The sequence below is a fragment of the Pseudoalteromonas sp. NZS71 genome (assembly GCF_015864715.1).
Classification (GTDB): domain Bacteria; phylum Pseudomonadota; class Gammaproteobacteria; order Enterobacterales; family Alteromonadaceae; genus Pseudoalteromonas; species Pseudoalteromonas arctica.
The window spans coordinates 1-57671 of the sequence record NZ_JADYWS010000027.1 but is presented as its reverse complement, the minus strand read 5'-3'; the positions used below and the strand labels follow the sequence as shown (position 1 = coordinate 57671).

Annotated in this window: 50 protein-coding genes and 3 tRNA genes (1 of these 53 running past the window's edge); 17 read left to right on the top strand and 36 right to left on the bottom strand. The window is 38.4% G+C overall.

Annotation, left to right across the window (positions count from 1 at the left end; genetic code table 11):
* Both I6E85_RS16560 and I6E85_RS16555 read left to right on the top strand, forming a co-directional pair.
* Positions 1 to 182: the final stretch of an ABC transporter ATP-binding protein gene (locus I6E85_RS16560; protein WP_024590982.1), read on the top strand. The gene continues 580 nt to the left of window position 1, outside the view; the window shows 182 of its 762 coding nt (coding positions 581–762); the start codon falls outside the window, past its left edge; it ends in the stop codon at positions 180 to 182.
* An 85-nt stretch (positions 183 to 267) separates the two neighbouring features.
* The gene (locus I6E85_RS16555) at positions 268 to 759 is read left to right on the top strand and encodes a VOC family protein (protein WP_024590981.1); all 492 of its coding nucleotides are present in this window, start codon (positions 268 to 270) and stop codon (positions 757 to 759) included.
* A gap of 108 nt (positions 760 to 867) precedes the next feature.
* Here I6E85_RS16555 and I6E85_RS16550 read toward each other — a convergent pair whose 3' ends face one another.
* The 8 genes from I6E85_RS16550 to I6E85_RS16515 all read right to left on the bottom strand — a co-directional run bounded on the left by I6E85_RS16550 (position 868) and on the right by I6E85_RS16515 (position 10043).
* A complete protein-coding gene (locus I6E85_RS16550) occupies positions 868 to 2769 on the bottom strand; it encodes a SurA N-terminal domain-containing protein (protein WP_024590980.1) in 1902 nt (633 codons plus the stop codon).
* A gap of 171 nt (positions 2770 to 2940) precedes the next feature.
* Entirely contained in the window at positions 2941 to 3231 is a 291-nt protein-coding gene (locus I6E85_RS16545; RefSeq protein ID WP_157823336.1) for an HU family DNA-binding protein, read from the bottom strand.
* Between the two features lie 183 nt (positions 3232 to 3414).
* A complete protein-coding gene (lon, locus tag I6E85_RS16540; protein WP_024590979.1) occupies positions 3415 to 5784 on the bottom strand; it encodes an endopeptidase La in 2370 nt (789 codons plus the stop codon).
* 151 nt (positions 5785 to 5935) lie between these two features.
* Positions 5936 to 7219: an ATP-dependent protease ATP-binding subunit ClpX gene (gene clpX / locus I6E85_RS16535; protein WP_002958344.1), complete on the bottom strand. Its 1284-nt coding sequence runs from the start codon at positions 7217 to 7219 to the stop codon at positions 5936 to 5938.
* 135 nt (positions 7220 to 7354) lie between these two features.
* Positions 7355 to 7972 carry an ATP-dependent Clp endopeptidase proteolytic subunit ClpP gene (gene clpP / locus I6E85_RS16530; RefSeq protein ID WP_024590978.1) on the bottom strand — a complete coding sequence of 206 codons (618 nt, stop codon included), beginning with the start codon at positions 7970 to 7972 and terminating at the stop codon, positions 7355 to 7357.
* A gap of 164 nt (positions 7973 to 8136) precedes the next feature.
* On the bottom strand, positions 8137 to 9441 hold the full coding sequence (tig, locus tag I6E85_RS16525) for a trigger factor (RefSeq protein ID WP_007580935.1): 1305 nt from the start codon (positions 9439 to 9441) through the stop codon (positions 8137 to 8139).
* A 378-nt stretch (positions 9442 to 9819) separates the two neighbouring features.
* Positions 9820 to 9896, bottom strand: a tRNA-Pro gene (locus I6E85_RS16520).
* A 70-nt stretch (positions 9897 to 9966) separates the two neighbouring features.
* Positions 9967 to 10043: transfer RNA gene (locus I6E85_RS16515), tRNA-Pro, on the bottom strand.
* A gap of 352 nt (positions 10044 to 10395) precedes the next feature.
* On the opposite strand from I6E85_RS16515, the gene folD reads away from it, so the two are divergent.
* A complete protein-coding gene (gene folD, locus I6E85_RS16510) occupies positions 10396 to 11250 on the top strand; it encodes a bifunctional methylenetetrahydrofolate dehydrogenase/methenyltetrahydrofolate cyclohydrolase FolD (RefSeq protein ID WP_002958348.1) in 855 nt (284 codons plus the stop codon).
* Between the two features lie 72 nt (positions 11251 to 11322).
* Here folD and cysS read toward each other — a convergent pair whose 3' ends face one another.
* On the bottom strand, positions 11323 to 12702 hold the full coding sequence (cysS, locus tag I6E85_RS16505; protein WP_007580933.1) for a cysteine--tRNA ligase: 1380 nt from the start codon (positions 12700 to 12702) through the stop codon (positions 11323 to 11325).
* 155 nt (positions 12703 to 12857) lie between these two features.
* Between cysS and I6E85_RS16500 the strand changes: the two genes are divergently transcribed.
* The 3 genes from I6E85_RS16500 to I6E85_RS16490 all read left to right on the top strand — a co-directional run bounded on the left by I6E85_RS16500 (position 12858) and on the right by I6E85_RS16490 (position 15012).
* Positions 12858 to 13349, top strand: coding sequence for a peptidylprolyl isomerase (locus I6E85_RS16500; RefSeq protein WP_007580931.1), 492 nt, complete (start codon positions 12858 to 12860; stop codon positions 13347 to 13349).
* Between the two features lie 87 nt (positions 13350 to 13436).
* A complete protein-coding gene (locus I6E85_RS16495) occupies positions 13437 to 14174 on the top strand; it encodes a UDP-2,3-diacylglucosamine diphosphatase (RefSeq protein WP_007580929.1) in 738 nt (245 codons plus the stop codon).
* A 52-nt stretch (positions 14175 to 14226) separates the two neighbouring features.
* Positions 14227 to 15012 (top strand): ABC transporter substrate-binding protein, encoded by a 786-nt coding sequence (locus tag I6E85_RS16490; RefSeq protein ID WP_024590977.1) that lies wholly within the window; start codon positions 14227 to 14229, stop codon positions 15010 to 15012.
* Here I6E85_RS16490 and miaE read toward each other — a convergent pair.
* Positions 15009 to 15776, bottom strand: a complete 768-nt coding sequence (gene miaE, locus I6E85_RS16485; RefSeq protein ID WP_024590976.1) for a tRNA isopentenyl-2-thiomethyl-A-37 hydroxylase MiaE — start codon at positions 15774 to 15776, stop codon at positions 15009 to 15011. The two genes, I6E85_RS16490 and miaE, sit on opposite strands and share 4 nt — an antisense overlap.
* A gap of 206 nt (positions 15777 to 15982) precedes the next feature.
* On the opposite strand from miaE, the gene I6E85_RS16480 reads away from it, so the two are divergent.
* The gene (locus tag I6E85_RS16480; protein WP_007580923.1) at positions 15983 to 16582 is read left to right on the top strand and encodes a Yip1 family protein; all 600 of its coding nucleotides are present in this window, start codon (positions 15983 to 15985) and stop codon (positions 16580 to 16582) included.
* Positions 16583 to 16697: 115 nt separating this feature from the next.
* On the opposite strand, the gene purF is transcribed toward I6E85_RS16480, so the two are convergent.
* The 10 genes from purF to I6E85_RS16430 form a co-directional block, all read right to left on the bottom strand.
* Positions 16698 to 18224, bottom strand: a complete 1527-nt coding sequence (purF, locus tag I6E85_RS16475) for an amidophosphoribosyltransferase (RefSeq protein WP_007580920.1) — start codon at positions 18222 to 18224, stop codon at positions 16698 to 16700.
* Between the two features lie 18 nt (positions 18225 to 18242).
* The gene (locus I6E85_RS16470) at positions 18243 to 18737 is read right to left on the bottom strand and encodes a CvpA family protein (RefSeq protein ID WP_007376853.1); all 495 of its coding nucleotides are present in this window, start codon (positions 18735 to 18737) and stop codon (positions 18243 to 18245) included.
* Between the two features lie 195 nt (positions 18738 to 18932).
* Entirely contained in the window at positions 18933 to 19574 is a 642-nt protein-coding gene (locus tag I6E85_RS16465) for an SPOR domain-containing protein (RefSeq protein ID WP_024590975.1), read from the bottom strand.
* A gap of 11 nt (positions 19575 to 19585) precedes the next feature.
* Positions 19586 to 20851 (bottom strand): bifunctional tetrahydrofolate synthase/dihydrofolate synthase, encoded by a 1266-nt coding sequence (gene folC, locus I6E85_RS16460; protein ID WP_024590974.1) that lies wholly within the window; start codon positions 20849 to 20851, stop codon positions 19586 to 19588.
* 25 nt (positions 20852 to 20876) lie between these two features.
* Positions 20877 to 21752 carry an acetyl-CoA carboxylase, carboxyltransferase subunit beta gene (accD, locus tag I6E85_RS16455; protein WP_007376856.1) on the bottom strand — a complete coding sequence of 292 codons (876 nt, stop codon included), beginning with the start codon at positions 21750 to 21752 and terminating at the stop codon, positions 20877 to 20879.
* A gap of 140 nt (positions 21753 to 21892) precedes the next feature.
* The gene (truA, locus tag I6E85_RS16450) at positions 21893 to 22690 is read right to left on the bottom strand and encodes a tRNA pseudouridine(38-40) synthase TruA (RefSeq protein WP_024590973.1); all 798 of its coding nucleotides are present in this window, start codon (positions 22688 to 22690) and stop codon (positions 21893 to 21895) included.
* Between the two features lie 148 nt (positions 22691 to 22838).
* Positions 22839 to 27032 carry a FimV/HubP family polar landmark protein gene (locus I6E85_RS16445; RefSeq protein ID WP_197237152.1) on the bottom strand — a complete coding sequence of 1398 codons (4194 nt, stop codon included), beginning with the start codon at positions 27030 to 27032 and terminating at the stop codon, positions 22839 to 22841.
* A gap of 354 nt (positions 27033 to 27386) precedes the next feature.
* Positions 27387 to 28403 carry an aspartate-semialdehyde dehydrogenase gene (locus I6E85_RS16440; protein WP_007586655.1) on the bottom strand — a complete coding sequence of 339 codons (1017 nt, stop codon included), beginning with the start codon at positions 28401 to 28403 and terminating at the stop codon, positions 27387 to 27389.
* Between the two features lie 48 nt (positions 28404 to 28451).
* Entirely contained in the window at positions 28452 to 29573 is a 1122-nt protein-coding gene (locus I6E85_RS16435) for a 4-phosphoerythronate dehydrogenase (protein WP_024590971.1), read from the bottom strand.
* Between the two features lie 265 nt (positions 29574 to 29838).
* Entirely contained in the window at positions 29839 to 32061 is a 2223-nt protein-coding gene (locus I6E85_RS16430) for a TonB-dependent receptor (protein ID WP_197237151.1), read from the bottom strand.
* A 408-nt stretch (positions 32062 to 32469) separates the two neighbouring features.
* Between I6E85_RS16430 and I6E85_RS16425 the strand changes: the two genes are divergently transcribed.
* Positions 32470 to 33060, top strand: a complete 591-nt coding sequence (locus I6E85_RS16425; RefSeq protein WP_024590969.1) for a LuxR C-terminal-related transcriptional regulator — start codon at positions 32470 to 32472, stop codon at positions 33058 to 33060.
* Here the strand turns inward: I6E85_RS16425 and I6E85_RS16420 are convergent.
* From I6E85_RS16420 to I6E85_RS16395, 6 genes are all read right to left on the bottom strand, one after another.
* Positions 33050 to 33901 carry a hypothetical protein gene (locus I6E85_RS16420; RefSeq protein ID WP_197237150.1) on the bottom strand — a complete coding sequence of 284 codons (852 nt, stop codon included), beginning with the start codon at positions 33899 to 33901 and terminating at the stop codon, positions 33050 to 33052. The two genes, I6E85_RS16425 and I6E85_RS16420, sit on opposite strands and share 11 nt — an antisense overlap.
* The gene (locus I6E85_RS16415; RefSeq protein ID WP_197237149.1) at positions 33891 to 36299 is read right to left on the bottom strand and encodes a fimbrial biogenesis outer membrane usher protein; all 2409 of its coding nucleotides are present in this window, start codon (positions 36297 to 36299) and stop codon (positions 33891 to 33893) included. The genes I6E85_RS16420 and I6E85_RS16415 overlap by 11 nt, the downstream gene beginning before the upstream one ends.
* Before the next feature lie 2 nt (positions 36300 to 36301).
* Complete coding sequence (locus I6E85_RS16410) at positions 36302 to 36943, bottom strand: hypothetical protein (RefSeq protein WP_148664645.1); 642 nt, start codon at positions 36941 to 36943, stop codon at positions 36302 to 36304.
* Between the two features lie 74 nt (positions 36944 to 37017).
* Positions 37018 to 37716, bottom strand: a complete 699-nt coding sequence (locus I6E85_RS16405) for a molecular chaperone (RefSeq protein WP_024590966.1) — start codon at positions 37714 to 37716, stop codon at positions 37018 to 37020.
* A 56-nt stretch (positions 37717 to 37772) separates the two neighbouring features.
* Positions 37773 to 38249, bottom strand: a complete 477-nt coding sequence (locus tag I6E85_RS16400) for a hypothetical protein (protein WP_010553857.1) — start codon at positions 38247 to 38249, stop codon at positions 37773 to 37775.
* A gap of 52 nt (positions 38250 to 38301) precedes the next feature.
* Complete coding sequence (locus I6E85_RS16395; protein ID WP_024590965.1) at positions 38302 to 38772, bottom strand: hypothetical protein; 471 nt, start codon at positions 38770 to 38772, stop codon at positions 38302 to 38304.
* 455 nt (positions 38773 to 39227) lie between these two features.
* Between I6E85_RS16395 and I6E85_RS16390 the strand changes: the two genes are divergently transcribed.
* Positions 39228 to 40382 carry a porin gene (locus I6E85_RS16390; protein WP_024590964.1) on the top strand — a complete coding sequence of 385 codons (1155 nt, stop codon included), beginning with the start codon at positions 39228 to 39230 and terminating at the stop codon, positions 40380 to 40382.
* Positions 40383 to 40394: 12 nt separating this feature from the next.
* Positions 40395 to 40802, top strand: a complete 408-nt coding sequence (locus I6E85_RS16385; RefSeq protein WP_024590963.1) for a phosphate ABC transporter substrate-binding protein — start codon at positions 40395 to 40397, stop codon at positions 40800 to 40802.
* 442 nt (positions 40803 to 41244) lie between these two features.
* On the opposite strand, the gene I6E85_RS16380 is transcribed toward I6E85_RS16385, so the two are convergent.
* From I6E85_RS16380 to rlmE, 8 genes are all read right to left on the bottom strand, one after another.
* Positions 41245 to 42870, bottom strand: a complete 1626-nt coding sequence (locus I6E85_RS16380) for a methyl-accepting chemotaxis protein (protein ID WP_024590962.1) — start codon at positions 42868 to 42870, stop codon at positions 41245 to 41247.
* A 198-nt stretch (positions 42871 to 43068) separates the two neighbouring features.
* Positions 43069 to 43153, bottom strand: a tRNA-Leu gene (locus I6E85_RS16375).
* Positions 43154 to 43234: 81 nt separating this feature from the next.
* Positions 43235 to 43588 (bottom strand): preprotein translocase subunit SecG, encoded by a 354-nt coding sequence (gene secG / locus I6E85_RS16370; RefSeq protein ID WP_002962769.1) that lies wholly within the window; start codon positions 43586 to 43588, stop codon positions 43235 to 43237.
* A 1-nt stretch (position 43589) separates the two neighbouring features.
* Complete coding sequence (gene tpiA, locus I6E85_RS16365; protein ID WP_024590961.1) at positions 43590 to 44339, bottom strand: triose-phosphate isomerase; 750 nt, start codon at positions 44337 to 44339, stop codon at positions 43590 to 43592.
* A gap of 71 nt (positions 44340 to 44410) precedes the next feature.
* Positions 44411 to 45760, bottom strand: coding sequence for a phosphoglucosamine mutase (gene glmM / locus I6E85_RS16360; protein ID WP_024590960.1), 1350 nt, complete (start codon positions 45758 to 45760; stop codon positions 44411 to 44413).
* Positions 45757 to 46605, bottom strand: a complete 849-nt coding sequence (gene folP, locus I6E85_RS16355) for a dihydropteroate synthase (RefSeq protein WP_024590959.1) — start codon at positions 46603 to 46605, stop codon at positions 45757 to 45759. Before folP ends, glmM begins: the two co-directional genes overlap by 4 nt.
* A gap of 78 nt (positions 46606 to 46683) precedes the next feature.
* Complete coding sequence (gene ftsH / locus I6E85_RS16350) at positions 46684 to 48627, bottom strand: ATP-dependent zinc metalloprotease FtsH (protein WP_032827068.1); 1944 nt, start codon at positions 48625 to 48627, stop codon at positions 46684 to 46686.
* A gap of 66 nt (positions 48628 to 48693) precedes the next feature.
* Positions 48694 to 49323, bottom strand: a complete 630-nt coding sequence (gene rlmE / locus I6E85_RS16345; RefSeq protein WP_007586629.1) for a 23S rRNA (uridine(2552)-2'-O)-methyltransferase RlmE — start codon at positions 49321 to 49323, stop codon at positions 48694 to 48696.
* An 88-nt stretch (positions 49324 to 49411) separates the two neighbouring features.
* On the opposite strand from rlmE, the gene yhbY reads away from it, so the two are divergent.
* Positions 49412 to 49708, top strand: a complete 297-nt coding sequence (yhbY, locus tag I6E85_RS16340) for a ribosome assembly RNA-binding protein YhbY (protein ID WP_002963153.1) — start codon at positions 49412 to 49414, stop codon at positions 49706 to 49708.
* 79 nt (positions 49709 to 49787) lie between these two features.
* On the opposite strand, the gene I6E85_RS16335 is transcribed toward yhbY, so the two are convergent.
* Together I6E85_RS16335 and I6E85_RS16330 are read right to left on the bottom strand one after the other, a co-directional pair.
* A complete protein-coding gene (locus I6E85_RS16335; protein WP_024590958.1) occupies positions 49788 to 50291 on the bottom strand; it encodes a histidine phosphatase family protein in 504 nt (167 codons plus the stop codon).
* Positions 50288 to 51442, bottom strand: a complete 1155-nt coding sequence (locus I6E85_RS16330) for a serine hydrolase (RefSeq protein ID WP_024590957.1) — start codon at positions 51440 to 51442, stop codon at positions 50288 to 50290. The genes I6E85_RS16335 and I6E85_RS16330 overlap by 4 nt, the downstream gene beginning before the upstream one ends.
* A gap of 113 nt (positions 51443 to 51555) precedes the next feature.
* On the opposite strand from I6E85_RS16330, the gene I6E85_RS16325 reads away from it, so the two are divergent.
* The 6 genes from I6E85_RS16325 (at position 51556) to I6E85_RS16300 (ending at position 57546) form a co-directional block, all read left to right on the top strand.
* Complete coding sequence (locus tag I6E85_RS16325; RefSeq protein ID WP_024590956.1) at positions 51556 to 52359, top strand: hypothetical protein; 804 nt, start codon at positions 51556 to 51558, stop codon at positions 52357 to 52359.
* A 429-nt stretch (positions 52360 to 52788) separates the two neighbouring features.
* Positions 52789 to 53571, top strand: a complete 783-nt coding sequence (locus tag I6E85_RS16320; RefSeq protein ID WP_007586620.1) for a MipA/OmpV family protein — start codon at positions 52789 to 52791, stop codon at positions 53569 to 53571.
* Positions 53561 to 53944 carry a DUF3019 domain-containing protein gene (locus I6E85_RS16315; RefSeq protein WP_007586617.1) on the top strand — a complete coding sequence of 128 codons (384 nt, stop codon included), beginning with the start codon at positions 53561 to 53563 and terminating at the stop codon, positions 53942 to 53944. Before I6E85_RS16320 ends, I6E85_RS16315 begins: the two co-directional genes overlap by 11 nt.
* A 25-nt stretch (positions 53945 to 53969) precedes the next feature.
* On the top strand, positions 53970 to 54674 hold the full coding sequence (locus I6E85_RS16310) for a response regulator transcription factor (RefSeq protein WP_024590954.1): 705 nt from the start codon (positions 53970 to 53972) through the stop codon (positions 54672 to 54674).
* Positions 54675 to 54693: 19 nt separating this feature from the next.
* Positions 54694 to 55986 (top strand): HAMP domain-containing sensor histidine kinase, encoded by a 1293-nt coding sequence (locus I6E85_RS16305; RefSeq protein ID WP_007586613.1) that lies wholly within the window; start codon positions 54694 to 54696, stop codon positions 55984 to 55986.
* 204 nt (positions 55987 to 56190) lie between these two features.
* Entirely contained in the window at positions 56191 to 57546 is a 1356-nt protein-coding gene (locus I6E85_RS16300; protein WP_024590953.1) for a sodium-dependent transporter, read from the top strand.
* Positions 57547 to 57671: the final 125 nt, after the last annotated feature.

The window sequence follows — 57671 nt, the reverse complement described above, 5'->3', positions numbered from 1 at the left end:
TTAAGCTGCAGCGCGACACAGGCCTTACATATGTGATGATCACCCATCATTTAAGTCTAGTGCGCCACATCAGTGATTTTGTGGTTGTACTCGATAAAGGCGAAGTAGTTGAATACGGCCCTACTGAAGATGTTTTTCAAAACCCCCAATCAAAAGTAACGCAGCGATTACTGAGCTGCTAAACGCAACCTAGCGTGTAATGTAATCTCCTTTATGAAGGTCTTTGTTAAATGCGCAATTTAACAACTAAAACCATAAAGAGGATCTATGCTAAAAAAAACATTACTCACAGGCATTTCATCATTAGCGTTACTACTGCTATCAACAACCTCAATAGCTGACGAAAACTCTACCTCTAAAAGTTGGGTTGGTGGCGTTGATCATTTAGGTTTAACCGTATCAAACTTAAATGCATCCAAAGCATTTTTTACTGATGTACTTGGTTTTAAAACGCTAGGAAGTGATCCAACCTACCCCGCTTATTTTTTATCAAACAATAAAATAACCATTACATTATGGCGCGTAAAAAATGATGAAAAACGTGTGGAGTTTAATCGGGCAGAAAATGTGGGCTTACACCATTTAGCACTCAGTGTAGAAAGTATCAAAAAGTTAAGCGAGCTACATACACACTTAAAAATGCAAAATAATATTATTATAGAGTTTGCACCAGAAAACTTAGGTAAAGGTCCAACCCAACATATGATGATAAGAGAGCCTAGCGGCAATCGAATTGAGTTTATTGCCAGAGGTAATTAATACCAATCCGCAATAATACTTAATTAAGCGAATTGGTAATGTACCAACTTTATTTAAGACAATAAAAAAGGCGCTTTAAAAGCGCCTTTCTTTATGAGCTAAAATTAATTATTCAACAGTTTGTGTAGCCGTTGGTAAGTTAAGTTCAGCATTTGCTTTAAGCGCTTCAATAAATACCATGTAGTTTTTATTAGCTTGCGCCATAGTAATGCTTTGTTTTGCTTGAGGGTCAATATTAGCTGCAACTTGTGCATCTGTTACCGACTTAAGCGCAACAATTGCTGCATCACCATTATTTAAATTAACAAGCTCAACTACCACAGAACCTGCTGGGTGAGCCATTTTAAATGTTTGAGTCACAATAGCAGGTGAAACAGTGTAGCTTTGACGTGTTAACTGCGCTTCTTGGCGAAGTGTTAAGCTCTGCTCGTTAGCTACATCGTTTAAGCTCTTACCTGCTTGTACTTCTGCAAATAAGCTACGCGCTTTTTCTTTAGCAAGCTCAGATGATTTTTCATTAACTAAACGCGCTTTAATTTGCTCGCTTACTTCATCCAGCGCTTTAGTAGCAGCAGGTTTATGCTCGTTAATACGAACAATAATTGCATGCTCCTCACCAAGCTCAATAACTTCAGAGTTTACTTTATCTTCAAGTAAATCAACTGATGTTAGTGCTGCTACAACTGCAGGGCTGTTTAAAGGCTCTGGTAGAGCATTAAGTGCTAAAAGAGGTGTAGATTTAACTTCAACTTCAGCAACTTCTGCAGCGTCGTCTAAGCGGTCTGAAATTTCAAATGCAAGTGCGCCCATTTCTGTTTGCTTTTCGTAAAATGCATCTACTTTTTCAGCTTGTTCTAATTCAGCACGTAAGTCAGCTTTAACATCGTCATACGCTTTAACTTGTTGTGGTTGAATGTCTGTAAGTTTAATTATGTGATAACCAAACTCAGAAGCAACAACCTCAGAAATGTCACCTTTGTTTTGCAGTGCGAAAGTCGCATCTTCAAATGCAGGGTCCATTACGTCACGTTCAATCCATTCAAGGTCGCCGCCCATTTCGCCACTAACGATATCGTCAGATGATGATTGTGCTAACTCAGCAAAGTCTGCACCTTGCTCTAGTTGTGCATGAAGTGCATTGGCTTTTTCTTTTGCTGCATCATCGTCTTCACTGTTATCAATTAAGATATGTGATACGCGACGTTTTTCAGGTTCTATGTACTGCGCTTTGTTTTGCTCGTAATACGCTTTAACGTCATCCCCGGTTACCGATTCAACATTAATATCTGCTGCTTTAAGCTCAATATAACTTACTGAAATAAGCTCTGGAGATAAAAATTGTGATGCGTTTAGCTCGTAGTAATCAGACACTTCTTGCTCTGATACTTCTACGTCCGCGGCAAGCGCTTCTTTATTAATGACTAAGTAGTCAATACTACGAGTTTGCTGCTGTAGAGCAATTGCGCTTTTGAGCTCGCTCTCTAGGGCAAAGTCTGTACCTGCAACAGCTGATACAACCTGACTACGTGTCATATCTTTACGTAAGTATTCACGAAAAGCATCTGGTTGAAAGTTCATTTGACGAATTACTTGTAAGTAACGATCGTTATTAAACTTTTCACCAATTTGAAAGTACGGTAGCTCTAAAATTGTTTTACGTACACTTTCGTCGCTTACGCGAAGGCCTAAATCAGCCGCTAGCTGTGATTGCAATTCTTGTTGTACTAAGCGGTCAACTACACCTTGGCGAATTTGCGCCATGTAATTTGGATCAGCGGCAATTTGTGTAAAGTATTCACCAAATTGTTGCTCTAAACGGCTACGTTCATTTTGGTAAGCACGGTTAAAATCGGTTTGACTAATTTTAATTCCATTTACTTCAGCAACGGGTTGTTCTGTGGTTTGACCTAAGTAACTACCGATCCCTGCTAAGGCAAAAGATAAAATCACCGCGCCTAAAATTATTTTGGCTACAGGTCCTTGCGAACCTTCTCTGATTTTCTCAAGCATTTGTTTATCTCTTTTTGATCAAGGTATTTTACCTTGTCACATGTAAAAAAAGCGTATCTTACCAGATACGCTTTTTCACTTGAAGTAACTGGCGGTAAAGTTACTTAATTCATCTGTTGTGGTGAATCAGTAACTTTACACTCGCCATAACTAATGTGTTTAAAACAGTGATTAGTTTACTGCGTCTTTAAGCGCTTTACCGGCTTTAAAAGCTGGAATAGTTGCAGCAGCAATTTGGATTGTTTCACCAGTTTGCGGGTTACGGCCTGAACGTGCAGCACGGTCACGTACTGAGAAAGTACCAAAACCAACAAGTGCAACTGAGTCGCCTTCTTTTAGCGCGCCAGATACAGATTCGATGAATGAATCTAGTGCACGACCTGCAGCCGCTTTAGAAATGTCAGCATCAGCTGCGATTTGATCGATTAATTGAGATTTATTCACAATATCATCCTCTTTCATTGTTATTATCAAGAGCGATGGTTTTTTAAACTAACATCACTTTTTTGAAAATTGTAGAGCAAACTTTTAATGCTCACATGATTATATTTTTCTTAAGCCTACGCCCCATAAGGGCTAGGCTTGAAAACCAGTGCTTAACTTATCATACCGTTTAGATTTGAAAAGCCCTAAAAAGCACTTTTTTTAGCTTTTTTCTTGGTTTTTAGGTGTTTCGACCGAAAAACTCTCAACAGGATGCACTAAAGCAAGCTTTAACACCTCGTCAATCCAAGTAACTGGGTGAATATCAAGACCTGCCAGCACATTCTCTGGAATCTCTTTTAAGTCACGTTCGTTAATTTTTGGAATGATTACTGTTTTAATTCCACCACGATGCGCCGCCAATAATTTCTCTTTTAAGCCACCAATAGGAAGTACTTCACCACGTAGCGTAATTTCACCGGTCATTGCAACATCTGCTCGTACAGGGTTACCCGTTAAGCTAGATACAAGACCTGTTACCATTGCTGCGCCCGCACTAGGACCATCTTTAGGTGTTGCGCCCTCTGGTACGTGAACGTGAATATCACGTTTTTCGTAAAAATCGCTATTAATACGAAATGTATCTGCGCGATTACGTACTACCGTCATTGCCGCTTGAATCGACTCTTGCATTACATCGCCCAGTGAACCGGTATAAGTAAGTTTACCTTTACCTGGTACAGCCGCACATTCGATTGTTAGCAAATCACCGCCAACTTCTGTCCATGCTAAACCTGTAACTTGACCAATACGGTCGCCATCTTCAGCTTTACCATAATCAAAGCGTTGCACACCTAAAAAGTCTTCTAGGTTATCTTGATTGATAGTCACTGTTTTAGTGTCTTTTTCAAGTAAGATATTTTTAACTGCTTTACGGCATAGTTTTGAAATTTCGCGCTCTAGGTTACGTACGCCCGCTTCACGTGTGTAGTAACGAATAATGCCAATAATTGCACTATCTTCGATAACTATTTCAGACTCTTTTAAGCCGTTACGTTTTACTTGTTTAGTAATTAAGTGCTCTTTTGCAATGTTTAGCTTTTCATCTTCGGTGTAACCCGATAAACGAATAACTTCCATACGGTCCAATAATGGGCCAGGAATGTTAAAGCTGTTTGATGTTGCTACAAACATAACATCAGATAAATCGTAATCTACTTCAAGATAATGATCGGCAAAGTGGCTATTTTGCTCAGGGTCAAGCACTTCTAATAGTGCTGATGCTGGATCGCCACGCATGTCTGATGACATTTTATCGATTTCATCTAACAAAAATAACGGATTTTTAACGCCCACTTTTGTCATGTTTTGAATTAACTTACCTGGCATTGAACCAATATAAGTACGACGATGACCACGGATCTCAGCTTCATCACGTACGCCGCCAAGCGCCATACGAACATACTTACGACCAGTTGAACGCGCTATAGATTGCCCAAGTGATGTTTTACCAACACCTGGTGGCCCAACTAAACATAAAATTGGCCCTTTAAGCTTATTAGTACGCTGTTGTACCGCGAGGTACTCAATAATGCGTTCTTTTACTTTATCTAAGCCGTGGTGATCGCTATCAAGAATTTTTTGCGCGCCCGCTAAGTCTTTTTTCACTTTAGAGCGTTTTTTCCATGGCACATTAATTAATGTGTCAATGTATGAACGCACTACAGTCGCTTCTGCAGACATTGGCGACATCATCTTAAGCTTATTAAGCTCTGTCGTCGCTTTGTCTTGTGCTTCTGTTGGCATACCCGATTCTTCGATGCGTTTTTTAAGTGCTTCAAATTCGTCAGGTACATCGTCAAGCTCACCCAGCTCTTTTTGAATGGCTTTCATTTGCTCATTGAGGTAATACTCGCGCTGAGACTTTTCCATCTGCTTTTTAACGCGGGTACGAATTTTCTTCTCAACTTGCAGTAAGTCTATTTCGCCTTCCATTAATGCCATTAAATATTCAAGACGTTCTGTAACGCTTGAAATTTCTAGCACTTTTTGCTTTTCAGGTACTTTAAGCGGCATATGAGCTGCCATTGTATCGGCAAGGCGTGCTGGCTCATCAATACCTGAAACTGAAGTTAGTACTTCAGGTGGAATTTTTTTGTTTAGCTTTACATAGCCTTCAAACTGGCTAATTGCGCTACGAATAAAAATATCTTGTTCTTTCTCGTCTACCGAATCAGATTCAATAAATTGAGCATTAGCAACAAAAAAGTCATCGTTATCTACAAATTCTTCAATTTGTGCGCGCTGTGTACCTTCAACTAAAACTTTAACTGTACCGTCTGGTAATTTTAATAACTGAAGTACAGTGGCAATAGTACCGATACGATAAATATCATCTTGCTCTGGTTCATCTACAGTTGCATCTTTTTGTGCAACCAAGAAAATTTGTTTGTCTTTGTCCATTGCCGCTTCTAGGCATTTTATTGATTTTTCACGGCCAACAAAAAGCGGGATCACCATGTGCGGGTATACCACAACATCGCGCAGTGCAAGGACTGGGATTTCGACTCGGTCGGTTCTCTCAAGCGTCATTATAGTTTCTCTTCGCACTTCATTTATTTTAAAGATTACTCAAGTATATGGGGATAACCTAATTAAAGTTCAACAATTTTCCCATACTCGATTAAATTAATTATAAAAAAAGGAGCCTAAGGCTCCTTTTTTCATTCAAATAGCTTAAAAACTATTCTGATGCAGCTTTATCTTGTTTATTATTTTCATAAATCAAGATTGGGTCTGACTCACCTTTAATAACGGTTTCATCAATAACCACTTTGCTTACGTCATCCATTGAAGGAAGTTCGTACATAGTATCAAGTAACACACCTTCAACGATTGAACGAAGACCACGTGCACCTGTTTTACGCTCCATTGCTTTGTGGGCAATTGCAGCTAAGGCATCATCGCGAAACTCAAGTTCAACGTCTTCCATACCAAACAATACTGAGAACTGTTTAGTAATCGCGTTTTTAGGTTCACTCAATATTTGCACAAGAGCAGCTTCGTCAAGTTCTGTTAACGTAGCAACTACTGGCAAACGACCTATAAACTCAGGAATTAAGCCGTATTTAACTAAATCTTCTGGTTCTACGTCTTTAAATGTTTCACTTAAAGAACGACTCGCCGCAGATTCTTTTACGCTAACGCCAAAACCGATACCGGTATTTTTATGGCTACGTTGCTCAATTACTTTATCTAGGCCTGAAAATGCACCACCACAAATAAACAAGATTTTAGACGTATCTACTTGTAAAAACTCTTGTTGTGGATGTTTACGACCACCTTGCGGTGGAACAGAAGCAACGGTGCCTTCAATCAGTTTAAGTAGCGCCTGTTGAACGCCCTCACCCGATACATCACGTGTAATTGACGGGTTATCTGATTTACGAGAAATTTTGTCAATTTCATCAATGTAAACAATGCCACGTTGCGCTTTTTCAACATCGTAATCGCATTTTTGTAAAAGCTTTTGAATGATGTTTTCAACATCTTCACCTACATAACCTGCTTCGGTTAATGTAGTGGCATCGGCCATAGTAAACGGCACATCAAGTAGACGCGCTAATGTTTCTGCAAGTAATGTTTTACCACTACCTGTTGGGCCGATAAGCAAAATATTACTTTTACTTAATTCAATGTCTTGCTTAGTCGATTGGTTACGTAGGCGTTTATAATGGTTATAAACGGCAACAGACAATACTTTTTTAGCATGATCTTGACCAATAACATAATCGTCTAAGTGTTTACGAATTTCTTTTGGTACAGGTAGTTTGTCAGACGTATCATGCTTAGGAGCAATGTCTTTGATCTCTTCCCTGATAATATCGTTACACAACTCTACACATTCATCACAAACGTATACTGAAGGGCCTGCAATTAATTTACGCACTTCATGTTGGCTTTTGCCACAAAAAGAGCAGTATAACAATTTATTACTTTTGTCGCCGTCTGTAGGAGTGTCAGACATTCAGCTACCTCATTTTATTACGTTGGCCACCAAAACTGTTGGCGGCTATTTCAATACGCTTTAACTATACCAAAATTTATTAGTTTTCGCATAGTAACTCAAAGTGGCAAACAGGCAATCCTGCTCGCCAAGCGCTTACTTTTTGTCGCGATTTGTAAACACAGAGTCTACCAAGCCGTAATCTACAGCTTGCGTGGCACTCATAAAGTTATCACGATCTGTGTCTTTAGAGATAATATCTAATGGTTGGCCTGTATGCTCAGCCATTAAGCGATTAAGCTTAGCTTTAATAGACAGAATTTCTTTAGCATGTATTTCAAAGTCAGATGCTTGACCTTGGAAACCACCTAATGGTTGGTGAATCATCACACGTGAGTTTGGTAGGCAAAAACGCTTACCTTTAGCGCCAGCAGTAAGTAAAAAAGCACCCATGCTTGCAGCTTGACCTACACATATTGTACTTACATCTGGTTTGATGAAGTTCATTGTGTCGTAAATAGCCATACCCGCAGTTACTGAACCACCTGGTGAGTTGATGTATAAAAAGATATCTTTATCAGGATTTTCTGATTCTAAAAATAGCATTTGCGCTAAAATCAGATTTGCCATGTTGTCTTCAACTTGACCTGTTAAAAAGATAATACGCTCTTTTAATAATCTCGAATAAATATCATACGAGCGCTCGCCTTTCGGTGTTTGTTCAACAACCATTGGGACCAATGCATTTAGGGGATCTGTAATACCAGTATTCATACTTATTTAATTCCTTATGCGCTTATACTTATCCTTATTATAAGGAAGCATAGTTATCGTTTTTCGCAAATTTAGAGCCAAAAACTAAAATGGCCCGGGCACGCTGTATAAACAGAGTAGCACGAGCCATTTAATCGTTAGCGAGAGCTTAAGTCAATGACTTATTAAGCACCTTGCTGTGGATTCATGATGTCATCAAATGCTTTTTCAACATCAGTAACAACTGCTTTAGCTAAAATAGCTTCAACAGCTTGCTCTTCCATTGCTACATTACGCATTTGCTGCATAAGTTGATCATTACCTTTGTAGTATTCTACTACTTCAGTTGGATCTTCGTATGCAGAAGCTACCGTTGCGATTAATGCTTCAACTTTAGCGTCATCAACTTTAATCTCGTTAGCTTTAATCACTTCACCTAATAAAAGGCCAGTTTTAACACGTGTTACAGCTTGCTCGTGGAACAATTCAGCTGGAAGCTCTGGCATGTTTTGAGCGTCGCCGCCAAAACGTTGAGCTGCTTGCTGACGTAGAGCATCAACTTCTTGATCAACAAGTGCTTTAGGCACTTCGATTTCGTTGTTAGCTAAAAGACCTTTGATTGCTTGGTCTTTAACGCTTGCTTTAACCGCTTGGTCTAGCTCACGTGTCATGTTCTTTTTAACTTCTTCTTTAAGCGCGTCTACTCCGCCTTCGGTAACACCGAATTTAGTTGCAAACTCTTCGCTTAATTCTGGTAATTCTTGCGCTTCAACTTTTTTCACTGTGATAGTGAATTGAGCCGCTTTACCTTTTAAGTTTTCAGCGTGGTAATCATCAGGGAAAGTTACATCAGCAACTACTTCTTCGCCTGCTTTTTTACCTACGATGTTATCTTCAAAACCTGGGATCATACGACCTTGGCCAAGTTCTAATGGGAAGTCTTCAGCTTTGCCGCCTTCAAATACTTCACCGTCGATAGTACCTACGAAATCAACTGTTACACGGTCGTTTTCGCCAGCAGCTGCATCAACATCAGCCCACGCTGCGTGTTGCTTACGAAGTGTTTCTAGCATGTTAGCTAAATCTTCGTCAGTCACTGTTACCGCTGGTTTCTCAACAGTAATTTTATCTAAACCTTGAACTTCAACTTCAGGGTAAACTTCAAACGTTGCTGAGAATTCTAAATCTTTACCTGCTTCAAGTGATTTAGGTGCGAATGTAGGCGCGCCAGCTGGATTGATTTTTTCAGAAACGATTGCTTCAATGTAATTACGTTGCATTACTTCGCCAGCAACTTCTTGACGAACTGCAGGGCCAAAACGCTTGTTAATTACAGATACTGGAACTTTACCAGCACGGAAACCATCTATACGCTGTGTTTTTGACAGTTGTTGTAGGCGTTTTTTTACTTCGGTCTCAACGTTCTCTGAAGGAACGGTGATAGTTATACGGCGCTCAAGGCCTTGGGTCGTCTCAACAGAAACTTGCATGATTTACCTCAATATTCAATTTTGGCGACTGTTCGCCTTCCTTTACAAACAAAGTGATCTGCATGAGTCTTGATAAAGTTTAAGCGGTTTTTCACACTTAAAAGCATCCGTCGCTACCATGAGATACCATTGCTGCTTTGCCCTTCGGGCACTATGTTAAACAATAGACGCGGCATTATAACCTAATATTTATGATAGTCGAGTATAGGGGGCAATTATTTGGACTAGATAAGGGACTATAGAGACTAACTGAATAAAAAACAGGCTAACTAGACATTGAATGGATTAAAGTAGAAATTATTTAATAGAATTATAGGCTAACAGATTTAGATTTATAACTTAGAGGAATTTACTTATTATTCTTATTAGATAAGAAAATGGTCGGCGATGCAGGATTTGAACCTGCGACCCCTTGGACCCAAACCAAGTGCGCTACCAAACTGCGCTAATCGCCGACATTGAAGATTTAACTTCTTTTTTCATACTGAACACTTAAACTGGGAGTTTAAGACCATTTTAAGAAAATGGTCGGCGATGCAGGATTTGAACCTGCGACCCCTTGGACCCAAACCAAGTGCGCTACCAAACTGCGCTAATCGCCGAAACTTATTATTGTTAGCGAGTGACCTCGTTGACAACGGGGTGCATAATAGTGATTTGACGGGGTTAGGTCAAACGTTTTTTTAATAAAACCAATCAAGTGCTCATTTTTAGTGCACAATGGTTAAATATTACAATAGTAGGCTGAAATTTAAACTATTTAATAACTCAAATGTTATATACATTAAAAGCAACTTGGCGCTGCTATGCTTTTCTGCGAAAATAGTAGGCACATTATAAAACGAGTTAAATAAAGAGTATGTTTTCTTTATTAGCATTTTTACCCCTATTTTATTATGCATTCGTTTTTAGAGTATCGGTATCTAGTTAATTAACCCCAATTAAAGGTCACCCATGACGGCAAACATCATTGATGGTAAGGCAATCGCAAAACAAGTACGTAGCGCTGTAGCAGAACGCGTAAGTGAACGTGTAGCAAATGGTTTACGTGCACCAGGACTTGCAGTAGTACTTGTTGGACTTGATCCAGCAAGCCAAGTTTATGTTGGTTCAAAACGTAAAGCCTGTGAAGAAGTAGGTTTTATATCCAAATCATTTGATTTACCAGCAGACACGCAAGAGCAAACTCTTTTAGATTTAATTGACGAGCTAAATAATGATGCCGAAGTTGATGGAATTTTAGTGCAGTTACCACTGCCAAAAGGTCTTGATGCTGAAAAGATTTTAGAACGCATTACCCCACATAAAGATGTTGATGGATTTCATCCATATAACATTGGTCGATTAGCACAGCGTATGCCTGCCCTTCGCCCATGTACCCCTAAAGGTATTATTACATTACTTGATTCAACGGGTGTACGTTATAAAGGGATGCATGCAGTTGTCGTTGGCGCGTCAAATATTGTTGGTCGTCCAATGTCGTTAGAGCTTTTATTGGCGGGTTGTACTACCACAGTATGCCATAAGTTTACTCAAGACTTAGAAACGCATGTTCGCCGCGCTGACTTATTAGTTGTGGCTGTAGGTAAACCTGAATTTATACCTGGAGATTGGATAAAAGAAGGCGCTATAGTCATCGATGTAGGCATTAACCGTTTAGACACGGGTAAATTAGTTGGTGATGTTCAATACAGTGTGGCTGAACAAAAAGCGCATTTTATTACACCTGTACCAGGTGGCGTTGGCCCGATGACGGTCGCGAGCTTAATTGAAAACACACTTGAAGCGTGTGAGAAATATCACAGCTAAGCTGTTAAAAAATCAAAAAAGGGTTGCCATTTGGCAACCCTTTTTTAGTTGAACGTGAATTACTTTAAACGCTTACGCTTTACGCCACGTTGTTTTACCGGCTGAATCTTCAAGTATTACACCTAACGCATTAAGCGCATCACGTGCTTCATCAGCAGCAGCCCAGTTTTTACTTGCACGTGCTTCATTACGTTTCACAATTAATGCTTCAATTGTCGCAACTTCGTCGTCATCTTGCCCGCCTTGTAAAAAGGCTTCCGGTGCTTGTTGAGCAACCCCTAAAACGTTACCAATACTGCGTAATATAAACGCAAGTTGCCCAGCTTGAACTGCGTCACTTTCTTTTACGCGGTTTAATTCTTTAGCAAGTTCGAACAACACAGGTAGTGCTTCTGGTGTATTAAAGTCGTCATTCATTGCTTTTCTAAATTTAGCAACAAACTCATTACCTTCTAAATCGCACTCTACCGGTTCGACATCACGAAGCGCTGTATAAATGCGCTCAAGTGATGAACGCGCTTGGTCTAAATTTTCTTGTGAGTAATTTAGTTGGCTGCGGTAATGACCTGAAATTAAAAAGTAACGAACAGATTCAGGATCGTATGCTTTTAAAACTTCACGCACTGTAAAGAAGTTATCTAACGACTTAGACATTTTTTCTTTGTTTACTTGAACCATGCCAGTATGTATCCATGTATTTACATACTTGCCGTTGTTTGCACAGCACGATTGGGCAATTTCGTTTTCATGATGTGGAAACTGTAAATCAGACCCCCCACCGTGAATATCAAAATGCTCACCTAAGTGCTTTGAGCTCATTGCCGAACATTCAATATGCCAACCCGGACGCCCTTCACCCCAAGGTGATGACCATGATGGTTCACCTGCTTTTGCTTTTTTCCATAACACAAAATCAAGTGGATCGTCTTTATCTTGCGCCACTTCAACGCGAGAACCTGATTGCAACATAGTTAAATCTTGCTGAGAAAGTGCACCGTATTGCTCAAACGTTGATACATCAAACAAAACATCGCCGTCGGCTGCAACATAGGCATGGCCTTTTTCAATCAAGCGCTTAACCATAACGATAATTTCGTCCATATGGCTTGTAACTGTTGGCTCAATATCTGGGCGTAGCATATTTAGGCTATCAAAATCTTCATGCATCGCTTTAGTCATGCGCACAGTTAAGTCGTTTATTGACTCACCATTTTCGTTCGCACGTTTAATTATTTTATCGTCGATATCTGTAATGTTACGTACATATTTTAAATCGTAACCAATATGGCGTAAGTAGCGCACAATAACGTCAAAACCTACAAAAGTACGAGCGTGTCCAATATGGCAGTAATCATAAATGGTGATACCACACACATACATGTCGATTTTTCCTTCGACCATAGGTTTAAATTGCTCTTTTTGTCGCGTGAGTGTGTTGTATATATTTACCATTTACTTTGAGTCCTTGACTATTTACTTGAACAGTTATGTTACCACTTGAAAAGCCCCTGCTCTAGCGCTTTATAACAAACCAAACATCTACTTTGTTAATCTTAGCCAACTACGATAAAATAGCGCCAATATTTAAACCGGACATAGGAAAACACATGGTTGTTCTACACACGAATTTTGGTGACATCACCATTAAAATGTTTGAGCAAGAAGCTCCAAACACAGTTAAAAACTTTTTAGAGTATGCAAATGCTGATTTTTTCAACGGCACTATCTTTCATCGTGTAATCGATGGTTTTATGGTTCAAGGCGGTGGTTTTGTTCCAGGTATGGAACAAAAAGAAGTAAACGACCCAATTCAGAATGAAGCTAATAATGGCCTGTCTAATAAAGTAGGCACTTTAGCTATGGCACGTACACCTGATCCTCATTCAGCTACAGCACAGTTTTTCATTAACGTGAACAACAACGACTTTTTAAACCACAGCAGCGAAACATCGCAAGGTTGGGGTTATTGTGTTTTTGCTGAAGTAGTAGAAGGCATGGACGTAGTAAATAAGATTAAAGCAGTTGCAACAGGTAGTACTGGTTTTCACCAAGACGTACCTCTTGAAGATGTGATCATCGAAAGCGTTACTGTTAACTAGTAACGTTTACTCATATTATGTGAGTATATAAGCGGGTGTATACTATTAGTATATGCCCGTTTTTTTAAAACTAGAATAGACTGACCTATGACTCGCCAAACTTACTTTATTGCAGATTTACACCTAAGCGAAAACCGCCCCGACATTAGCGCTGCATTTTTTGACTTTTTAAATACACATATATTAAATAAAGATGTAGATGCACTTTATATTTTGGGTGATTTTTTTGAAGTATGGGTTGGAGATGACTACATTACTGCACTGAGTGCCGATGTAGCAAAACATTTAAGCGCCGTTAATGATGGTGGCACACCTGTTTATTTTATACATGGCAATCGTGATTTCATTATGCGCAAGCAATATGCCGACATGGCCGCAATGACATTACTCGATGAACAAACGGTCATTGATTTATATGGCACGCCTACCGTTATTTTACATGGCGACGAAATGTGCACTCAAGACACTGAATATCAAAACTTTCGTAAAAAGAGCCGTGGTTGGTGGTGGCCAAAATTGATGCTTGCAATGCCGCTTTGGTATCGTAAAAAAATAGCGCGTAATGCCCGCGAAAAAAGTAAGTTAAGCCAAGCTGATAAACCTATCGAAATTTTAGACGTTGTCGATGAGGCTGTACTTGCCACCTTTGCCAAACATAACGTTACGAATATGATTCATGGTCATACTCACCGCCCTAATGTTCATACGTATAAAGTTAATGAACAAACACTTACTCGCACAGTGCTAGGTGACTGGTATACCCAAGGTTCTTATTTAGTCGTTACCCCTCAATCACAAGAATTAATTAGCACGCCTTTCGCATAATTTAAAATTCTGACTATTATTTATCTATATATGAATAATAGTGAGAGGTTGAATGATTAAGCTGTTAATTTTCATCGTAGTAATTGCCATTCCTACACAAGTATTTAGCAAGCAAACATGGCAAATTGTTACAGAAAACTATCCTCCCTATTTTAGCGAAAACCTACCTAGTAATGGCTGGCTATATGAAATAGCCGAATCAGCTCTTAAAACGCAAGGTATTAATAGCGAACCAGAATTCACGACATGGGATCGCGCTTTAAAGCTATTAGAAAAAAACAGAAAAACCGCTATTTTAGGTGCTTTTTATTCATTAAAAAGAAATGAAGTTTTTTACTACTCTCGTCCACTTGCAGTTGCTCACTCAGGAGTTTTCAAACGAAAAAAGAGTGTTATTAATTTCGACGGTACAGTTCAATCATTAACACCTTATAGTATTGGTATAGAAGACAATGCCGTTGTAAGCCAAGAGTTTGCTAGAAATACGGAGCTGGCAATAACGTCCACTAAAAGCCTTCCTACAAGCTTATATTTACTACAACAAGGGCGTATTGATTTAGTCGCGGGTACTAAAGAGGTTGGAAATTACTGGCTTGAACACACTAAAACCGAAGATTCAGATGATAATAATATTGAGTACTTATCGCCAGTTCTTGCTTCTCATAAACTATATTTAGTTGTCTCTAAATCAAATTATAGAGCCAAAGAATACTTACAAAAATTTAATAGAGGAATTGATATAATAACTAAAAATGGATGCATTGCTAAAATTATGAAAAAACATAATTTCAGCAATCAGAAAATAGCAGAGTATATTAATTTCTTAAAAGAAAATTAGCTTTGCGCTATTGGAACACCGCTGTGAAATTTAAAATCAGTATCGGTTGTAGAAATTAGCTCTTTTTCTTTTTCACCAAAAAAGTTTACGCGTTCGGTAATATCAAAATCAGCAATTTCTTGCGCTAAAGTTAAATAATCTTGGTAATGACGCGCTTCTGAACGTAACAACGAAATATAAAAATCACATAAACGTTTGTCAACATGCGGTGCAAGCTTTGCAAAACGCTCACACGAACGCGCCTCAATATAAGCGCCTACTATTAGCTTATCGACTAATGCATCGGGCTCGAACGTTTTAACATGACGAAGCATACCTTTTGCGTAACGACATGGTGTAATACTTTGATACTCAACACCGTACTCGTCCATAATTTCGAGCACTTGATAAAAGTGATGCAGCTCTTCTTTTATCAGCAAAACCATTTTATCGATTAGACCTTGCCCGTATGGAGAACTCGATTTAGGAATTATTGATTTAGTGAGCTTATTTTTAGCAGCCAGATCGCGCCAATTCCCTTCTCGTTTGTAAATAAGCGTTTCAAATGGCTTTAGCCACTCGAGTAATGCATCACTACCCTCTTTATCTACCGCGTATTTACGTATTAAAAACATCGCACTTTGAGCTGCTTTTAATTCACAAATTAAGTGATCTATTAAAATGACTGATAAGTTTTCTTTTTTAATTGCTTGCTCTACCCATTGCTCTGGGGTGGTACACAATAAAAAGTTATTAATCGGCTCTAAAAGTTGGCTATGTGGCACGTTGACTGCTCATTACTAAATAAATTTGATAGACCGTTATTTTAACACGAAATTTTGCTTGGGATAAATCAAAGCCCTTATCTGCGTCTAAATGTTAATAACGAGTTAACTTGACTTTGCAAAATAAGTGAACCATAACTGTACATAGACTGTATAAAAATAAACCAACCAAAACAATAATACGTTCCTTTTATGGAGTAAGTACTATGATACTAAATCACCTCTGGGGCATTTATGCTCACCCACTTGAAGAATGGCAAACAATAGATAATCGCCATGAAAGTTTAACCTATAGTTTGTCGCATATTTTACTGATTGCTTTATTTCCTTCAATAATGGGCTACTACTCATCTGTTTATTTAGGATGGAGTATAGGTGCAGGCAATCCCGTATTTTTAACGCACGATAGTGCACTGCTAATTGCAGGTGCAATGTATTTTGCTTTAATAGCGGGTGTTTTTGCATTGGCGTATTTAGCCCATTGGATGGCGGTTACATTTGGCTCTAAACCTACATTTACACAAACACTTGAACTTGCAGCATATACTGCAACACCAGTGTTTATGTCGGCACTCGCCGCTTTTTGGCCTGTACTTTGGTTTGTAGTGTGTATTGGAATTATTGCACTGGCTTACTCGGTTTATTTACTCTACACCGGCGTACCAATACTTATGCATATCCCAGAAGAGCGTGGCTTTATTTACGCCAGCTCGGTAGTAACGTGTGGATTAATATTACTGGTTATTATTTTAGCTGTAACAGCTATGCTTTGGACAAATGGGATTGTTAGCCCAATGTTTACTTAATAAATTTCACCTAATAAAGAGTCGTGTTTGATAGAAATGTTCCCTTTCTTTCCTTCGCAAAAAAGGAGCTAATTAGCTCCTTTTTTTTGTGTAACGACTTTTTGTTAACTAACTATTAATCAGCTTCATTTTCGTCTTGGTTGTGTATCTCTAAACCTGAAGACATCGCACTTTCTCGGGTGCTTTTTGCTGAATCGTTACGTAGCTTATCAATACGATTTAAATAGTTTTGATCAATATCGCCAGTAATATATTGGCCATCAAATACTGAAGTTTCAAACTTAGTAATTTCAGGATTTTCTTGGCTAACCGCAGCTATTAAATCTTTTAACGATTGAAAGATTAAACCGTCAGAACCAATACTTGCATTAATATCTTCTACTTCACGTCCGTGAGCAATAAGCTCAGCTGCTGAAGGCATATCAATACCGTACACATTAGGGAAGCGTATTTCAGGTGCCGCTGATGCAAAGTAAACGTTTTTAGCGCCAGACTCTCGGGCCATTTCAACAATTTGTGCTGATGTTGTACCACGAACAATTGAGTCATCAACTAATAATACGTTTTTACCTTTAAACTCGCGATCAATTGCGTTTAGCTTTTGACGCACTGATTTTTTACGCATCTCTTGGCCAGGCATGATAAATGTACGACCAATATAACGGTTTTTAACAAAACCTTGGCGATACGGTAAATCAAGCACACGTGCAATTTCCAGTGCTACATCACATGAAGTTTCTGGTATTGGGATAACTACATCAATATCTTTGTCAGCCCATTCACGTGCAATTTTTTCGCCTAGTTTAGTCCCCATGTTTACGCGTGTTGCGTACACAGACATACGGTCTATTGTTGAGTCAGGTCGAGCAAAATAAACAAATTCAAAAATACACGGCGAGTAAGATGCCTTATCAGCACAACTAAGTGAATGGAATTCACCTTCTTCTGTAACATATATAGCTTCACCAGGGGCTACATCACGTACAAACTCAAAACCGTCCGGTTTCAACGCAACGCTTTCTGAGGCAAACATGTACTCAGTACCTTTTTCGGTTTCGCGTTTACCAAATACAAGTGGGCGAATACCATTAGGGTCGCGAAAAGCAACAATGCCGTGGCCGATAATCATAGCAATAGTTGCATAACCACCGCTTACTTTATTGTTTACTTCGGTTACCGCAGTAAAAATATCTTCAGGGTCTAAATGCAACTTATCAGATTTGCTTAATTCATGTGCCATGATATTAAGTAAAATTTCAGAGTCTGATGTTGTATTAACGTGACGACGTGCTTCTGAGAATAACTGCTCTTTTAAAGCTTCTGCATTAGTAAGGTTGCCATTATGGGCAAGTGCTATACCAAACGGTGAGTTAACATAAAAAGGCTGTGCTTCAGATGAGCTTGAAGATCCTGCTGTAGGATAGCGCACATGGCCAAGACCAATTGTACCTTGTAGTCGTTTCATATGACGTGTGTGAAAGGCATCTTTCACTAAGCCATTTGCTTTGCGCAAGCTAAACGTATTATTCTCAATGGTAATGATACCCGCGGCATCTTGACCACGGTGCTGCAAAACAGTTAAGCCATCATAAATCGCCTGATTCACAGGGGATGTTCCGACTATTCCAACGATACCACACATGTAATTTATCCTCGCCGATTAACGGTTTACTGAATTTAAAAAGCTCGAGTTGTTTTCTAGGTACGAAAAGAACCATTCAACAACAAAGCCAAATTCTGGAATCAAAATAGAATTGCCCCACCAGTGCGTATTGGGTGCACCAGTAAAAGCATCAAGAAAGAAGAGTAACGCGCTCACGACCAACACGCCTCGTAGAGCACCAAACACTATGCCAAAAACACGGTCGGTACCCGATAAACCAGTACGATGTACAAGCTCACCTAAAATATAGTTTAGTAAACCGCCTAACAGTAGCGTCGCAAAGAATAATATGGCTATGGCCGCAGCATTTCTTAAAAGGGGTTCAGAAATGGTTGTTAGGAAGGAAGCTAAATATTGGTAAAATAAGCTAGAGATGATAAAGGCGCCAGCCCATACCGCTAATGACATTGCTTCTTTTACAAAGCCGCGTATTAAACCGATGATGGTAGACAATGCAATGATGCCAATAATGGCGTAATCAACCCAGATCATAAGAACCAATTAGTCGCTAATTTGGGGCGCATTCTATACCCAAACATCGTTAGTATGCAAGTTTAAACGGGAGATTACTGGGTTGTAGTCAATACAAAAAATTAACATTATAGAATGGGTATTGTGAGATAAAGATAATGGTAAAAACAAATATAAATAAATAAAAAAAGGCTTGTGATACAAGCCTTTTTTTAATTATTTTGTTACTTCGTATTGCGTAACTTTACCATTTAATTTAGTAAGCTCTTTCAGTTGGGGAAGCTGCTTTTGTAATTCATTTTTATCAAGCGAAGGACCAACAAATACCTTGGTTAACGTCCCATTTGGGGTTTTAATCGGTTTAGTAAACGTTTTAAACCCTTCAACTTTTAATTTAGCCTGTAATGCTTTTACATTTGCAACATGTGAAAAACTACCTAATTGAATAACGTAAGCCATACTTGTTAGGTTTTCATCACTTTTACGAGGCGCAATAGGTTTTGGTTTAGCCTGAACCGGTGCCTTAGTGATCGGTGTAGCTTTGGGTTCAATAGTCGCTTCAACAACTTTATTCTCTACAGCGTAGTCACTCTCATCCATAGCGTTTTGCTGCTCAAAAGCTTCATCGTCAGCTTGAATATCTTCAATTTCATCTTGTTTTAGTGGCTCAGCATTAGCCATGTTTTCATCAATTGACTCTTGAAGATCGATTGTTTTGAACTCAGGGCGATCAGGTATCGCTTTAAAGCCCTCTTTATAATGCACTTTTTCGCCATCGAGTATATTAGGGATAAACACAATTGCTGCGATCACTACTATACTTGTTCCGACTAAGCGATTAATAAAACTTGAGTTCACCGACATCCTCTCTATTTTTTAAAGTAATTAATAGCGCCGGCCACTGTAAAAAATGAACCAAATACAATCAACATAGTATCACTTTGTTGTTTTGGTAAAATTACACTCAGTGCCTGTGCCACACTATCATAGCTATTGATAGTATTATGATGAGATATACCCTGCAGCGCATTTTGTAAATTACTTGCAGTGTCGCCTCGCGGACCACTTAAGCTCGCTAATGACCACTCATCGACCAAGTGACTTACTTCTTTAAGTACACCCACTTTATCTTTATCAGCAAGCATAGCGGCTAATGCATGAATTTTAAAGCCTTTATCTTTATAGCTTGATAACTTATTGGCTAAATAACGCGCCGACTCAGGGTTATGTGCTACATCGGTAAAGACTAAAGGCTCAGCGCTTAACTGCTGAAACCGCCCTTCTACAACTAAATTAGCGAGGCAACTTCGTATGACTTGCTCACTAGGTAATAAGCTTAAAACACTTAGCGCAGTTAACGCAGTTGCTGCATTTTGACACGGTATTGCTGGCTTATCTATTACAAGATTATGTTCTTTATATTGCCAATTAAAGCTCTCAGCATTCTCTTTGAAAATAAAGTCACTGCCCGACAACGTCATATTGGCATTAATTTCTTTGCCGTAATCAGTCATTGTGTGAGGAATATTTAAATCCCCTATAATAGCAGGCGTATTTTCACGAAAAATACCGGCTTTATCATAAGCCACTAACTCTCGTGTATCACCTAGGTACTCTTTATGATCTAAATCGATAGTGGTGATCACGCTTGCAAAGGGAGTTACTATATTTGTAGCATCAAAGCGCCCGCCTAGACCAACCTCTAGTAATACATAATCGACCTTACAGCGTTTAAAAATTGCCAACGCACCCAAAGTACCATATTCAAAATAAGTCAGAGGAGTGTCTTTACGGCCTTGCTCAAGCTGGTGAAAAGCATCTATATGAAATTGGTCTGCCAGTTCTTCGCCATTAACTCGTACACGCTCGTTATAACGAATTAAATGAGGAGATGCGTAAGTACCCACGCTAAAACCTTGCGCTAGCAATAGCGACTCTAAGCAACGTGCAGTGGTGCCCTTACCGTTTGTACCGGCAATAAGAATAATTTTACTTGGAGTGTTTAAAAGGCCAATATTGTTGGCAACATTAGCAACTCGTTCTAGGCCCATTGCAATGTTAGCTGGGTGAACACTTTCTAAATAAAAAAGCCAATCATCAAGGCTTGATGATTGGCTAGGAATTGTTTTTGTCATAGCGTGTAATCAGTAAAGCTGAAATTTACGCTACTCTATGCTCTTGTTCCGTAGAAGGCAAGTTCATAAATTTAGCTAAAATGCGTGCAAGGGTATCGCGCATTTCACGGCGGTCAATAATCATGTCAATTGCACCATGTTCTAGCAAAAATTCACTACGCTGAAAACCTTCAGGTAATGTTTCGCGAACAGTCTGCTCAATAACACGAGGACCTGCAAAACCAATTAACGCTTTAGGTTCAGCAACGTTAATATCACCCAGCATAGCAAGTGATGCAGATACACCACCCATTGTCGGGTCGGTCATTACTGAAATAAATGGAAGACCTTTTTCCGTCATTTTTGCAAGTGCAGCACTTGTTTTAGCCATTTGCATAAGCGACATAAGCGCTTCTTGCATACGTGCTCCGCCTGATGCAGAAAAACAAATAAGCGGCATGTTATGCTCTAAACATTGATCAACAGCATCAACAAAGCGAGCGCCAACAACAGAAGCCATTGAACCACCCATAAATGAGAACTCAAATGCTACCGCTGCCACTGGAATACCTTTTAATCGGCCTTTCATAGCTACAAGTGCATCTTTTTCACCACTTGCTTTTTGGGCTGCACTGATACGGTCAGAGTACTTTTTAGAATCTTTAAACTTAAGAATGTCTTTAGGCTCATGTTGTGTACCAAGCTCTTGACGATCACCTTCATCTAAAAAGTGCTCTAGGCGCTTACGGCCACTAACACGCATGTGATGGTCACACTTAGGACATACGTTTAATGACTTTTCTAATTCAGCTTTATATAAAATTGAATCACACGATGTACACTTAGCCCAAACACCTTCTGGGATTTCTTTACGACCTGATGATTTTGTCGTTTTAGGTAAGATTTTTTCTAGCCAACTCATTTGCAACTCTCTTAATACTGTTCTGTGTCGCGAGCCTGCTAATAGCAATTAGCAGACAAATTTTTTCAATTAAAACATGAATTACACTAACGCGGTATAAAAAACTGGTCTTAGTAGTTAAAAGTGCTCATAAAAAGTACTTATACCACATCTATATCAGGCAAAAATAAAGGGCCTAAAGGTGTTTGAGGAATATTAAATTGCTCAGGGTAGTCAACATCCACTAAATACAAACCAGCAGCCTTAGCGGTAGCACTGGCCTTTGCGCGTTCTTTACAATCAAGTAACTCTTTTATCCATATAGGTTGTTGTTTATGTAAACCAACATCCATTAAGCTGCCTGTGATATTACGTACCATGTGATGTAAAAATGCATTCGCTTTAATATCAATAATAACGTAAGTACCTTGGCGCTGTACCGACAGATGATGAATTGTTCTTGTCGGTGTATTCGCTTGGCAATGTATCGCTCTAAAAGAGGTGTAATCGTGTTTACCTATTAAGTACTGACACGCCTCTTGCATCTTTGTTTCATCAAGATGATGATGAAAATGCGTAACACCCTCGTTTAATACCGCACCTCGTAGGGGGGAGTTATAAATAACATAGCGATAACGACGGGCTGTAGCACTAAAACGGGCATGAAAGTCATCAGCAACCGGTTGGGCAAAGCGAATAGCAATATCTTTAGGCATTAAAGTATTCATACCTAGTGTAAATGCGACCATATCGCGATCGGCTTGCGTTTCAAAGTGTATTACTTGGCCTGTACCGTGCACACCAGCATCTGTACGCCCTGCACATATAACTTCAACAGGATGATTACAAATACGCGACAACGCTTTTTCTACTTCTTGCTGTACGCTATTTACATGTGATTGACGCTGCCAACCACTATAACGTGCGCCGTTGTATTCAACTCCAAGTGCTACTCGCATAATTACTGTTTTACCTACTGTGCTAATGAACGAGGCATTTTATGCTATCTAACGATGCAATAAAAGGAGACCTGTCGTAATCAAACCAATACACATAAAAAAAACCGTATTTAGCTAAGCTAGATACGGGTTCTTATAAACATTTTAATTATTTTAGTTTAGCTTTTAAGCTAAGTGCTTCCTCTTGAACTTCTTCAGGACCTTTGTTAATGACATCCTCAATAACTTTAAGCGCAGAATCAAAATCATCAATTTCAATATAAGCACGCGCTAAATCAAGTTTAGCTGAGTAGCCACCACTTTCAGCATCAACATCCGTTGGGTTATCACCTGCAAGTAATGCATCAAACTCACTCAAACCGACATCCATATTAACGTCGGTGTAAGGTTCGTGTTCAAGTTCAGCGTCGTCACTTTCTTCTAATAATGAATCAATATCTACAAATTCGTCATTATCAAGTTGCTCAACATCACTACCTTCAACAAGTGACTCTTTTGTAGTTAATGAATCATCTGTCTCTAAGTCTTCTTTTAGCAAGCTGTCAAAGTCAACATCAAATTCACTGCTGTCATCAACACTTAAGTCTTCAGGCTCTGCTAACTCACTAAGTAATGAATCAAAATCAGTTTGCGTCAAATTCGACATAAACTCTTCATCAAGTTCGTCGTCAGAGCTAATATCAGTGCTACCCACTTCATCTAAGCTTGTTAACTGTACTTCGCGCTCTGCATTTGTTTGCTCTTGCGATTCGTCTGATAACTCATCAGTTAGCGCTTGCTCTAAACTATCTTCGTCAAATTCAGCATCTAATTCAGAAAAATCATTTTCAATTAAAATCTCATCATCAAAATCATTTTCTAAACTATCTAAATCAGCATCTGCCATAAGTGCGTTTGCTAAATCTTGCTCAGCTTGGCTGGAAGCGACTCCCGGTGCCTCACCATCTAAATCATCCCCTTGTAATTCTTCAGGGGTAAATGGCAACTCACTTTCTAATGTTTCTTGAACTTCATCAAGGTTAAGAGGTTTGATGTCATCTTCAATACTTGGTGGTTCAACAGAATCAACCTCATTATTAATTTCTTGAAGTAAATCATCATCAAGCGACTCATCTTCAATCTCCGTTTCAGTTTCTAATTCAGAGAAGTCATTATCAATTAATAGTTCATCATCAAAATCATCTTCTAAACTATCTAAATCAACATCTGCCATAAGCGCATTTGCGAGATCTTTCTCTGTTTGACTAAGTGCTACTGCATTTTCATCACTCGATACATCTCCTTTAAGCTCTTGCGGCTCAAACGAAGGCTCATTCTCTAATAATGATTGATCATCGTCTAATTCAAGTTCAGGATATTCATCCAACTCTTCACTTGGCGTTACAAGCTCGCTATCAAGCTGCTCTTCAATTTCAGTAAGATCTGAGTCATCGTCGCCCACTAGCGGATCGTCACCAAGATCAACTTCTATTTCTTCAAGATCATCATCAAGCTCATCTAAAGACCAATCAGGTGTTTCTATATAGTCGTCATCAGTGGCCTGTTGTAGCTCACTTAAAAGCTCATCAACGCTCTTTAAAGTATCATCTGTATATTCTTCAAGTGCATCGTCAGGATCAAGAAGCGACTCTGATGTGTCTGAAAAATCATCAACCGTTGCATCTATAAGTTCTGGCTCTTCTAAAAGCTCAGGCTCTTCTTCAAGCTCTGGCTCATCGTAAAGCTCGGGCTCTTCTGCAAACTCTGGCTCTTCTTCAAGCTCGGGCTCTTCTGCAAACTCTGGCTCTTCTACAAGCTCTGGTTCTTCTTCAAGCTCTGGCTCTTCTTCAAGCTCTGGCTCATCGTAAAGCTTAGGCTCTTCTTCAAGCTCCGGCTCTTCTTCAAGCTCCGGCTCTTTTTCAAGCTCAGGCTCTTCTTCAAGCTTAGGCTCATCGTAAAGCTCAGGCTCTTTTACTAGCTCTGGCTTTTCTACTAGCTCTGGCTTTTCTACTAGCTCTGGCTCTTCTGCAAGCTCTAGCTCTTCTGCAAGTTCAGGCTCTTCTTCAAGCTCTGGCTCTTCATTTAATGATGAAGCAAGCGACTCAATATCATCAACATTTAATTCTTCTTGAGCATCTGCTAAATCCTCAACTGAGTCTGCTAATGCATTATCAATTTCTGAATCTCTTACATCTGAATTTTTTAGTTCATCATCAATTAGGTTATCTATGTCGTCTAAATCAAAGTCGTCACTTTCCTCAACTAATGATTTATCTGCAGTATCAACCGCTGCCTCATCAATTAAGCTATCTATGTCGTCTAAATCAAAGTCGTCACTTTCCTCAACTAATGAATCATTTGCAGTATCAACTGCTGCCTCATCAATTAGGTTATCTATGTCGTCTAAATCAAAGTCATCACTTTCCTCAACTAATGAATCATTTGCAGTATCAACCGCTGCCTCATCAATTAAGCTATCTATGTCGTCTAAATCAAAGTCGTCACTTTCCTCAACTAATGAATCATTTGCAGTATCAACTGCTGCCTCATCAATTAGGTTATCTATGTCGTCTAAATCAAAGTCATCACTTTCCTCAACTAATGAATCATCTGCAGTGTCAACCGCTGCTTCATCAATTAAGCTATCTATGTCATCTAAATCAAAATCGTCGCTTTCCTCAACTAATGAATCATCTGCAGTGTCAACCGCTGCTTCATCAATTAAGCTATCTATGTCATCTAAATCAAAATCGTCGCTTTCTTCTAGAAGTTCATCTTCGTCGAGTAACTCTGCATCAATTGAGTCATCTACCACATCACTTTTTGGGTCATTCGCTTCATCAATTAAGCTATCTATATCGTCTAAATCAAAGTCGTCGCTTGTATCAAGTTCAGCTGAAGTGTTACTTGAGGTATCTAATTCTGTTGATGTTTGATCTAATAATTCATCTATATCAAAATTATCATCATCTGCAAGCTCCTCACTTAAAGCCGCCATTTCATCATGAGACTCTAAGCTATCATCCTCTACAGCTTCGCTTGTTTGCGGTGCATCAAACTCAGGTAGACTATCGTCTTCATCAAACAAGCTATCTAAATCGTCATTAGTTAGAATTTCATCATTGTTTATTGAGTCATCAGATAAGTCTAAATCAATATCTTCAGCGTTTTCATCTGAAGGTTGATCAAACCCTTGCTGCATAAAAATATCGAGTTCATCATCGTCATCGGTATTTTCATCATCAAAAACAATGTCATCACTTAGTAGACTTTCAAGCTCATCCTGATCGAGTAAATTCTCACCACCTGAAAAATCATCTAGGCCGTCATCTAAATCATCATCAGGCAACATATCATTTTCGAGATTATCATCAAGTTGAACACTCAAGTCATCTAAAGGGTCGGGTACAATTGGATCGTCATTTAAACTTGGGCCTAAATCATCATCGCCAGTGTAAATTGGGGTTTGTGGTAAAAAGTCATCATCGTTTTGTGGCTCTTCTTGATTACTTGCTCGTTTGCGTAAAAACATAACAATTGCAAAAATAATCAGTAGACCAGGAATAAACATTAATAAACCCAGCACTATCGGATTTGAAAATAATGAGCTTAAATCAAACGATTCTTTTGGTACTATCTCTTGTTTTTTTTGCTGTGCAATAATCTCGTTTTGCTTAACAATTAGTTCTTTTAATTGATTTTGAATTTCACTGTCTTGTCCTAACTGTAAGCGTAAGTTTTCGAGTTCGTTTGAAATACCTGATAATTGTTTTTTAAGATTATTATTCTCAACTAAAATTTCTTCTACATTGCTTACAGAATTTTTAAATTGTTGTTGTAACTCAACCAGCTTAGTACTTTGCTCTGTTTTTATTTCATTTAATTCTTTCTGTATCTCTTTTTTGGCATCGTCTACGTCGACTTTACGAGCTTGGGTTACTTTTGTTTGTGCTGAGGTAATTTCGCTTTGCGTAAGTGTGCCATTTTTTTTCTTTTCCCATAATGCATCATCTTGCTCTGAGCGTTGTTTTGCAAGCTGTGTATTTACACCTTTTATTTCGGCTAAAGTAGGGATTTTTAAATAGGCACCATTTTGAATATGATTAAGATTTTGTTCTAAAAATGAGTTGGGGTTTTTGTTATACAAGGCCTGCATAACTTGATAAATGCTGACGGAGTTATCTGGGCGCACTTTAGCCGCTATACGCCAAAGTGTGTCTGTTGGTTTAATTGGCCCAATAGATCGCCCTTGCGCACCATAGTCAACGCCTTTAGGCCCCTTTAATTGGGTACTGTCTTGAGAGTAAACTGGCGTTACTATCAATGCAGACGCTAATATAATAAGTGTAACTAAACCGCGCATGCTGATCCTTTAATATTTAAATATTAACAAAACACTTAAAGCTTAAGTGCATAAATATTGTTGATTATTGCTGTTATCAGCCAAATGACTGACTCGCATTTATTATTACAATCTATTTTTATTGCAAGCTCTATTCCAATTACAAACTATAAACCAGTTAAGGCTTAATATCCATCGCAACACCTTGAAAATAAATGCCTTAAAACATCTTTATAAATATTAATTTATTGAGTGTTATCAATCAGTTTTTATACTTTTAAAAATAAACGGCAAAAAATTGACAAGCTCTATAAATAAAAAGCGGCAAACAAATAATGTTTACCGCTTCGAATGTGTGTTTAGCGCTATTAACTATTACATGTAATTAGCAATAAGCTCTTCTGCAATTTGAATACTGTTAGTTGCAGCACCTTTGCGAGTGTTATCACTTACAACCCACATGTTTAATCCATGAGGATGAGAAATATCAGCACGTAATCGGCCTATATAAACAGTATCGTTACCACTAGCGTCAGACACTGCTGTAGGGTAATCACCTTCATCATCAATTAGCTCGACACCAGGCGCGTCTTTTAAAAGTTGCTTAACGTGTTCAAAGTCATAAGGCATGCGCGTTTCAATATTAATTGATTCTGAGTGACCAAAAAACACGGGAACACGTACACATGTAGGATTTACTGCAATAGTGGTATCACCCAAAATTTTATGAGTTTCATTTACCATTTTCATTTCTTCGCGTGTATAGCCATTATCCTCAAAGCTATCAATTTGAGGAATAACGTTAAATGCAATTTGCTTTGGAAATACTTTATTATCCATAGGCCGTGCATTCATCAAGTTAGCTGTTTGCTTTGCAAGTTCATCAACCGCTTCTTTACCTGCGCCCGATACAGCTTGGTAAGTAGATACGTTAATACGGTCTATTCCGTAAGCATCATAAATTGGTTTAAGTGCTAACATCATCTGAATAGTTGAACAGTTAGGGTTAGCAATAATATTACGATTCCTAAAATCAGCTAGGCTTGAAGCATTAACTTCTGGCACCACTAGTGGGATTTCAAAATCATTTCTAAAGTGCGATGTATTATCGATTACAATACAGCCGGCATCAGCAGCAATAGGAGCATATTTTTCAGATACACTACCACCAGCAGAAAACAAACCTATATGCGCTTGGCTAAAATCAAAGCCTTCAACGTCAAGTACTTCAATGGTCTCACCACGAAACTTTATGTCTTCACCTGCGCTGCGGCTGCTCGCAAGTAAAAAAAGCTGATCTACAGGAAACTTACGATCTGCTAGCGTTTCAATGATTTGACGGCCTACTAAACCAGTAGCGCCAAGTACGGCAACGTTATATTTTTGCGACATATTTCTTCCTCTATAAACGACATTAAAACAACATCGTTAGTTAAATAATTATTTAGCTATGCTAAAGCCAAGTTGACTAAGTGCTGCTAGTTGTGGGCTCTCACCTTGTAGGAATAAGGTGCTAAATTCTCGCCTTACCGGATAGTTTTTACGTAAACTATCAAAGCCCTCACCTTCTAAATGACGAAGTAAAATTCCGTCATCGCGGCGTACGTCATAAATTAAATGCACCAAACGGGCAATATCTTGCTCGCTTAGGCTTTGCGTAACAGTTGCATTTGTAATAGCAGGTATTGGTAAAAAATCATCCAACGATTTACTCACCTCTACACCTTTTAGGTCACACAATTTTTGATACAACATTTGTGTACCTCGTGCTTTCCCCTCAAGTGTATGCCCTGCGATATGCACACTGGCATAACGCACATGCTCTAGTAGTTCAGTTAGAATATTGGGCTCTTTTTCCCATACATCAAGTACTATATCTAAATCAGCCCCAGCTTCCATTACCTCAAGCAATGCTTGGTTATCAATTACGTCGCCTCGGCTTGCATTAATTAGCGTGGTTCCAGGCTTAAGTGCTTGTAATCGCTCTTTACCCATCATGTGCAGCGTTTTGTGCTCGCCACTTTTAATAAGTGGAATATGAAAAGTAACAACATCTGATTGCGCTAATAACTCATCAAGCGCTACATGCTCTTGTAATAAGCCCTGTTCGTGCTTAATTGGATCGCATAACAGTACGTCGACATTTAATGCTTTTAATTTTTGCGACAAACACGTGCCAATGTTACCCATTCCTACAATACCAATTGTTTGACCACACAATGGGCGCGCATTTTCTTGGCTTAATGCAAATAAACTACTAATTACATATTCAGCTACAGCAACGGCATTACAACCAGGAGCACTAGTAAAAGCAATATTTCTTTCATGTAGTAATTGCGTATCAATATGGTCAATGCCAATTGTCGCAGTGCCCACAAAGCTCAGCTTGTTAGCTTGTGCCAATAGTTCATGATTAACATTAGTCACTGAACGAGTAAGGAGTACATCTACATTTATTAATTGTTCAGGCGTTAATTTACGACCATCAAAACGCTCAACCTCACCAAAGTCTGCAAAGTACTGCTCAACTAAAGGCATATTTTGATCGGCAAGAATTTTCATCACTGAGTCCGTTTGGCAATTAAGTGGCGCCATTGTAACGAACAACCAAGCCTTTACACAAACTAAAAAGGCGCATTTTAGCTGATACAAATACTTAAAAGTGGTTATGTTGATTGTTTTAAATCAGCAATTTAAATTAGGGATTTAAATTATGTGGATAATAATTTTACTATTGAATATATAAAGGCCGAATCACAGCATGATTCGGCCTTTGTTATGAAAAATAAACGTCAATTACATTGAATTTTATTTACTTGATTTTAGTTTATAGCTCAAAATCTTTTTTGAATTTCAAACCAAATTCACTGCGGTCATTACTACGCATTACACCAACAAAACCTGATTGTTGTAGGCGACCAACATCGTAAACTTCGTTTAGAACGTTTTCACCATACAGTGTAACTTCCATATCGCCATATGGATTAGTGTACGAAATATTAAAACCAACTAGTTCACGAGAATCAATGGTCTCACTTTGGTTGTAAACTGATTGACCTTGCATTTCACTGCGATACGAATAATTAGCATTAAACGCAAGTGTTGCGCCACTCTCTAAATCCATAAAGTAAGAAGGTGCAACCATGACAGTCCAGCGTGGCGTCAGTGCTGGTGAATCGCCTTTACCTATGCCTTGTACGCCCTCAGCCACTTCTGTTATTTCAGAATCTAAATAACCAACTGCACTACGAATAGTAAAGTCATCGGTAATAGCAACAGTTGTTTCAAGCTCAATACCTTGCGCTTTAGATTGACCCGCATTTTCTACAATTGTTACAAAGCCACCACCCGCTGTTGGATCTGAAAACGGTAATGCTAAATCGGTGTAATCAGTCACAAATACCGCAAGCATCATAGATACATTTTCGTGTACTTGGCCTTTTAAGCCCATTTCGTAGTTAATCGCTTTTGTTTCGTCAAACGATACAAATTGATCTGGTCCACCAAATGGACGCGGTGGAAAACCACCTGTTTGATAGCCTTTTTGAATCTGGCCATAAACATTCATATTATTGCTAAGCTGATAAGATGCATTTACATCCCATGTAACTGCATCAAAATCTGCACTTACATATTTACGAGTTGGAAATGATGGGAATATAGCATTTGCATCTTTCTTATCTTTTGAATAACGAAGGCCACCACCAACCGTTAAATCGTCAGTTAAATCGTAGCTGGCATTTATATATGCTGCATACGAATTAGTTTCTTGGTTAATTTCAAATTCGCCGTAACCGCCAAATGATTCTGTTACACCATCATTCAACAAGCCATTAGGTGTATTAAATGGGCTAAATACAAACGGGCCTGAACGTGTAAAGCCATCTTCATTAAAAAAGTAAAGACCAGATACAAAGTCCATATTATCGAATGTTGCATTTAGCTGAACTTCAAATGAGTACTGATCAGCACCGCCCTCCTCTGGAAACTCAGACAAGTTTAAAGGTGATGCATCATCATCTAGGCCACCTTCATACTCAGATGTACGGTAGCTTGAGATAAACTTAGTGGTATAAGTATCGTTAATTGCCCAGTCGGCTGAAAACGATGTGCCCCAACCTGAGTAAGAGGTAGATTCAATACCCGCAACAGTTGTGCCTAAATCATCAGGGTCTGATGGAATTAAATCTTGAGTCAATAATGGGAAGTCGCCATTAAAAACATCATTTGAGTCTAGTGGGTCTGTCAATTCAATAGTATAAGGCGATTGGCCAGATTCGTTATCAACACCATCTAAAGAAAAAGTGAATGCTAAGTCGGTATTTGCTTGCCATTTAAGTGCAACACGACCACTAAATTCTTCTTCTTCACCAATTTCTTTTTCTGGGTTTGCTAAATTAACAGCTTCGCCCACACCATCACGTGTTTTGTACGATGCACTTGCAGACATACTTACATCATCTGTTAGTGAGTTATTAAAATAAACATCACCGGCAATACGTCCTCGGCTTCCCAGCTTAGCTGCAGTAGTAACAATACCTTCATCACCAGGTTGCTTTGTAATTACATTTACAGCGCCCCCTAATGTATTACGGCCATATAAAGTACCTTGTGGGCCACGAAGCACTTCAACACGCTCAACATTAGGTAATGATAAGTTAGAACCCATTTGACGACCTAAGTACACACCATCAAGATACACACCCACACCCGGATCGGTAGTTATTATGTGATCTTGCAAACCTATACCGCGGATAAATACAGACGCATGCGCAGAATTGCCCACGCCATAGCGGGTAATATTTAAATTTGGAACATATTTACCAATATCTTCTAGGTTACTCATATTAGCTTTATCAATTAGGTTAGCCCCAATTGAAGTGATAGCGGTTGGAGATTCAAACAGGCTTTCTGTACGTTTACGAGCTGTGACTTCTATCTTTTCAAAAGCATCTTGTTTAGCTGTTGTTTTAGTTTCTTCGGCGTTTACAGAGCTAGTGAGTGCAGCAAAAATTGCTAGACTTAATTGTGAGAGGTTACGTAATTTCAAAATATTCTCCAAAGGATACCGTGTGATTTAGTTATGCATTTATACTTAAGAGTATAAATTTCAGGCATAAAAAAAGATGCGTAATGCATCTTTCCTCTGGATGGGCATTATATGACAGAATTGTGAAGAAATGTATAAATTATTTAAATAAATGTATAAAGAATAAAGGCGACTTAAGCATTGTTAGCTTTAGATGGATTATCATAAATAAAGAACATTAATATCAACCTCACTAAAAAGCTGTTTTAAAAAAAAAAACCGCATAAATACAATTTTAAAAAGCACATAAAACGTACTTTACACATGTACTTTAGTGTATAAAAAAAGAGCTACAACACATTCTCCTATCATTGAAATTAACTAAAAATAAGAATATAGTACTAAAATGTAGTCTATGGATAGAATATTATGAATATTGAAAACACAGCTGATAAAAGCCTCAAATGCTTCACAAATCCAAATTACACTTCACTTTTTTGTGTTGCAGCTGACTTCAACGTTTTACTTGTTAATTATCAAGCTTTAAACGTCATTACCAATTATGAACTTATTAATCAATTCATGCTAAAAAATGGTCACCAAGGACTGGTAATTTTTGATGTCCCAAAAGACTGCGATGTACTAGCATTAAAAGAGTGGCCAAATTTAAAAGGATTGTTTTACGAAGGCACTGACGAAGTACTACTTCAACAAGGATTAGAAGCCATTGAACAAGGAAAGTTATGGTTCCCTCGTGCAGTAACCGATGATTGGATGAGGCAAATGCTAGCGAGTGAACAACAAACTACTCTGCAATCAAACAACTTAACCTGCAAGGAAATGAAAGTATTAAACTTATTATTTTCTGGCTTACATTCAAGTGCAATTGCAGACACCCTATTTATCAGTGAGGCTACTGTTCGCGTCCATTTACATAAAGTGTATCAAAAGATTGCTGTGAAAAATAAACAACAAGCATTACTTTGGTGCCAAAAAAACTTAAATAAGGTTAATAATTAAGCGGACTTATTTGAAACCTTATTATGTCAGAATATTCACCGGCAGCTTGCCTTTCAAAATCATTTAGTTGAATTTTCAAAGGTAACAAATAAACGGTTTGTCCTGAATATGAGAATTTATGTTGTGATACGTTATTTAGTTCAAGCCATCTTCCAGCCAGATCTAGACTGTAATTAATTGCATATTTATCTCTATAGAGACTGTGTATTAATTTACCATTATTATCTGAACTTACAGATAATTGAATATCTGAATTAGTAACAACTTGTAAACTAGGTAACATAGTGTATTCCTTACCCGGTATTAGCTCTCCCAAATTAATAGTATTTGAAAATGTATTATACCCAAGTACAGAAAGACTTGTTCTAGGCACAATATTTTCTTGAATGCTATATTCTCGTTCATCTAACAACTTGCTCCCCTGATCGTATAATTTCATTTGGAGTCTATCTGTATAGACACCAGCTTTAATCGGCGTTCCTGATGGTATTAGTAATGACAATATCGTCGAAGAATTAGTAAAGCTCAACTTTAAAGTTGATGTGCTAACTAACTGACTCTGTATACTTTGCATTTGGTACGGAACACTTTGAAATTGCCCTTTTAACTGAGCTTGGTTCTCACTTGTAATCAGGAGCTGTAATTGACAACTCTTATCATTAATAACGCTTATACGTAGCTCTTTCTTAGAGTCTACTTGCTGTAAGGCATGGTAGCTTTCAAAATCATCATAAATATGTTCAACCTTATCGAACCTAGCAGCACATTGCGCATGAATTAAAGGCGTAAAAATAAATAGTGCTAAACCACCCAATAATAAACTTACTTTTTTATTGTACATAAATAGCTCCTTTGCGCTGTAATTGTTCACCTTCAGATACTTCAATCGTAAAATGTGACTTTTCTGCATTCTTAAGTGTAATTTCATAATTACAGGCGGTTAAACCTGTTAATGCAAATCGTCCTTTTTTATTCGTAAAAAATGTATGCTCTTTCTTACTACTATTATCTAAACAAATAGCCGTTCCAACCTGTAACGATAGTGGCTTTTTTTGTTGGTCGTACAGCGTTGCAATGACTGATATGTTAGCGGCAGTCCCTATTGTAATTGCATGACCCGTTCGATAAGGTGAATAAAGAGTAATAATACCAGAACCTATATCATACCCTGGCGCTAAGTTATCAATATCGACTGCAACGTTGGTTGAGGCGTATGAACTTATATCGTTCAATAAAATAGTCTCGAAGTCTTCATTATCGGCCCTATATTCATCTTCATATTGCCCCAATATAACTTTTTTTCCTTTAAGGCTAGAGTGAGGTTTTACTAAAGCGAAGCTATCGTATATGGGTTTCCCAACAGCCCAACTCTTATCTGCAAATGCTATACTTGACGCCAAGCTTAATCGGCTCTGATGGTAAGCTGAGTCCTCATTAAATTGCTCGTAAAAACTCCCATGATCAAAGTTCATAACAAAACGATTCGCGTTATATTGAGTATTTAAATCAAAAATAGCTTCATTTTGATCATTTTTTTCAAGCCCAGCTCTTATGTTCAAAGCTCCAACATAGCGCTGATTACTATCTTGAGAGAATTCTAAACGTGTTTTGTCACGCCTAGATTGATGAGATAATTTAGCCCGTCGAGTATTAGAAAACTTATAAGTGACAGACAACCTTACATCCCATTGACTTTCTTCAGCGAGACCCTCCCACTGCCCACCTAAACTATATCTCCATTGGCTATTATCGATCTCACCAGAAAGACTAACCCCAATTGATTTATCAAATTGAGCTTCATCATATGACCTTGATAAGCTTGTAAAAAAAGATGTTTGCGTATTATCGCCCCAAAAAAAACTATAATTAGCCTGAATATAATGCTCTCTTAAACGAGAACTAGATTGAGAATCAGGCCGATAACCAAGTCCTGTAAAATATCTTGATGAGTATTCATAACCCACCGTTATGTCAGTGTTATTATCACTATGATTTCTATAGTTACTATAAACAATGCGATAAGCATGGCCTGTTTTTTCATTGAAACTTATCGCATTTTCAAACGCAATCTGTCCAATTTTAGCTGCATAAATATTTTTAAAACCAACCTGCTGAGAATACTCATCACCCTGTACTGCCGCACCCGCTGTCCAGCTAGGTGTAATGCCATAATCAAGATAAAAGCTGGCTAGTGGCTCGTCGTAATCATAATCTAGCTCACTACCTAAGCGTGAAGGAACGCCTAAATGAAACTCATATTCAAGTTGCCCTTGAGCAAAAAGATCTAAACCTGTCGTTACGTAAAAATCAACAAAACGCACAACTCCTGCTATATCAGTGATCCTCAGAGTAATATTATTGCTTCCTTCATTAAGGGGAATATCATCAAGAGAATATATACCTGCGGCTAAATTAAGTTTTTGTACTATACGTTCGCCAACTAACACCTCTACAGAGGATGGACTCTCTAAGGTAAAGCTACGAGAAGCACTGGGTCTGATAGGTCTGTCAGAAACTAGCGAAAAATCATGTGAAAGCGACAAACCGAGTACCCGTGCTGTTGATTGAAAATAACTACCTGAACTATAATTATCACCGACTGATATACGTAACCCACTAAGCGGTAGGTCATGTATTATACGAGTACCTAAGCGCCTAATATTTGATGAAGTAGGAGTCACTTCAGATAAATACTCCACTTCGTTTTCTAAAACCCACCCTTCCCAGCTCACTACCATTTCAGAGCGAATAGCTAAGAGCTCATCTGTTGTGTCCTCGCCTTTATCTTGCTGATAAAAATAACTTGAATAAGCATTAACAAATCCACTTAGTTTAGCGGGTTCCGATGCTGTTAAATTCCTTGAATCAGATTTTAAACTTAGCTGTTGAGGGCGAGTCAGTCTAAGAGGTACTGATATTTCTAAGCTAAAATCACTCATATCGAATGAAATATTATATCCAAATGACTCTAATGCTTTTGTATCAATAACATTATTATTAACTTTAAACTCTAAAGAATCAAAATCTTCTGAAAATAAAAGTCGTTCGAATGAAACTTTAATTTCACTCCATTTAAGTGATAAATTATCATTTGGGTCAACTGCAAGAGTTAATTTACCAATAGCATTTTTATTCAGTTCTGCTTCAACGCTGAGTTCGATGGTTCTTTTAGACGGGTTAATTTTTGAATAACATAATTGAGTAAAGCTCAATAAAAATATGCATAATAAAACTCGCATAACTAGCGAGCCAGCACTAAACGTAGATGATTTAAACTTCCTTCCTGTAAAGATTGTGGCATAGGGACTTTTATGACACTGGTGCTATGAGGAGCAAAAAAAACATCGTATCCGTTTGCTTTTAATTGATCTTTTAAAATTCGATCGCTCAGGGTTTTATTTTTAGTGATTTTTATTTCATAATCACTTAATCGTCCTGCCCCTTTTCCTTCATTTAATACTTCAGTGACGATAAAGCCATCCTCAACATGAGGTTCTTTTATAGTCAGTTTAGGAACTAATCGAGGTTGATCCAAATGAACAATTAAATTTACATTTAACAGCATCGTAAGTTGTGACTGTTTATTTATAGACTGCTTTGCAATGGGCTGCTCAATCAAACTAACTTGATAGCTTTTATCTGTACTAGGAAGTTTTTTATCTAACCATCTAAATTGCAACTGCTGGCTTTGCCCTGGTTGCAAAAATAGCGATGGAGGAAAAACCCACAATGGAGAGTCATCTAAAGAAATTAATTTAGGCGTGCCTTGAGAAAAGTCAATTTCGTAAATTTGTATATCAAAAGCAATGTCTCTTGGTAACTGATTGTGAACCAAGCTAGAAGCGTTACTTGAACGACTATCAGGGGAGAAAGTAACCACCATAGGCGTTACTTCTACAGCAAAGGTCGGTGCAATTACAATTACATATATAAGAAAGTAACTGCATATCCGCAGCATTAAAAATTGACCTCTAGATCACTACTAGCTGCATTAAACTTTGTTGGAATTTTTATTGAGACCTCACGGCTAGATTTTGGTAATAAAATTTTTCCAGTCAATGCTTTACTCAATTCGGTCCCTTCTAATAATAGCTCTTGATCATCGCCTTTAATAAGCCACTGTGCCTGCGATAAGCGAATATATTTATTGCCTGTATTTTCCAGAAGCACATTCCATGTTTCTGTATCTACTTGGCGTTTATTTTTAATTAATAATTTTGCCTCAGCACCTTTAGGCACCACATTAAACAAAGTTCTAAAGCTAACTGACATACCAACGCCTGATTGCCCCGCTTTCTCTAAATCAACAGATACCTGATCAATAGCTATTCGGTATGCTTTTGAGTTTTCTAACATTGGTTCGCCAATATATCGAACAATTACCGACTGACTTTTCCCGGACGGAATAATTGTAGTCATGGGAATAATTAAAAAGTCTTCTTCATTCGCTTTTAATGTTTCATCACCGTTGGAAGCTATTAGTAAATCAAAAGCTGATATCTCAATAGTTAAAGAACTATCTGAAGGGTTAGATATACGAATTGTTTGTTGTGATTGGCTACCTGATGATTCAAGCTCTGCGACCATTGGTTTAACTTGAAAAGCCAGTGTAGAATAAGAGCTGAGTAAAAGTATCATTAAAAAGATATAACGCATATAGAGTCCCTCCTGCTAAATTAAAAGGCAGTAATTACTGCCTTTTATTATGCTAATTAGTTAGCTGTTATTGCCAACATCAGCGTATCTGCATAAGTACCGGCATAAACAGGCTCTTGAGTCACAGTTAATAAAATATTACCTGTGACTCCTCCTGCAGCAAGCGTTGACGAACCAGGCTGACTTTGCGATTCTGTCTGATCATTTTGACCATTTTCAGCTGAAAGTGTAAAATTAAATGCGTCTGCAGTTAACATTGCTGTGTAGCCAACACCTTGATTTTCTTGATCAGCATTCTGTAAATGCCCTTCAGATGTCGTTAATGACATAGTAGCACCATCGGCATCGTTACATTGCAAATCAAAGCCTACGTTTTTAGTCGCACCATTTGTTAATGTTTGGAAGAATTGTGTTGTGTTAATATTACTCACTGCACAAACCGATGACACTGCACCACCAACATTAAGGTTTTCAGCAAATGCTGCGCCAGATGTTAGAGTTGCAATTGCTGATAACACGATTAACTTTTTCATTTTAATATTCCTTATCCATGTGACATATTTGTTTATATTTTATAGTTAGTGTTTACCAAACTCCACCAGATACAACCGATGGTGTCATTTCTATGCGAAGCACATCCTGGTAGCTTCCGGCATAAATTAAAGGCTCATCTAGTTTTAACTGTAATTTAGCTACACTGTTAAATAAAATCTTATCAACATCAAAATTGTACATAGATTTGAGCTCAAGTGCTGTTGCGGAAACGTCGCTTGAAACGCCCTCTATTGACCAATTAATATTATAAGCATTTATTTGAGTACTTTGCTGGTGGCGCAGGCCACCATTTTCAGATTGCATTGATACTCGCATAGGTGAATTACAATTAATCACTAGCTTTGTACTCGCAAGGCCATCTGAAGAAAACTGAAGGTTGTTATTTTGAGTAGTAAAGCCGCACACTGGTGAAATATGACCTACCAGAGTTAAACTTACTTCATCATTACTGAATGCATTCATTGCAAAGCAACATAATAAAAACCAAGTTAGCTTCTTCATCAGCGCCATTTCCTTTGAACAACCTAGCTAAGACAGGAGTAATCTTATGATAAAAACACCGTTTAGAAAGTTTCTATTTGCTTATATCTAGCTTTACTTATTAATAATTTCGACTATGCAACACTATAAAATATAAACATTTAAACTAAATAACTTATGTAAAACACTTATAATTAAATGTTAACAAATCTATATGGTAGTAAATGCAATACTTACGGCTTGTAAGTTACATTAAGACGTTATAAACAAGAATCACCAATCGTATGCTTTATATCCAACCCCAGTACTAAACATTTTTAAACACAAACATTCGCACCTGATTAATTTAAAAAACAAAATAATATTGACTAAAAATTAAATAAAAACTTTAAACCATTCTGTTTATTAGATAAATACTCGTTATGCACTTATACTAATAAAGAAATCAACATGTAAATAACAAATAGGAACAACATATGAAAAAGCTATCTGTAGCAGTGGCTGTATGTGCAGTTTTAGCATCTAGCTATGCTAGTGCTGAGGTAAGAATTAATGGTTTTGCATCAATTGTCGGTGGTAAAAGTCTGGAAGATGATCGCGGCCGCTATGGCTATGATGATGACATTTCGTTTAAAAATGAAAGTGTGTTTGCACTGCAGTTATCTACTGACTTACAAGAAAAATTAAGTGCGACAGCACAAATTGTAGCTCGTGGTAATAATGATTTTGATGCAGAATTTGAGTGGGCTTACTTAACTTATGAATTTAATGATGAGTTTCAATTAAGCGCTGGTAAAATGCGAGTGCCTTTTTACCGTTATTCTGACTTTATTGATGTAGGTTATGCATACCGTTGGGTGCGTCCACCAGAGTCAGTATACAGCATCCCTTTTTCTACTTACGAAGGGTTAAGCTTACTTTATAATTCGCAACTTGGTGACTGGGATTCTACAGTACAAGTCATTTATGGTAGCTTCGATGGTGAAATTGAAGCCGTCACTTACCATGATAAAGCTGAATTAACTGATATCGCCGGTATCAATTGGACGCTATCTTATGACTGGTTTAGTGCACGTGCTGCTTATTTAATCGCAGACACATCAATAGCACTTGGTCAGAATGATACTGACGATATAGTTGGTGCTCAAATAAATGAACTTGAAAACGTATTGCGTCAAAGCGGGTTAACAGCACAAGCAGATGATCTTGATATTAATGAAGACGACGGTACGTTTATTGGCATTGGTTTTTCAATTGATTATAACAATGTGTTATTTGATGCCGAGTATACTCAATTTGAAGTTGACAATAGCCTTTTAGCTAAACAGACTCAGTATTATGCTTCTGTTGGTTACAGAATGGATGACGTAATTGTACACTTCACTTATGAAGATAATGACGATGAGCATGAGTCCTCTCGTTACAATCAAATCCAAGCTATCCCTTCACTAAATAGTGCTCTAAACAGCGCATTAGATGGAGTTAAATCACAAAGTAATGTGTATACAATTGGTACGCGTTATGATTTTCATCCTTCCGCTGCTTTCAAGATCGACTTTAGTCGTTTTGAAGATGACATAACTGATACAGAGACGGATGTTGTAGCTGTTGGTGTAGATCTTGTCTTTTAATTGGAGCTTATGATGAAAAAATTAATTTTAGTAAGTGCACTTTCATTGTGCTCAATTAATGTATTTGCAGAAGTTGCTGTGATTATTAATCCAAGCAATGCTAGCTCTGTAGATGCTGACACAATAAAAAAGATTTATCTGGGAAAAAGTAAGTCATTTAGTAATGGCGATAAAGTTAATCCTATAAATCAAGACGGTACATCTGTAGCTGATGAATTTAACGACAAAGTAGTGGGTAAGTCTAGCAGTCAGTTAAATGCATATTGGTCAAAGCTTGTATTTACAGGTAAAGGTACCCCGCCTGAAAAACTAACATCTGACCAAGCTGTTATTGATTTTGTTGCAGCTAATGGAAATGCAATTGGCTATGTTGATAGCGCTAAAGTGACCGATAAAGTAAAAGTTATTGCGACCTTTTAGCAGTGAAATTGATATAAAAAACCACCCAGAGGTTAATACAGATAGGTTGAGAAATATTTAACTAATCGATAAACCGGCCTTCGGGTTCCTTTATGAAGGCTTCTGAATTTATTCAGAGGCCTTTTTTTGCAACCCACTACAACACTTTCTCTAGCCAATAGCTACGCACCCAATTCAGAAGACTTCTGTCAACTGAGTGTTACGACGTGTGCAATTAATATTATTAACTTAATTCAGACTATGTTTATTGAGAACTCAGGGAGTATCCCTAAATAAATAGAGCAATAGTAAGCTAAAGTAGAGCATCACATATTACTAATAAAGCGGGAGTGGACATATACTAGGTATGTCAAACCAGATATCCAAACAAAAAAGCCAGTCAGCGGTTAACTAACTGGCATCAACCCTAGGGTAGATTTTTATACTGGCTCAGTACTAAGCTTTACTCGATTCTAAACTTAGCGGTTGCATCTAATAGGTTATCAGATAGGTAATGTAGGTTTTTGGCTACGTCGCGTACAGCAAGTAGTGAGTCCATAGTATCTTCGAACGATACATGCATATTTGACACATTATCTACTACCATAGCTGCAACGGATGTTTGTTCTTCAGTTGCTGCTGCTATTTGCGAATTCATACCATTAATTTCTAACATTTGCTCTGCGATTTTCTCTATTGAAATACCTGTTTTTTCTGCGGCTGTAGCATTATCTGTTGCCATATCACGTGCTGAAGTCATAGCAGCTACAGATTCATTTGCGGCAGTCGTTAATGATCCCAATAGTTCACGTATTTCATTAGTAGAATGTGCAGTGCGAGAAGCCAGTTCACGAACCTCATCTGCCACTACAGCAAAGCCTCTTCCATGTTCACCTGCTCGTGCAGCTTCAATAGCAGCATTAAGAGCAAGTAAGTTTGTCTGATCTGCAATAGACGTAATTACATTCAAAATCTGCGATACATTTTTTGTATCGTCCGCAAGCTTATTAATAGTCCCTGCAGCTCGATTAATTTCATCACTGAGCGTACGAGAAGCGGTAACTGACATCTGTACTTGTGTACGACTTTGTTCAACTTCTTTCTCGGCCGTTTCAGCAGCGTGAGAAGCGTTAGCAGCAGATTCTGATATATCACCAACACTCTGCTTCATTTCTTCCATAGATTGCTTAACAATTTCAGCATCAGTGGTTTGCTTTGTTGTAGCACGCTCAGCTTGTTCCATACCTTGAACTAGTCGTGTTGAGTTTTCCATTAAAGGCTCACATACAGCAATAACTTCAAGAACTGTTTCTCTTAGTAAGGAAATAAATGCGTTAAAATTAATAGAGACTTGGCCAATTTCGTCTTCTGAGTTAACAGATAGCTGTGTGCTTAAAGAACCATTGCCGCTTGCTAATAAACTAAGGTTGTTAGCTGCATCACTCGCAGATGAACCTATATTCTTAGCAATCCAAATAGCCATAAACAATAATAAAATTAATGAAATAATGGATACAGCTAACATTAGAGTTAATGCTTCATCAGAGCGCGCTTTAGTGTTGGCAACCAGTTCAAAAAAACGATTATCCGCTTTTTGTTGAGCGCCTTTAAAACTTTCTAAAACAGATCCATATAAACTTGTTTTAAGCTGCGCTTGTTGCTGAATCTTACTAAAATCAGCAGTACCGTTAACCATACCTGTAGCAATACTTGAGGATATTTTTTCATAATCTGACAACTCATTAATAATATCGTTATTAATGTAGGAGTTATTAAGCTGCGTTATTAAGGTAATATTAGACTCTAAAGTTTGATATACCTCGTCTGCTTTAACGATAAGGTCTTGCTCACCAAACGTAACCGCTTGGGTATAAAGTTCATCAAGTTTTTCTAAAAGCCCTACGTTTTGCGACGTTATTTTTACAACTTTATACGATGAGTTACTCATTTCATCGAGAGAAACCTTATTATCATTCATAGCTAAATAGTTTATCAATACGATCACTATAAAAGCCACTACCGCAATGCATGTTATTGCATGTATTTTTTTTGTTATGCTTAGGTTTTGAAAAGAGAAGCCTGAAGCCATACTGTGCTACCTTATTTTATTGTCTATATTTATTATCGGCTTGATATCTATAAGTGTGAGCTAAATTTGTAATATTTCTAGTTTTTTCTAACAAATAGAAGGATTATTTAACAACAACCACACACTGTCCAAAAAACAATCACAATAAATTACAGATACAAAAAAACCAGTAACATCACTGCTACTGGTTTCTAAATTTGGTGCGGATGGGGGGACTTGAACCCCCATGCCCTAAAGCACCACCCCCTCAAGGTGGCGTGTCTACCAATTCCACCACATCCGCATTTTTTAAGCTTTCGCTTAATTGTTAAACATGTGATTTATTTGAGGACTATAAATCGTTTAACGATAGCTTTACGCTAAATTAGTTTGGTACGTCAGAGCTTTGCTCTTTAGTAGATGTTACTGGAACATCTTCTTCAACAGGAACTACTGTTTCTACTGCTGGAGCTGCTTCTAGGTTTTCCCATTCGTCAGTCTTTTTAATTTGACCAGCAGTTAGGTTTCCTAACACAATGCTTAATACAAAAAATACCGTTGCTAAGCTTGTGGTTGTTTTTGTCATAAAGTTACCTGCACCTGACGAACCAAAAACTGTGCCTGATGCACCAGCGCCAAATGAAGAACCCATATCTGCGCCTTTACCTTGTTGAATTAAAACCATTCCAACTAGAGCCAAAGCCACAACTAAATAAACTACTAATAAAATTTCGTACATCTTATACAGTCCCTTTTGCACTGTTACAGATTGCAGTAAAAGATTCTGCTTTTAGACTTGCGCCGCCAATTAAGCCGCCATCTATATCTGTTTGTGCAAATAATAATTCGCTATTTTTTTCATTAACGCTACCACCATATAAGATGGTAAGCCCTTGTGCTAAATTGCTATCAAGTGATGCAATTTTGTCACGGATAAATTTATGAACAGTTTGTGCCTGCTCTGGCGATGCAGTCTTACCTGTGCCTATGGCCCAAACGGGCTCGTATGCTATCACAGAATCTTTCAGTGCTGCTACACCTAATTTCTCTATTACTGCATCAATTTGTGCAGCAACTACTTGTTCGGTTTGACCGTTTTCTTGCTCACTTTCGCTCTCGCCTACACATAATATTGGTGTTAACCCAACTTGCTGTGCTCTAGCAAACTTTTCAGCGACTGTTGCATTACTTTCGTTATAAATACTGCGGCGTTCAGAATGACCAACGAGTACGTAAGTTGCACCTAAATCTTTTATAAGCTGCGCATCAACTTCACCAGTATATGCGCCAGGTGTATTTTCAGAAACAGTTTGAGCTCCTGTAGAAACACCGCTAGCTACCATTGCTGGTACAAGTGGGAATGGAGGAAATAAAACAATGTCCATCTCTTGTGATTTTACATCGTTAATAGCGTCAGACATTTGTTTAACTAACTCTAAAGAGCCATTCATTTTCCAGTTGCCTGCGACCATCGCCTTGCGTATTGCCATTATCCACTCCACATTAGAAAGCGGGCGAGATATTAACTTTTCTCGCCCAAAGTTACAAGAGATTATTGTTATTAATCAGTTTGTTTGCTCATAGATTCTACAACAGCTGCAATTTTTTGAGCGCTGTCTATTACAATCTTTTCTTGCTCGGCTTCAACCATAACACGAACCACAGGTTCAGTGCCTGACTTACGCAGTAAAACACGGCCTTTATCGCCTAAAGCAAGCTCTACTTCTGCTACAGCTGAAAGCACTTCTGGTGCTTTTGTCGGGTCAGTTCCAGCTGTATAACGCACGTTAATCATCTTCATTGGATACTTGGTAAAACCAGCGCCTAAGTCTTGCAATGTACGATTTTGTGCAACCATAGCAGCAAGTACTTGTAAGCTTGAAATAATACCATCACCCGTGCTAATTAAGTCTAGATTCAGTACATGGCCTGAGCTTTCACCGCCAATTTTCCAGCCTTTTTGCTGTAGTAATTCCATAACATAGCGATCACCCACTTTACTGCGAGCAAACTCGATACCTTTTGCTTTTAAAGCGTTTTCAAGACCCATGTTAGACATAACAGTACCAACTACACCACCACCCAAATTATCATCTTGGGCTGCTTGGCAAGCAATAATATAAACCAGATCATCACCATCAAAAACACGGCCATTATGATCAACCATCATCACGCGATCACCATCACCATCGTATGCAATACCTACGTCGGCTTTAAATTCAAGCACTTTACGTTTAAGGGTATCTACGTGAGTAGCGCCACATTCATGGTTGATATTAACGCCGTTAGGCTCACACGCATGTGTTATTACTTCTGCGCCAAGTTCACGCATAACAGAAGGTGCAATATGATAAGTTGCGCCATTTGCGCAATCGACAACAATTTTAAGACCTTCTAAAGACAGGCCTTGCGGGAACTGGCTCTTACAAAACTCTATATAGCGGCCATCCGCACTGACTAAACGCGATGCTTTGCCTAATTTATCTGAAGCAACACATGTCATTTGCTCATCAAGCATCGCTTCAATTTCAAGTTCTACTGCATCATCAAGCTTTAAGCCTTGACCATTGAAAAACTTAATACCGTTATCGTAATACGGATTATGTGAGGCACTAATTACAATACCTGCCTCAGCACGAAATGTTTGCGCTAAATAAGCAACGGCCGGTGTCGGCATAGGACCCAATAATACAACATCAATACCAGCAGCAATTAAACCAGCCTCAAGTGCGGTTTCAAGCATGTAGCCCGAAATACGCGTATCTTTACCAATAATTACTTTTTTAGTACCACTTTGCGATAATACACGCCCAGCGGCCCAGCCTAGCTTCATTGCAAATTCAGGGTTTATTGGAGCAGCGCCTACAAGTCCACGCACGCCATCGGTGCCAAAATATTTTCTTTCTTTCATTGTGAAATTCCTTGTTCGCAGGCTTGATATACACCAAGTACATCTGCGGTTTCTTTTACGTCATGTACACGAATAATTTTTGCGCCATTTTGCGTTGCGATTAACGCACCCGCTAAGCTGCCCGCTAACCGTTCATTTGTATTTCTGTTTAATAAATTACCTATCATCGATTTACGAGATAATCCGGCCAATAATGGCAAACCTAATTTATTAAAATCGTCAAACTTAGCCAATATTTGATAGTTATGACTAAGCGTTTTTCCAAATCCAAAACCTGGGTCTAGAATAAGTCGTTCAAACTTAATCCCAGCTGTTTCACATGCTTTAATACGTTCACTAAAAAACATACTTATATCAGCAAACAAATTATCGTAATGAGGTGACGATTGCATGCTCCGGGGCTGCCCTTGCATATGCATTAAACAAATTGCTACATCTTCATACTGCGCAACCGTTTCTAAGGCGTCTATTTCTTGTAAAGCTCTAACATCATTGACTATATCTGCCCCTGCAAGTATTGCTTGTTCCATTACCTGTGCTTTACTGGTATCAATTGAAATAACGCAATCACTGTGCTGACGTATCGCTTTAATAGCGGGGATTACTCGAGCAAGTTCATCTTCTAAGCTAACATCTGGCGCGCCTGGGCGAGTAGATTCTCCCCCTATATCTAAAATTGTCGCACCGTCATCTAATAATTGCATTGCGCGTTTTAGCGCTATTTTGGGATCTAAAAACTGCCCACCATCAGAAAATGAATCCGGCGTTACATTTAATATTCCCATAATAACGGGCTTTTCAAGATTAAGCGTACGCCCTCTCGGAAGCTTTAATATGTTAGTCATTGCCAACCTTTATTCTTTTTCTAAATAGCTGATACAAAAAAGCCCCGAAGTTCGGGGCTTTCATTACTATTTTAACGATTATTCAGCTTTGTCATCAAGGTTTGTTTCATCTTTTTTTGATGAATCATCAGTCTTTTGACTTTCATCAGCAACTGGTTCTTGAGGTTCTTCCGCTTTTACCGGTTTAGCTTCATGACGGTCATGTGCATCACGCGGTTCACGTACTGGTTGGCGTGCCATTAAATCATCAATTTGCTTTGCATCAATAGTTTCGTATTTCATTAACGCATCTTTCATTGAGTGAAGAATATCAATATTTTCTTTTAATATTTCTTCTGCTCTTTGATAGTTACGATCTGAAAGTAATCGAACCTCTGCATCAATTACTTTTGCCGTGTCGTCCGACATGCTAGATGAACGACTACCGCCACCACCCATATACATTTCGTTCTGATCTTCAGCGTAAAGTAACGGACCTAGTTTTTCACTTAAACCCCAATGTGTAACCATTTTACGCGCTATATCTGTAGCTCGTTCAATGTCATTACTTGCACCCGTTGTTACTTTATCTGCGCCGTAAATAAGCGCTTCAGCAATACGGCCACCATAAAGGCTAGAAATCATTGATTCTAAAAGCTCTTTTGAATGGCTAACACGATCTTGTTCAGGCAAGTACATTGTTACACCCAGCGCACGGCCACGTGGAATAATAGATACTTTATAAACCGGATCATGTTCTGGCACCATACGACCAACAATTGCATGGCCAGCTTCATGGTACGCTGTCATTGCTTTTTCTTGCTCGCTCATCACCATGGTCTTGCGCTCTGCGCCCATCATGATTTTATCTTTAGCAGCGTCAAATTCAGCCATACTTACAACACGTTTATTACCACGCGCTGCATAAAGTGCAGCTTCGTTTACTAAGTTTGCTAAATCCGCGCCAGAGAAACCTGGAGTACCACGTGCTATAAGAGCAGCTTCTACGTTATCGCCTAATGGCACTTTACGCATGTGTACTTTAAGTATTTGCTCACGACCACGAATATCAGGTAAACCTACTTCAACTTGACGGTCAAAACGACCTGGACGAAGTAATGCAGGGTCTAATACATCTGGTCGGTTAGTTGCTGCGATAACGATAATACCTTCGTTACCACCAAAACCATCCATTTCTACTAGCATTTGGTTAAGTGTTTGCTCACGTTCGTCGTTACCGCCGCCCATACCAGCACCACGTTTACGACCAACAGCGTCAATCTCATCTATAAAGATAATACAAGGCGCCGCTTTTTTAGCTTGCTCAAACATGTCTCGTACACGTGACGCACCAACACCCACAAACATTTCAACAAAATCTGAACCAGAAATTGTAAAAAATGGCACTTTAGCTTCACCAGCAACAGCCTTCGCAAGTAACGTTTTACCGGTACCTGGAGGACCAACCATTAGTACACCTTTAGGAATACTACCGCCAAGTTTTTGAAACTTAGAAGGATCTCGCAAAAAGTCTACCAGCTCAGTAACATCTTCTTTCGCTTCATCACAACCTGCAACATCAGCAAACGTTGTTTTAATTTGATCTTCACTCATTAAGCGAGCTTTACTCTTACCAAATGACATAGCGCCTTTACCGCCGCCGCCTTGCATTTGACGCATGAAGAATATCCATACACCTATAAGCAGTATCATCGGGAACCAAGAAATAAATATACTTGCTAAGAATGATTGTTCTTCAGGTTGTACACCCTTCACATTTACATCATTTTTAAGTAAATCATTTATTAAGTCTTCATCGTACATTGGCATCGTTGTTTGAAAACGCTCACCACTGCTCTTAGTACCAGTAATATTTCCTGTACCGCGGTCGATAATAACTTCTTGTAAAGAGCCACTGCGAACATCTTTTACAAATTGAGTGTAACTTGTTTGACGATCAACTTGCTCGCCGCCATTAAAGCTCTGAAAGACTGACATCAGCACAACTGCAATCACCAGCCATAGTATTAAATTTTTCGCCATATCGCTCAAGGGGTTAACCTCTTGTATCCAATTAATTTAAATTCAACTAAACGCCAAGCAACTGTACTACAGTTTGTATCCAGTCGCTACTATATATACTTCCCGAGAACGGGCACGTGAGGCATCAGGTTTGCGTATTTTCACTGCTTTAAAACTATTACGTACATCTTGCAAGTATTGATCAAAGCCTTCTCCTTGGAAAACTTTAACAATAAATGCGCCATTTTTCTTTAGTACTTGACTACACATATCCAGCGCAAGTTCTACCAAATACATACTACCCGCTTGATCTACTGAGTTATTGCCACTCATATTTGGTGCCATGTCAGAGAGTACCACATCAACATTTTTACCATCAATACGTTTTAACAACGCATTTAATACAGCCTCCTCACGAAAGTCACCTTGTAAGAAGTCAACACCCGCAAGTGAATCCATCGGCAATATATCACACGCGATCACTTGGCCTTTGTCACCTACTTTTTCAGCCAAATATTGAGACCAACTTCCTGGAGCCGCCCCTAAATCAACAACTGTCATACCTGGACGAAGTATTTTATCTCTATTTTGTACTTCATCTAATTTAAAAACCGCTCGGGAACGCCAGCCTTTTTTTTGCGCTTCTTGAACATATTTATCATCAAAATGTTCTTTCAGCCATCGCTGTGAACTGGCTGACTGTTTTTTATTTGTCATAAATTAACACGCAACTAATTAGTAATATTCTCTAGATGGCGTTAGAATACCCTTAATTCAAGCCATATTCAGCAAAATTTGTATAAACATGACATTATCAAACAAACAAAAGCAGTTTTTAAAAGGTCAGGCACATAGCCTTAAGCCTGTAGTTTTACTAGGTTCTAACGGTTTAACCGAGGGCGTAGTAGTAGAAATTCAAAGTGCATTAGAAATTCACGAATTAATCAAAGTTAAAGTTCCAACTGACGATCGTGAAACAAAAGCATTAATTTTTGAAGCAATCGTACGTGAAACTGGTGCGACTAAGCTACAAACGATAGGTCACACTATTGTGCTTTATCGTCAAAGCGTTGAGAAAAAAATACATTTACCTCGTAACTAATTATTCCTGTTAAAGGATTTAGTGCGTTTAAATTGAAAAACCAGCTTAATGCTGGTTTTTTATTATTTAACGTTTTAAATCAAAAACTCATTTTATGATGGGTTAAATCATATTCACTACCATTACTACTGGGCTTCTTATTCAATATAAAGTACTGAGTAAATTGTGTTTCACTCATTGCTGGCACTTTTTCATTCGAAAGTAGCTCGGCTAGTTGCGGTGTTGTATTACTGTGCCCAATAACAACAACTACACCTTTTAGTTTTAGTAACTCATTTTTTAAATCACTTAGCTCACCTGCGTTATACACATTTACGTCGGTATTAAAATATGCCTGCAAAGGGGCCGCTGTTTGTAACGTGCGTTTATAGTTGCTGCTGAAAATATGTATATTTTGATACTCTTTGAAAAAAGTAACTAAATTATTTGCACGTGCGTTTCCCACCTCTGAGAGCGCTGGGTTTTTACCCGTTAACTTTTCGCTATGACGAAACAAATATATCTCATCAGGTGCTGCAAACACTAAACTACAATTGAATGACATGACTAAAAAAGTGATTGCTAATATTATTTTATTATTCATATTTTTTTACCTCGTTTGTATTCTAATAGCCTGTCGATAAATTCAGTCGTTAGCTCATTGATTACGCCGGTTTCAGCATTAACTATTAAGCTAAAACCAATATTTAAGTGAGGAAATACAACCACATCACTTCTATAACCTTGCACCCAGCCACTATGATAGTAAAGTGTTTCATCAGCATAGTTATAAACGCGCCAACCTAACCCATAATAAGCTTCATTAAGGTGTTTTTTCCACACCCTGCGATGCATTTCTTTTTTTGTATGTGTATAAGGGCGTGTTTGTTTTGCTAGAGTATCCAATGACAAAACATCAGGATATTGGCCCAGCTGCGCTCTTAACCAAATAGCCATATCACTTGCGCTAGCGTTCACACCAGCTGCAGGTCCCACTTTATAATAATTTTTTTTAAGCTTAGCGCTATACCAGCGCTTTTTACCCCGCACATGAGGTAGAGCATAATTATTGTCATGCACCATTTGTTCAAAACCTAAGCTCGCATCACTCATTTTTAATGGCTCAAAAATAGCTTCTCGTAACCACTGTCCGTAACTTTTATCGGTGCTTTGTAATATCACATCGCCTATAAGACTAAACATAACGTTTTGATAGCCATAACATTCGCCGGGTTTGCAAATTGGTTTGACGCTAAGCAGCTTTTCAACAATACCTGGGTAATCCATACGAGATTCAATTAAATTGTCGTATGCATTAGGAACTAATCCACTTGAATGGCTCAAAAGATGAAACACCTTTAAATCATCTTGATAAACAGTCCCTTTAAAATCAGTTATGTATTCGCTAACAGGCTTATCTAATTCCAGTAGGCCGTTAGCAGCCAATTTAGCTGATAACGAGCCTGCAAATGTCTTCGAAACAGACGCGAGTCTAAACCGAGTATGCTTATTAACTTTTTGTCCATTTCGTGATTTAGTTACGCCCATGGTGTGGATGTAGTCTGAGTTGTTTATATTTACAATCGAAAGCGCTGCACCGGGTATACCTTTACTTTTTAATTTTTTTTGTGCGTAACGGCCGTACTTTTTTACAAATGCATCCCAATCAGGATCCGCTTTTGCTGCAAAACCCACAGAACTAAACAGCAAACACAAAGCAGATAGGCAATACGATAAAGAGTTGAGATACTTCATTTTTTATAAAATTTATCTTTTTAACTACATCTGCGCAGATAATATCATGAAGTTTTGTTTGTACTAACGTACAATACGACGATTATTTGGTTTTAAGCGAGTGTTTAGTACTTATGCGTTTTTTAGTTGTGTCACTTTTTATTTTATTATCAACTGGTTGTGCTATTACAAAGCAACCGGCCGAACCACTGGCTATGCCATTAAAGCCAACATTAAAAAGTCAGACCTATCAACTTGAGTACACTACAGAGCACTCATCTCCAAAAGTTAAATCGGTTCAACTTCCTGCACATAAAGTAGTTAGAAACCAAACAGTAAAAATCATTACCGATAAGGCAAGCGTAACCGACAAACTTCTATCGCAAATTAGCCAAGCACTGAACGATAAACAACTAAAAGTAACAACTAAAAATAACAGTGACTACACACTGACTATTCAGCAACTCGATTTAACTTTCACAGACGATACTAAGTACGCAATAAAGCAACCAGAGAAGCCATTTACTTTATATTCAAATGTTGCCCAGCAATACCCAACACAGCAGTGCGCTGCAATATTTGCACAAGTTAGTATGCGTCTCACGCACAAGTCATCGGGTGATGTTGTTTGGTTTGCTAAATCTTCAATCGACAGCGCAAGTTTTCATCGTGAACCACTAATTTACAATTTCACTGAAGAGCAAAAAATCACAAATGAGCTTGAGGTTGTCGCTTTTATTCATCAGCAAAACACTGACGTGGCCCGTATTGAAAGACTTGGCAAAGATATTCAAATCCCTCAGTACAAAACGTTGTCAAAACTATCTAGCCTTACCAAACTTAGCGGTCCATGTAACAGAACAGAAGTAAGTGCATTAACACCTATGATGCAGTTTTACTTGAGTAGTATATTAATCGATAAAATTAAAGTTCAGTAAATTAGGGTCTGTTGATCTTTACGGATTAAAATTTGTTCAAACTAGGGGCTATTTAATCGCGGCGCGAGATTTGTAACCTAGTGGGCTAAGTCAAAACCGAGCAACAAAGAGTAAATAGCCCCTAGGAAGAACCCTTTGGGCAGCGCCTGTTTGGCATTAATGCTACGTTATCGCCCATTTATGGGGAATAGCCACACTGCATAGGCTCTGCCTTACCTAAATACCAAACAGACTGCTGCAAATTTAACCTTAAAAGTTCAACAGACCTAACACTTACTACATTTTTTTACAGATTAAAGGAACGAATTAACAATATACTACGCTTAATAACAAATAATAATTAGGCCCTAAGGGATGAGAAACGCTTTGCTTAACCATACTTTACTGAGCATAACACTGCTTTTTTGCTGCATTTTTAGCACGTCGAGTATGGCAAGTAACCGCTATTATGCAGATAATACGTTAGAGCCAACCCAAGGCTTTGCGTGGGATTGGAGTGCTGGTGCGGGCTTTTATATTGAAGATTCTTACCTTGTCGGCATTGAGTCTTACGATAAAGGCGTTGAGCTCGACTTAAGTCTCGCTGTTTCCTACGATAAATTTTACCTTGATTTCGATCACAATCAACTCAGTGGCGGCCTTGTAATAGGCTACAGTCTTATAGATAAATTTGATTGGGGCCTAGATATATTAGGCACAAATACTCAAGCTGGATTTGACGAAAAAGGCCTCGGATTCTATAACCATGGTGTTATAAAAGAACTCCAAGGTATAAAAAAACGTAATTACGACTTTGACGTCGGCCTTCGACTTTCTCGTCGATTTGAAAATTCTCAATTCTCTTTTGAATACCTTCATGATGTATCTGGCGCGCACAATGGCTGGGTTATAAACAGCTTTTTTAGTCACATTTTACCATGGCGAAACTGGGAGTTTAGATCTGGTGTTGGTTTAAGCGCCTACTCTGCTGACTTTACCAATTATTACTTTGGTATTGATAGCGATGAAGCCACCAGCCTTCGCCCGGTTTATAGCAGCAATGCCAGTACTAGTATTATTTTTGAGTTCCATGCTGAGTACCCAATAAGCCAAGATTGGGTGTTTTTATCCGGCTGGCTTACCACATGGTTTTCAAAAGAGATTGACGACAGTCCAATTATTTCCCAAGGATATCAACACAAAGCCAAGGTAGGCCTACGTTATGTATTTTAGATGGATCTGTGTATTACTGATCTTCCCCAGTACTTTTACTGTTAAAGCGCAGGAACCTCCTGAAGCACTTATAGCAGTTCCAGACACCTGCGTTGCATTGCGCGAAGGGCGAAATTGCTATGCTGACGTAACGCTAACGTGGGAGCAACCTATCATTGGTAATTACTGCCTACGTGACGCCACCTCAAAGTACATAATGCAATGTTGGCTCAAGCAACAGAGCGGTACCTTTAATTATGCATTTGATTCACAGCAAAGTATTTCATTTGAACTATTTGACAGCAATACCTCTAAAATAATTAGTATTGCCGAAGTAAAGCTTCAATGGGTATATCAAAACAGGCAAAAAAAGCGCCGCTGGCGACTATTTTAATACCAATCGCATTAAGGATATTTTCATGGATAACTATGGCACTATTTTACTCGTTGAAGACGATGTATCACTTGCTCAATGGGTTGCTGAATATTTAACAGAGCAAGGCTACACAACGCATGTTTGTCACAGAGGTGACGAAGTAATTAGCCAAGTCAAAACGTTAAATCCAAATATCGTGCTCCTTGATATTATGCTTCCAGGGCAAGATGGTATAAGCGTGTGTAGAGAACTTCGTAGTTTTTATAATTCGCCCATCATAATGCTCACCGCACGCGATGAAGAAATGGATGAGGTCATTGGTCTAGAAGTAGGTGCAAGCGACTACATAATGAAACCTGTGCGCCCTCGTGCATTGCTAGCGCGTATAAAAGCAGCCCTTCGCCAAAACAATGAGCCAAATACCCCACACGTTAACGAGAGTGTTATTAATGTTGGTACGCTTAGTATTGATACCGAATCTAGAAATGTAAAACTCAACAAGCAAGACGTAAACATATCAAGTGCTGAGTATTTACTGCTTCATTACCTTGCGAGCAATGCAGGCCAAGTGGTCTCGCGTGACGCTGTATTTAAAGCAACCAAAGGCAGAGAATACGATGGGCTTGATAGAAGTGTTGATGTACTTATTTCTGCACTTCGTAAAAAGTTTAATGATGATCCACAAAACCCTGAAAAAATTAAAACTATTTGGGGCCGTGGATATTTACTTGTTTCTACTGCGTGGTAATAAAGTGATGAATAAATAAATGAAAAAGTTTTATATATCGCTTTTAGGCAGTGCACTTTTATCTATTGTGGTATTGGGCTGGCTTATTGATGCTTTTAGTCAACAAGCGCATACCCCACAGGATGAATTTAGTCAGCAAAGTAAAATGATTATGGGTTTTAGCAAGCAATTAGCTAACATACCCACATCTGAGCGCAGCGATTATGTAAAACAACTGGCGCTAGAATTTGATGTTTTAATTGATTACAAACCTAATGAATCACTTGCTTTACCGCCTTCTTTATTATTACAAATGCATACGCCGGGTGGGCTGATTTTAGAAGATCAGCAAGGCTTTTATATGCTTTATAGCAGCGCTGTTTTAAATCCTTTTCACTTATCAATGCGTTTAGATAAAATTTTTGATAGCGAGCAACATAACGACATTATATTAACCTTACTCTTTTACGCAGGCCTATGTGTATTTATGGGGTTTATTATTGCGCCCTTAGCTAAACGATTAACCGTGTTAAATGAAGCCGCTAAAAAGTTTGCCTCTGGTAATGTTCAAGCCCGAATAAAAGTATCGCATTTTACTTACATAAAAGACGTAGAGCTTACCTTTAACCGCATGGCCAGCCAAATAGAGAAGCTTGTCGCTGAAAATAAACTAATGGCCTCAAGTTTATCTCATGATATACGCACCCCTATCGCGTGCCTGCGATTTGGTTTAGATGCGGCATTAGATAGCCATGATGAGCAAAAAGTAAAACAGTATTTAACCCGTATGGAAAATGATTTAGACCATATGGAATCGATGCTTAGTAGCTATTTAGCATTTGCTACTTTAGAGCAAAATGCTAATAAGCTGACCTATTCATCAACAAACATTAAGTCCTACCTTGAAGATATTTTAGTGCAACTTGCACCTAAGCTTGAAATGCAAATGCTCAACGTACAACTCAATAGTACCGATAAAATAATAAATGCAGATCTTCACTGGCTTGCTCGCGCAATTACTAATTTATTAACTAACGCATGTGATTTTGCAAGCCAACATATTTACTTAAGCGCAAAGTTACACGAGCAACAGCTTATAATAACGGTAGAAGATGACGGCCCGGGTATCGCTCGAGAAAATTTTAGTAATGTATTTAGCCCATTTTTTAGGGAAGAAGATCACCGTAACAGAGCTGATAAAAGTTACGGCCTTGGTCTAGCTATTGTTGAAAAAGTAGCCGACTGGCATCATGGCAGTGTTAAAGTAAGTAAAAGTACCCAGCTAGGTGGTGCGTGTTTTACTCTCACTATTGCACAGCATCATAATTCGTAAAGCAATAGTTACAGACTGTAATTAACAATTATTAAACAAAATCAACTCGTTATTTTAAACGACTCGATAACAACAATTAAAATCGATGGTTATAACACACACTTTACTTATTAAATTGTGCTAGATCAGCAAATAAGCACTTTTTATTTTTTAACATTTCCAGTAGATTGTCACCGCCGTCACACAATAGAGAAGTACAATAATATGAGCGCAGTTAGAGGCGAGTTCAGCTCTCGCTTTGGTTTTATTATGGCCGCCGCGGGTTCTGCCGTTGGTTTGGGCAATATTTGGGGATTCCCTACACAAACAGCAAGTAATGGCGGTGCTGCATTTTTAGTCGCATACTTAGTGCTTGCGTTCTTTTTAGCCTACCCCGCTTTAATGGCTGAACTTATGATTGGTCGTCATGGCCAAGCAAACGCGGTTTCATCACTTCAAAAAATATCTAATAAGCCATGGCAAAAACACTTTGCCTTTATCGTTGGTTTTGGCGGTATTTTATGTGCTGGCTTTATATTAAGTTTTTACGCGATTGTTGCCGGTTGGATGCTCAGCGCTACAGCTGAACCCATAGCTACTCTTGTCGGTGCCGACACAGCATCGACATGGCTAAGTGAGCAATCACTTACCCGAAACATTATATTCACTCTCGTCTTTATCGTACTAACTGTCGCTATTATCAGTAGAGGCGTTGAGAACGGTATTGAAAAATGGTCAAAACGTTTAATGCCCGCTCTTTTGGGGATTTTATTTGCACTTATTGCTTATGTAATGACCCAAGATGGCGCAATGGAAGGTTTAAAGGCTTACTTAGTTCCTGATTTTTCGTCTATTTTAGACGCAAAACTATTAGTTAGCGCACTAGGACAAGCTTTTTTCTCTTTATCGCTAGGTACTAGCGTAATGATTATTTACGGCTCGTACATTAGCAAAAAAGAAAATCTTGTTTCTTTAGGTGCCTATGTAACCCTTATTGATGTATTTATAGCCTTTGTAGCGGGTTTACTGATTATTCCGGCTATGTATGTAGCGCAAGCTCAAGGCGTTGAAATATTCTCGGCCTCAACAGGTAAATTACTCTCTGAAGATACGTTAGTATTTCAGGTACTCCCTGCTTTATTTGATGGAATGGGCGAAGTTGGCTTATTTGTGGGCTTTTCATTTTTTGCGTTAATGAGTATTGCCGCTTTAACGTCATCTATTTCAATGTTAGAGGCGCCAGTATCATACACTGTAGAGCGCTTTGGGATGAAACGCGTTCAGGCAACCTGGTTGATTGGAGCTTTAATTGCTATCGTTAGCATTATAATTGTGTGTAACCTTAGCAGCTTATTTGGCTTAGTGATTACTTTAACTACAAAAGTAGCTCAACCTTTGCTTGGCCTGATGTGTTGTATATTTGTAGGCTGGATTTGGTACAGAGGATCATTACTTAAAGCAATTAAAGAAGGTAATCCTGAGGTCCATAACACATTGTTTTGGAAAATATGGCCTTGGTATACCAAGTTTGTGTGTCCACTTGCTATTGGTATGGTATTTTTACACTCACTCTTGAGCTAAATAATACCTTAACCTTAAAATAGTCTTAAATTAAAATAGCCCACATTAGTTAACACCACTCGTTTAAGAACGAGTGGTGTTTTTTCGTTTATACCTAACTGGATATTTTTGTGTCTTTGCGAGCA

Coding starts and splice junctions, on each gene's coding strand:
- I6E85_RS16440 (WP_007586655.1), bottom strand. CDS start 28,403: ATGTCGCAAAAATATAACGTTGCCGTACTTGGCGCTACTGGTTTAGTA.
- I6E85_RS16550 (WP_024590980.1), bottom strand. CDS start 2,769: ATGCTTGAGAAAATCAGAGAAGGTTCGCAAGGACCTGTAGCCAAAATA.
- folD (WP_002958348.1), top strand. CDS start 10,396: ATGACGGCAAACATCATTGATGGTAAGGCAATCGCAAAACAAGTACGT.
- truA (WP_024590973.1), bottom strand. CDS start 22,690: ATGCGAGTAGCACTTGGAGTTGAATACAACGGCGCACGTTATAGTGGT.
- clpX (WP_002958344.1), bottom strand. CDS start 7,219: ATGTCTGACACTCCTACAGACGGCGACAAAAGTAATAAATTGTTATAC.
- I6E85_RS16325 (WP_024590956.1), top strand. CDS start 51,556: ATGCGTTTTTTAGTTGTGTCACTTTTTATTTTATTATCAACTGGTTGT.
- glmM (WP_024590960.1), bottom strand. CDS start 45,760: ATGAAAGAAAGAAAATATTTTGGCACCGATGGCGTGCGTGGACTTGTA.
- I6E85_RS16425 (WP_024590969.1), top strand. CDS start 32,470: ATGAATATTGAAAACACAGCTGATAAAAGCCTCAAATGCTTCACAAAT.
- I6E85_RS16395 (WP_024590965.1), bottom strand. CDS start 38,772: ATGAAGAAGCTAACTTGGTTTTTATTATGTTGCTTTGCAATGAATGCA.
- rlmE (WP_007586629.1), bottom strand. CDS start 49,323: ATGACAAATAAAAAACAGTCAGCCAGTTCACAGCGATGGCTGAAAGAA.
- I6E85_RS16420 (WP_197237150.1), bottom strand. CDS start 33,901: ATGTACAATAAAAAAGTAAGTTTATTATTGGGTGGTTTAGCACTATTT.
- I6E85_RS16435 (WP_024590971.1), bottom strand. CDS start 29,573: ATGAAAATTCTTGCCGATCAAAATATGCCTTTAGTTGAGCAGTACTTT.
- I6E85_RS16330 (WP_024590957.1), bottom strand. CDS start 51,442: ATGAAGTATCTCAACTCTTTATCGTATTGCCTATCTGCTTTGTGTTTG.
- I6E85_RS16315 (WP_007586617.1), top strand. CDS start 53,561: ATGTATTTTAGATGGATCTGTGTATTACTGATCTTCCCCAGTACTTTT.
- secG (WP_002962769.1), bottom strand. CDS start 43,588: ATGTACGAAATTTTATTAGTAGTTTATTTAGTTGTGGCTTTGGCTCTA.
- I6E85_RS16410 (WP_148664645.1), bottom strand. CDS start 36,943: ATGGTGGTTACTTTCTCCCCTGATAGTCGTTCAAGTAACGCTTCTAGC.
- clpP (WP_024590978.1), bottom strand. CDS start 7,972: ATGAATACTGGTATTACAGATCCCCTAAATGCATTGGTCCCAATGGTT.
- I6E85_RS16400 (WP_010553857.1), bottom strand. CDS start 38,249: ATGAAAAAGTTAATCGTGTTATCAGCAATTGCAACTCTAACATCTGGC.
- I6E85_RS16495 (WP_007580929.1), top strand. CDS start 13,437: ATGACTCGCCAAACTTACTTTATTGCAGATTTACACCTAAGCGAAAAC.
- I6E85_RS16300 (WP_024590953.1), top strand. CDS start 56,191: ATGAGCGCAGTTAGAGGCGAGTTCAGCTCTCGCTTTGGTTTTATTATG.
- I6E85_RS16500 (WP_007580931.1), top strand. CDS start 12,858: ATGGTTGTTCTACACACGAATTTTGGTGACATCACCATTAAAATGTTT.
- tig (WP_007580935.1), bottom strand. CDS start 9,441: ATGCAAGTTTCTGTTGAGACGACCCAAGGCCTTGAGCGCCGTATAACT.
- I6E85_RS16480 (WP_007580923.1), top strand. CDS start 15,983: ATGATACTAAATCACCTCTGGGGCATTTATGCTCACCCACTTGAAGAA.
- I6E85_RS16545 (WP_157823336.1), bottom strand. CDS start 3,231: ATGAAAGAGGATGATATTGTGAATAAATCTCAATTAATCGATCAAATC.
- I6E85_RS16555 (WP_024590981.1), top strand. CDS start 268: ATGCTAAAAAAAACATTACTCACAGGCATTTCATCATTAGCGTTACTA.
- I6E85_RS16415 (WP_197237149.1), bottom strand. CDS start 36,299: ATGCGAGTTTTATTATGCATATTTTTATTGAGCTTTACTCAATTATGT.
- purF (WP_007580920.1), bottom strand. CDS start 18,224: ATGTGTGGTATCGTTGGAATAGTCGGAACATCCCCTGTGAATCAGGCG.
- tpiA (WP_024590961.1), bottom strand. CDS start 44,339: ATGGCAATACGCAAGGCGATGGTCGCAGGCAACTGGAAAATGAATGGC.
- cysS (WP_007580933.1), bottom strand. CDS start 12,702: ATGGTAAATATATACAACACACTCACGCGACAAAAAGAGCAATTTAAA.
- folP (WP_024590959.1), bottom strand. CDS start 46,605: ATGACTAACATATTAAAGCTTCCGAGAGGGCGTACGCTTAATCTTGAA.
- yhbY (WP_002963153.1), top strand. CDS start 49,412: ATGACATTATCAAACAAACAAAAGCAGTTTTTAAAAGGTCAGGCACAT.
- I6E85_RS16470 (WP_007376853.1), bottom strand. CDS start 18,737: ATGATCTGGGTTGATTACGCCATTATTGGCATCATTGCATTGTCTACC.
- lon (WP_024590979.1), bottom strand. CDS start 5,784: ATGACGCTTGAGAGAACCGACCGAGTCGAAATCCCAGTCCTTGCACTG.
- ftsH (WP_032827068.1), bottom strand. CDS start 48,627: ATGGCGAAAAATTTAATACTATGGCTGGTGATTGCAGTTGTGCTGATG.
- I6E85_RS16405 (WP_024590966.1), bottom strand. CDS start 37,716: ATGCGTTATATCTTTTTAATGATACTTTTACTCAGCTCTTATTCTACA.
- I6E85_RS16305 (WP_007586613.1), top strand. CDS start 54,694: ATGAAAAAGTTTTATATATCGCTTTTAGGCAGTGCACTTTTATCTATT.
- I6E85_RS16445 (WP_197237152.1), bottom strand. CDS start 27,032: ATGCGCGGTTTAGTTACACTTATTATATTAGCGTCTGCATTGATAGTA.
- I6E85_RS16385 (WP_024590963.1), top strand. CDS start 40,395: ATGAAAAAATTAATTTTAGTAAGTGCACTTTCATTGTGCTCAATTAAT.
- I6E85_RS16390 (WP_024590964.1), top strand. CDS start 39,228: ATGAAAAAGCTATCTGTAGCAGTGGCTGTATGTGCAGTTTTAGCATCT.
- folC (WP_024590974.1), bottom strand. CDS start 20,851: ATGACAAAAACAATTCCTAGCCAATCATCAAGCCTTGATGATTGGCTT.
- I6E85_RS16380 (WP_024590962.1), bottom strand. CDS start 42,870: ATGGCTTCAGGCTTCTCTTTTCAAAACCTAAGCATAACAAAAAAAATA.
- I6E85_RS16310 (WP_024590954.1), top strand. CDS start 53,970: ATGGATAACTATGGCACTATTTTACTCGTTGAAGACGATGTATCACTT.
- I6E85_RS16320 (WP_007586620.1), top strand. CDS start 52,789: ATGGCAAGTAACCGCTATTATGCAGATAATACGTTAGAGCCAACCCAA.
- I6E85_RS16490 (WP_024590977.1), top strand. CDS start 14,227: ATGATTAAGCTGTTAATTTTCATCGTAGTAATTGCCATTCCTACACAA.
- accD (WP_007376856.1), bottom strand. CDS start 21,752: ATGAGTTGGCTAGAAAAAATCTTACCTAAAACGACAAAATCATCAGGT.
- I6E85_RS16335 (WP_024590958.1), bottom strand. CDS start 50,291: ATGAATAATAAAATAATATTAGCAATCACTTTTTTAGTCATGTCATTC.